The sequence below is a fragment of the Streptomyces sp. NPDC002868 genome, from assembly GCF_055563295.1.
In genome coordinates this window covers 1-54,052 of record NZ_JBVHDR010000021.1, presented here as the reverse complement: position 1 = coordinate 54,052, position 54,052 = coordinate 1, and the positions used below count along the sequence as shown (strand labels likewise).

The 54,052-nt window shown below is 69.0% G+C and carries 62 protein-coding genes, 2 pseudogenes and 2 CRISPR repeat arrays (1 of these 66 cut by a window edge); of the genes and pseudogenes, 31 read left to right on the top strand and 33 right to left on the bottom strand.

Annotation, left to right across the window (positions count from 1 at the left end):
• On the bottom strand, window positions 1–1,932 hold the 5' portion of the coding sequence (locus ACZ3H8_RS36165) for a DNA polymerase III subunit alpha (protein WP_467409028.1). 1,524 nt of this gene lie to the left of the window's left edge; the window shows 1,932 of its 3,456 coding nt (coding positions 1–1,932); its start codon is at window positions 1,930–1,932; its stop codon lies off the left edge, out of view.
• 179 nt (window positions 1,933–2,111) lie between these two features.
• Window positions 2,112–3,140, bottom strand: coding sequence for an ATP-dependent DNA ligase (locus ACZ3H8_RS36160; protein WP_467409027.1), 1,029 nt, complete (start codon window positions 3,138–3,140; stop codon window positions 2,112–2,114).
• Between the two features lie 67 nt (window positions 3,141–3,207).
• Here ACZ3H8_RS36160 and ACZ3H8_RS36155 point away from each other — a divergent pair, with 67 nt between their 5' ends.
• The 4 genes from ACZ3H8_RS36155 to ACZ3H8_RS36140 all read left to right on the top strand — a co-directional run bounded on the left by ACZ3H8_RS36155 (window position 3,208) and on the right by ACZ3H8_RS36140 (window position 5,505).
• The gene (locus ACZ3H8_RS36155) at window positions 3,208–4,128 is read left to right on the top strand and encodes a hypothetical protein (RefSeq protein WP_467409026.1); all 921 of its coding nucleotides are present in this window, start codon (window positions 3,208–3,210) and stop codon (window positions 4,126–4,128) included.
• A 72-nt stretch (window positions 4,129–4,200) separates the two neighbouring features.
• Entirely contained in the window at window positions 4,201–4,425 is a 225-nt protein-coding gene (locus tag ACZ3H8_RS36150; protein ID WP_175304021.1) for a hypothetical protein, read from the top strand.
• Entirely contained in the window at window positions 4,422–4,805 is a 384-nt protein-coding gene (locus tag ACZ3H8_RS36145) for a hypothetical protein (RefSeq protein ID WP_467409024.1), read from the top strand. Before ACZ3H8_RS36150 ends, ACZ3H8_RS36145 begins: the two co-directional genes overlap by 4 nt.
• Window positions 4,806–5,154: 349 nt before the next feature.
• Window positions 5,155–5,505, top strand: coding sequence for a hypothetical protein (locus ACZ3H8_RS36140; protein ID WP_467409021.1), 351 nt, complete (start codon window positions 5,155–5,157; stop codon window positions 5,503–5,505).
• Window positions 5,506–5,539: 34 nt separating this feature from the next.
• Here ACZ3H8_RS36140 and ACZ3H8_RS36135 read toward each other — a convergent pair whose 3' ends face one another.
• On the bottom strand, window positions 5,540–5,968 hold the full coding sequence (locus ACZ3H8_RS36135) for a VOC family protein (RefSeq protein ID WP_099505056.1): 429 nt from the start codon (window positions 5,966–5,968) through the stop codon (window positions 5,540–5,542).
• A 202-nt stretch (window positions 5,969–6,170) separates the two neighbouring features.
• On the opposite strand from ACZ3H8_RS36135, the gene ACZ3H8_RS36130 reads away from it, so the two are divergent.
• Together ACZ3H8_RS36130 and ACZ3H8_RS36125 are read left to right on the top strand one after the other, a co-directional pair.
• Window positions 6,171–6,896, top strand: a complete 726-nt coding sequence (locus ACZ3H8_RS36130; protein ID WP_467409019.1) for a hypothetical protein — start codon at window positions 6,171–6,173, stop codon at window positions 6,894–6,896.
• A gap of 896 nt (window positions 6,897–7,792) precedes the next feature.
• A complete protein-coding gene (locus tag ACZ3H8_RS36125) occupies window positions 7,793–9,649 on the top strand; it encodes a zeta toxin family protein (protein ID WP_467409018.1) in 1,857 nt (618 codons plus the stop codon).
• On the opposite strand, the pseudogene ACZ3H8_RS36120 reads toward ACZ3H8_RS36125, so the two are convergent.
• Window positions 9,579–9,798, bottom strand: a pseudogene (locus ACZ3H8_RS36120) (IS200/IS605 family transposase); the annotation flags it as partial. The gene ACZ3H8_RS36125 and the pseudogene ACZ3H8_RS36120 overlap by 71 nt on opposite strands.
• A gap of 11 nt (window positions 9,799–9,809) precedes the next feature.
• On the opposite strand from ACZ3H8_RS36120, the gene ACZ3H8_RS36115 reads away from it, so the two are divergent.
• Entirely contained in the window at window positions 9,810–11,057 is a 1,248-nt protein-coding gene (locus ACZ3H8_RS36115; RefSeq protein ID WP_467409015.1) for an RNA-guided endonuclease InsQ/TnpB family protein, read from the top strand.
• Here the strand turns inward: ACZ3H8_RS36115 and ACZ3H8_RS36110 are convergent.
• Window positions 11,044–11,319, bottom strand: a complete 276-nt coding sequence (locus tag ACZ3H8_RS36110; protein ID WP_467409014.1) for a hypothetical protein — start codon at window positions 11,317–11,319, stop codon at window positions 11,044–11,046. The two genes, ACZ3H8_RS36115 and ACZ3H8_RS36110, sit on opposite strands and share 14 nt — an antisense overlap.
• 206 nt (window positions 11,320–11,525) lie before the next feature.
• Here ACZ3H8_RS36110 and ACZ3H8_RS36105 point away from each other — a divergent pair, with 206 nt between their 5' ends.
• Window positions 11,526–11,708 carry a hypothetical protein gene (locus ACZ3H8_RS36105; protein WP_467409012.1) on the top strand — a complete coding sequence of 61 codons (183 nt, stop codon included), beginning with the start codon at window positions 11,526–11,528 and terminating at the stop codon, window positions 11,706–11,708.
• A gap of 2 nt (window positions 11,709–11,710) precedes the next feature.
• Window positions 11,711–14,209, top strand: coding sequence for an NACHT domain-containing protein (locus tag ACZ3H8_RS36100; RefSeq protein WP_467409010.1), 2,499 nt, complete (start codon window positions 11,711–11,713; stop codon window positions 14,207–14,209).
• A 72-nt stretch (window positions 14,210–14,281) separates the two neighbouring features.
• Here the strand turns inward: ACZ3H8_RS36100 and ACZ3H8_RS36095 are convergent, their stop codons facing one another.
• The 3 genes from ACZ3H8_RS36095 to ACZ3H8_RS36085 all read right to left on the bottom strand — a co-directional run bounded on the left by ACZ3H8_RS36095 (window position 14,282) and on the right by ACZ3H8_RS36085 (window position 15,464).
• Window positions 14,282–14,656 (bottom strand): PIN domain-containing protein, encoded by a 375-nt coding sequence (locus tag ACZ3H8_RS36095; protein WP_467409009.1) that lies wholly within the window; start codon window positions 14,654–14,656, stop codon window positions 14,282–14,284.
• Window positions 14,653–14,907 (bottom strand): hypothetical protein, encoded by a 255-nt coding sequence (locus tag ACZ3H8_RS36090; protein WP_410364147.1) that lies wholly within the window; start codon window positions 14,905–14,907, stop codon window positions 14,653–14,655. Before ACZ3H8_RS36090 ends, ACZ3H8_RS36095 begins: the two co-directional genes overlap by 4 nt.
• A gap of 446 nt (window positions 14,908–15,353) precedes the next feature.
• A complete protein-coding gene (locus tag ACZ3H8_RS36085; protein ID WP_467409006.1) occupies window positions 15,354–15,464 on the bottom strand; it encodes a DUF6233 domain-containing protein in 111 nt (36 codons plus the stop codon).
• Between the two features lie 53 nt (window positions 15,465–15,517).
• Between ACZ3H8_RS36085 and ACZ3H8_RS36080 the strand changes: the two genes are divergently transcribed.
• Window positions 15,518–15,814, top strand: coding sequence for a hypothetical protein (locus ACZ3H8_RS36080; protein ID WP_467409003.1), 297 nt, complete (start codon window positions 15,518–15,520; stop codon window positions 15,812–15,814).
• Window positions 15,815–15,980: 166 nt separating this feature from the next.
• Here ACZ3H8_RS36080 and ACZ3H8_RS36075 read toward each other — a convergent pair whose 3' ends face one another.
• A complete protein-coding gene (locus ACZ3H8_RS36075) occupies window positions 15,981–16,439 on the bottom strand; it encodes a hypothetical protein (protein WP_467409002.1) in 459 nt (152 codons plus the stop codon).
• Window positions 16,440–16,603: 164 nt separating this feature from the next.
• Between ACZ3H8_RS36075 and ACZ3H8_RS36070 the strand changes: the two genes are divergently transcribed.
• Together ACZ3H8_RS36070 and ACZ3H8_RS36065 are read left to right on the top strand one after the other, a co-directional pair.
• On the top strand, window positions 16,604–17,125 hold the full coding sequence (locus ACZ3H8_RS36070) for a hypothetical protein (RefSeq protein WP_467409000.1): 522 nt from the start codon (window positions 16,604–16,606) through the stop codon (window positions 17,123–17,125).
• Window positions 17,126–17,437: 312 nt separating this feature from the next.
• Window positions 17,438–17,611, top strand: coding sequence for a hypothetical protein (locus tag ACZ3H8_RS36065; protein ID WP_467408999.1), 174 nt, complete (start codon window positions 17,438–17,440; stop codon window positions 17,609–17,611).
• Between the two features lie 108 nt (window positions 17,612–17,719).
• Here the strand turns inward: ACZ3H8_RS36065 and ACZ3H8_RS36060 are convergent, their stop codons facing one another.
• The gene (locus ACZ3H8_RS36060; RefSeq protein ID WP_467408997.1) at window positions 17,720–18,817 is read right to left on the bottom strand and encodes a hypothetical protein; all 1,098 of its coding nucleotides are present in this window, start codon (window positions 18,815–18,817) and stop codon (window positions 17,720–17,722) included.
• A gap of 201 nt (window positions 18,818–19,018) precedes the next feature.
• Between ACZ3H8_RS36060 and ACZ3H8_RS36055 the strand changes: the two genes are divergently transcribed.
• Complete coding sequence (locus tag ACZ3H8_RS36055; RefSeq protein WP_467408995.1) at window positions 19,019–19,249, top strand: hypothetical protein; 231 nt, start codon at window positions 19,019–19,021, stop codon at window positions 19,247–19,249.
• Window positions 19,250–19,492: 243 nt separating this feature from the next.
• Here ACZ3H8_RS36055 and ACZ3H8_RS36050 read toward each other — a convergent pair whose 3' ends face one another.
• Window positions 19,493–19,780: a hypothetical protein gene (locus ACZ3H8_RS36050; RefSeq protein WP_467408993.1), complete on the bottom strand. Its 288-nt coding sequence runs from the start codon at window positions 19,778–19,780 to the stop codon at window positions 19,493–19,495.
• Window positions 19,781–19,788: 8 nt separating this feature from the next.
• Between ACZ3H8_RS36050 and ACZ3H8_RS36045 the strand changes: the two genes are divergently transcribed.
• Entirely contained in the window at window positions 19,789–21,402 is a 1,614-nt protein-coding gene (locus ACZ3H8_RS36045) for a transposase (RefSeq protein ID WP_467408992.1), read from the top strand.
• Window positions 21,403–21,432: 30 nt separating this feature from the next.
• Window positions 21,433–22,275, top strand: a complete 843-nt coding sequence (locus tag ACZ3H8_RS36040; RefSeq protein ID WP_467408990.1) for an SDR family oxidoreductase — start codon at window positions 21,433–21,435, stop codon at window positions 22,273–22,275.
• 104 nt (window positions 22,276–22,379) lie between these two features.
• Here ACZ3H8_RS36040 and ACZ3H8_RS36035 read toward each other — a convergent pair whose 3' ends face one another.
• The gene (locus ACZ3H8_RS36035; protein ID WP_467408988.1) at window positions 22,380–23,357 is read right to left on the bottom strand and encodes a LysR family transcriptional regulator; all 978 of its coding nucleotides are present in this window, start codon (window positions 23,355–23,357) and stop codon (window positions 22,380–22,382) included.
• Window positions 23,358–23,472: 115 nt separating this feature from the next.
• Between ACZ3H8_RS36035 and ACZ3H8_RS36030 the strand changes: the two genes are divergently transcribed.
• A complete protein-coding gene (locus ACZ3H8_RS36030) occupies window positions 23,473–24,285 on the top strand; it encodes an inositol monophosphatase family protein (RefSeq protein ID WP_467408987.1) in 813 nt (270 codons plus the stop codon).
• Between the two features lie 50 nt (window positions 24,286–24,335).
• Window positions 24,336–24,968 carry an NADPH-dependent F420 reductase gene (locus tag ACZ3H8_RS36025; RefSeq protein WP_467408985.1) on the top strand — a complete coding sequence of 211 codons (633 nt, stop codon included), beginning with the start codon at window positions 24,336–24,338 and terminating at the stop codon, window positions 24,966–24,968.
• Between the two features lie 244 nt (window positions 24,969–25,212).
• Here the strand turns inward: ACZ3H8_RS36025 and ACZ3H8_RS36020 are convergent, their stop codons facing one another.
• From ACZ3H8_RS36020 to ACZ3H8_RS35950, 15 genes are all read right to left on the bottom strand, one after another.
• Window positions 25,213–25,449 carry a hypothetical protein gene (locus ACZ3H8_RS36020; RefSeq protein ID WP_467409036.1) on the bottom strand — a complete coding sequence of 79 codons (237 nt, stop codon included), beginning with the start codon at window positions 25,447–25,449 and terminating at the stop codon, window positions 25,213–25,215.
• Between the two features lie 40 nt (window positions 25,450–25,489).
• Window positions 25,490–25,588, bottom strand: coding sequence for a hypothetical protein (locus ACZ3H8_RS36015; protein ID WP_467408983.1), 99 nt, complete (start codon window positions 25,586–25,588; stop codon window positions 25,490–25,492).
• A gap of 128 nt (window positions 25,589–25,716) precedes the next feature.
• Window positions 25,717–26,013 (bottom strand): hypothetical protein, encoded by a 297-nt coding sequence (locus ACZ3H8_RS36010; protein WP_467408981.1) that lies wholly within the window; start codon window positions 26,011–26,013, stop codon window positions 25,717–25,719.
• 4 nt (window positions 26,014–26,017) lie between these two features.
• Window positions 26,018–26,563 carry an Lsr2 family DNA-binding protein gene (locus tag ACZ3H8_RS36005; RefSeq protein ID WP_467408979.1) on the bottom strand — a complete coding sequence of 182 codons (546 nt, stop codon included), beginning with the start codon at window positions 26,561–26,563 and terminating at the stop codon, window positions 26,018–26,020.
• A complete protein-coding gene (locus ACZ3H8_RS36000) occupies window positions 26,560–26,841 on the bottom strand; it encodes a WhiB family transcriptional regulator (RefSeq protein WP_467408978.1) in 282 nt (93 codons plus the stop codon). Before ACZ3H8_RS36000 ends, ACZ3H8_RS36005 begins: the two co-directional genes overlap by 4 nt.
• Window positions 26,838–27,047 (bottom strand): hypothetical protein, encoded by a 210-nt coding sequence (locus ACZ3H8_RS35995; protein ID WP_467408975.1) that lies wholly within the window; start codon window positions 27,045–27,047, stop codon window positions 26,838–26,840. The genes ACZ3H8_RS36000 and ACZ3H8_RS35995 overlap by 4 nt, the downstream gene beginning before the upstream one ends.
• Window positions 27,044–27,523: a hypothetical protein gene (locus ACZ3H8_RS35990; RefSeq protein WP_467408974.1), complete on the bottom strand. Its 480-nt coding sequence runs from the start codon at window positions 27,521–27,523 to the stop codon at window positions 27,044–27,046. The genes ACZ3H8_RS35995 and ACZ3H8_RS35990 overlap by 4 nt, the downstream gene beginning before the upstream one ends.
• On the bottom strand, window positions 27,520–27,804 hold the full coding sequence (locus tag ACZ3H8_RS35985) for a hypothetical protein (RefSeq protein ID WP_467408972.1): 285 nt from the start codon (window positions 27,802–27,804) through the stop codon (window positions 27,520–27,522). The genes ACZ3H8_RS35990 and ACZ3H8_RS35985 overlap by 4 nt, the downstream gene beginning before the upstream one ends.
• 91 nt (window positions 27,805–27,895) lie before the next feature.
• Window positions 27,896–28,168 (bottom strand): hypothetical protein, encoded by a 273-nt coding sequence (locus ACZ3H8_RS35980; RefSeq protein WP_467408970.1) that lies wholly within the window; start codon window positions 28,166–28,168, stop codon window positions 27,896–27,898.
• The gene (locus tag ACZ3H8_RS35975) at window positions 28,168–28,884 is read right to left on the bottom strand and encodes a hypothetical protein (protein WP_467408968.1); all 717 of its coding nucleotides are present in this window, start codon (window positions 28,882–28,884) and stop codon (window positions 28,168–28,170) included. Before ACZ3H8_RS35975 ends, ACZ3H8_RS35980 begins: the two co-directional genes overlap by 1 nt.
• A gap of 123 nt (window positions 28,885–29,007) precedes the next feature.
• Window positions 29,008–29,547, bottom strand: coding sequence for a hypothetical protein (locus ACZ3H8_RS35970; protein WP_467408965.1), 540 nt, complete (start codon window positions 29,545–29,547; stop codon window positions 29,008–29,010).
• A gap of 37 nt (window positions 29,548–29,584) precedes the next feature.
• Window positions 29,585–29,878: a DUF6197 family protein gene (locus tag ACZ3H8_RS35965; RefSeq protein WP_467409035.1), complete on the bottom strand. Its 294-nt coding sequence runs from the start codon at window positions 29,876–29,878 to the stop codon at window positions 29,585–29,587.
• A 187-nt stretch (window positions 29,879–30,065) separates the two neighbouring features.
• On the bottom strand, window positions 30,066–30,233 hold the full coding sequence (locus ACZ3H8_RS35960; protein ID WP_467408962.1) for a hypothetical protein: 168 nt from the start codon (window positions 30,231–30,233) through the stop codon (window positions 30,066–30,068).
• Between the two features lie 99 nt (window positions 30,234–30,332).
• Window positions 30,333–30,551, bottom strand: a complete 219-nt coding sequence (locus ACZ3H8_RS35955; protein WP_307665647.1) for a hypothetical protein — start codon at window positions 30,549–30,551, stop codon at window positions 30,333–30,335.
• A gap of 121 nt (window positions 30,552–30,672) precedes the next feature.
• Window positions 30,673–31,269 (bottom strand): hypothetical protein, encoded by a 597-nt coding sequence (locus ACZ3H8_RS35950; protein WP_467408960.1) that lies wholly within the window; start codon window positions 31,267–31,269, stop codon window positions 30,673–30,675.
• A 1,347-nt stretch (window positions 31,270–32,616) separates the two neighbouring features.
• On the opposite strand from ACZ3H8_RS35950, the gene ACZ3H8_RS35945 reads away from it, so the two are divergent.
• The gene (locus tag ACZ3H8_RS35945; protein ID WP_467408959.1) at window positions 32,617–32,883 is read left to right on the top strand and encodes a hypothetical protein; all 267 of its coding nucleotides are present in this window, start codon (window positions 32,617–32,619) and stop codon (window positions 32,881–32,883) included.
• Window positions 32,884–33,342: 459 nt separating this feature from the next.
• Here the strand turns inward: ACZ3H8_RS35945 and ribD are convergent, their stop codons facing one another.
• The gene (ribD, locus tag ACZ3H8_RS35940) at window positions 33,343–34,059 is read right to left on the bottom strand and encodes a bifunctional diaminohydroxyphosphoribosylaminopyrimidine deaminase/5-amino-6-(5-phosphoribosylamino)uracil reductase RibD (protein ID WP_467408957.1); all 717 of its coding nucleotides are present in this window, start codon (window positions 34,057–34,059) and stop codon (window positions 33,343–33,345) included.
• A gap of 40 nt (window positions 34,060–34,099) precedes the next feature.
• Window positions 34,100–35,305, bottom strand: a complete 1,206-nt coding sequence (locus tag ACZ3H8_RS35935; RefSeq protein WP_467408955.1) for a helix-turn-helix domain-containing protein — start codon at window positions 35,303–35,305, stop codon at window positions 34,100–34,102.
• A gap of 220 nt (window positions 35,306–35,525) precedes the next feature.
• On the opposite strand from ACZ3H8_RS35935, the gene ACZ3H8_RS35930 reads away from it, so the two are divergent.
• The 11 genes and pseudogenes from ACZ3H8_RS35930 to ACZ3H8_RS35880 all read left to right on the top strand — a co-directional run bounded on the left by ACZ3H8_RS35930 (window position 35,526) and on the right by ACZ3H8_RS35880 (window position 48,238).
• A complete protein-coding gene (locus ACZ3H8_RS35930) occupies window positions 35,526–35,771 on the top strand; it encodes a hypothetical protein (RefSeq protein WP_467408954.1) in 246 nt (81 codons plus the stop codon).
• A 434-nt stretch (window positions 35,772–36,205) separates the two neighbouring features.
• Window positions 36,206–36,550 carry a DUF397 domain-containing protein gene (locus ACZ3H8_RS35925; protein ID WP_467408952.1) on the top strand — a complete coding sequence of 115 codons (345 nt, stop codon included), beginning with the start codon at window positions 36,206–36,208 and terminating at the stop codon, window positions 36,548–36,550.
• A 282-nt stretch (window positions 36,551–36,832) separates the two neighbouring features.
• Window positions 36,833–37,033 carry a hypothetical protein gene (locus ACZ3H8_RS35920; protein WP_467408951.1) on the top strand — a complete coding sequence of 67 codons (201 nt, stop codon included), beginning with the start codon at window positions 36,833–36,835 and terminating at the stop codon, window positions 37,031–37,033.
• A 218-nt stretch (window positions 37,034–37,251) separates the two neighbouring features.
• Window positions 37,252–37,478, top strand: a pseudogene (locus ACZ3H8_RS35915) (HAD-IB family hydrolase); the annotation flags it as partial.
• 60 nt (window positions 37,479–37,538) lie between these two features.
• Window positions 37,539–38,055: a CRISPR direct-repeat array (repeat unit 29 nt).
• 88 nt (window positions 38,056–38,143) lie between these two features.
• Window positions 38,144–39,698: direct repeats of the CRISPR family, unit length 29 nt; unit sequence CGGCTCACCTCCGCTCGCGCGGAGAGCAC.
• A gap of 167 nt (window positions 39,699–39,865) precedes the next feature.
• Entirely contained in the window at window positions 39,866–42,745 is a 2,880-nt protein-coding gene (locus ACZ3H8_RS35910; RefSeq protein ID WP_467408948.1) for a CRISPR-associated endonuclease Cas3'', read from the top strand.
• 207 nt (window positions 42,746–42,952) lie between these two features.
• Window positions 42,953–44,563: a type I-E CRISPR-associated protein Cse1/CasA gene (gene casA, locus ACZ3H8_RS35905; protein WP_467408947.1), complete on the top strand. Its 1,611-nt coding sequence runs from the start codon at window positions 42,953–42,955 to the stop codon at window positions 44,561–44,563.
• A complete protein-coding gene (gene casB / locus ACZ3H8_RS35900) occupies window positions 44,560–45,345 on the top strand; it encodes a type I-E CRISPR-associated protein Cse2/CasB (protein ID WP_467408945.1) in 786 nt (261 codons plus the stop codon). Before casA ends, casB begins: the two co-directional genes overlap by 4 nt.
• A gap of 67 nt (window positions 45,346–45,412) precedes the next feature.
• Window positions 45,413–46,588, top strand: coding sequence for a type I-E CRISPR-associated protein Cas7/Cse4/CasC (cas7e, locus tag ACZ3H8_RS35895; protein WP_467408944.1), 1,176 nt, complete (start codon window positions 45,413–45,415; stop codon window positions 46,586–46,588).
• Between the two features lie 8 nt (window positions 46,589–46,596).
• Window positions 46,597–47,445: a type I-E CRISPR-associated protein Cas5/CasD gene (gene cas5e, locus ACZ3H8_RS35890; RefSeq protein WP_467409032.1), complete on the top strand. Its 849-nt coding sequence runs from the start codon at window positions 46,597–46,599 to the stop codon at window positions 47,443–47,445.
• Window positions 47,442–48,110, top strand: a complete 669-nt coding sequence (gene cas6e / locus ACZ3H8_RS35885) for a type I-E CRISPR-associated protein Cas6/Cse3/CasE (protein ID WP_467408942.1) — start codon at window positions 47,442–47,444, stop codon at window positions 48,108–48,110. Before cas5e ends, cas6e begins: the two co-directional genes overlap by 4 nt.
• Entirely contained in the window at window positions 48,107–48,238 is a 132-nt protein-coding gene (locus ACZ3H8_RS35880; RefSeq protein WP_467408940.1) for a hypothetical protein, read from the top strand. The genes cas6e and ACZ3H8_RS35880 overlap by 4 nt, the downstream gene beginning before the upstream one ends.
• Before the next feature lie 526 nt (window positions 48,239–48,764).
• Here the strand turns inward: ACZ3H8_RS35880 and ACZ3H8_RS35875 are convergent.
• Window positions 48,765–49,031: a hypothetical protein gene (locus ACZ3H8_RS35875; RefSeq protein ID WP_467408939.1), complete on the bottom strand. Its 267-nt coding sequence runs from the start codon at window positions 49,029–49,031 to the stop codon at window positions 48,765–48,767.
• A 387-nt stretch (window positions 49,032–49,418) separates the two neighbouring features.
• Between ACZ3H8_RS35875 and ACZ3H8_RS35870 the strand changes: the two genes are divergently transcribed.
• Window positions 49,419–50,018, top strand: coding sequence for a hypothetical protein (locus ACZ3H8_RS35870; protein WP_467408936.1), 600 nt, complete (start codon window positions 49,419–49,421; stop codon window positions 50,016–50,018).
• A gap of 71 nt (window positions 50,019–50,089) precedes the next feature.
• On the opposite strand, the gene ACZ3H8_RS35865 is transcribed toward ACZ3H8_RS35870, so the two are convergent.
• A complete protein-coding gene (locus ACZ3H8_RS35865; protein ID WP_467408935.1) occupies window positions 50,090–50,725 on the bottom strand; it encodes a hypothetical protein in 636 nt (211 codons plus the stop codon).
• A 227-nt stretch (window positions 50,726–50,952) separates the two neighbouring features.
• A complete protein-coding gene (locus ACZ3H8_RS35860) occupies window positions 50,953–51,477 on the bottom strand; it encodes a hypothetical protein (RefSeq protein WP_467408934.1) in 525 nt (174 codons plus the stop codon).
• Between the two features lie 860 nt (window positions 51,478–52,337).
• On the opposite strand from ACZ3H8_RS35860, the gene ACZ3H8_RS35855 reads away from it, so the two are divergent.
• A complete protein-coding gene (locus tag ACZ3H8_RS35855; RefSeq protein WP_467408932.1) occupies window positions 52,338–52,919 on the top strand; it encodes a thioredoxin domain-containing protein in 582 nt (193 codons plus the stop codon).
• 94 nt (window positions 52,920–53,013) lie between these two features.
• Here ACZ3H8_RS35855 and ACZ3H8_RS35850 read toward each other — a convergent pair.
• On the bottom strand, window positions 53,014–54,052 hold a 1,039-nt coding region (locus tag ACZ3H8_RS35850), incomplete at its 5' end, for a DivIVA domain-containing protein (RefSeq protein WP_467408931.1).

The window sequence follows — 54,052 nt, the reverse complement described above, 5'->3', positions numbered from 1 at the left end:
CAACCTGCTGAGCAGGTCCATCTGGCCGGGTGATTCGAGCTGGAACAGGCCCAGGGTGTCGGATGCCTGGATGAGCTTGAACGCGAAGAAATCATCCAGCGGCACCTGCTGCGGGTCATCCAGATCAATCGCCTCGCCCGTGGTGCGCTGGATCTCGGCGGTGGCATGGGCCATCGCGGACTGCATCCGCACGCCAAGCACGTCCAGTTTGATCAGGCCGAGGTCTTCGACGTCTTCCTTGTCGGCCTGGACCATCGGATAGCCGCCGGGGGTGGGCTGCACGGGCAGCCGGTCCAGCAGCGTCGCGTCGGTGAGGATGACGCCGCAGGGGTGCATGGCGATCCCGCGGGGCAGGGCGTCGAGGCCTTCGGCGAGCTCGAACAGCAGCCGGTACGGGCCGGCCTGGGCGGCCAGTTCTTTCAGCTCGGGCAGTTCGGCGAGGGCGGCGGTGATGTCGCAGGCTCGGATGTGCGGGAACGATTTGGCGATCCGGTCCAGGTCCGCGGGCGGGATGCCGAGGGCGAGGCCGGTGTCGCGCAGGGCGTGGCGGGCACGGTAGGTCTCGGGCATGCCGGTGACGGCGACCCGTTCCAGCCCGAACCGGTCGATGATTTTGTCGTAGACCTCGAGCCGGCGGGCGGACTCGACGTCGATGTCGATGTCCGGCAGGGATGCGCGGCGCACGGACAGGAACCGTTCGAAGAGCAGCCGGTGATCCAAAGGGTTGGCGGTGGCGATCATCAGCGCGTGATTGACCATGCTGCCCGCGCCGGAGCCGCGTGCCGCGACCCGGATGCCCATCTCCCGTACGTCGGCGACGACTTGGGCGACGGTCAGGAAATAGGTGTCATAGCGGAGCTCGGCGATGACGGCGAGCTCCTCCTCCAGCCGCTGGAGGGCCGCTGTGTCGCGGTCGAGGCCGCGGCGGACCATGCCCGCCTCGCACCGCTCGCGCAACAGCCGGGACGCCTCCCCCGCTCCCCCGCCGACGCCGACCACCTCCGGTTCGGGGAAATGCGGCGCACCTAGGCCCATGTCCTCGATCGGGTCGAGCACGCACTGGGCGGCCGCCGCCTCTGTGTCGGCGAGCAGTCGCAGAGCTCGCCTGGCTCCCGTGCCGGCGGCTTCGGCAATCCGGGAGGCGGCATCCGCCATGGCGGCCGGGTCCTTGAGCCACCGTTCCCCCGAATCGAGCTGGCGCCGGTCGATGGGGCGCAGCAGCCTCGCCGCGTCCAGCACGTCGGCGAGCCGGTGCTGACCCGGATCGGCGTATCGGGTGGCATTGGTCAGCACAGCGGGGACGTGGACGTGGTCGGCAAACGTGAGGGTGCGGGCGGCCAGGCGCAGCGAGCCGGGACCGGTGCCGGATTGGCCGTGCCACACGGCCTCCAGCCGCAGCCCGGTCCCGAACAGCTCGCGCCAGGGGGTGAGCAGCTGCTCGGCGATGTCCGGACGGCCCGCGGACAGAGCGCGGCCCGGTTCGGAGACCGGTCCGAGCAGGGCGATCAGTCCGTCGCCCGCGTGCTCGCGCAGCGCCTCCCAGGACACCACCGGCCTTTCGCCATGGGGCTGCTGGTGGGCGGCGGAGGTCAGGCGGCACAGCCGGGCCCAGCCGGCCTTGCTTTCGGCGAGCAGGACTATGCGCAGCGGGGGCTCCACCACGTGGGCTCCGCCGCGCACCGGGGTGCGGGGGCGCTGGGCACGGACCGCAGCAAGGGGGGCGATGGCCAGGTCGATGCCGAAGACCGGCCGGATGCCGTGCTTCATCGCCGCCTTCGCGAACCGCACCGCGCCGGTGACGGTGTCCCGGTCGGTCAGCGCCAGCGCGCTCATGCCTCGCTCGGCCGCCCGCTCCACCAGGTCCTCAGGGTGGGAGGCCCCGTACCGGGCGGAGTAGCCGGACGCGGTGTGCACGTGGGTAAAACCCGCCATGCCTCGCCTCCGAACACCACTGACCCCACCTGTCTATTTTCGTGCGAATTACACCGAAAAGCGCTTTCGAACCTCTGTTCGAGAAGGGTAACGCGTGATGCCCTCTGCGGCGACCGTGGCGCACGTGAGACCCCACGGACGGGCGAAGCCCGGGCGAGCGGTGTTGACGCAGCCGGGCGTCATTCCGCTGCTGGCTGGTCCGGGTCGACGGAGGGCTGTTCCGCGCCATACAGCGGGACGTCGTCGGGGGTGAGGTCGATACGGAGCCGGTGGAGATTGACGGGGTGGCGCCAGCGGCCGCGATCGACAGCGGTGTCACCGTGAAATTCGGCGACGAGCTGGGGCGCGACGGGGGTGAAGGCGAGGGGTTCGCGGCTGCCCCAGTGCGAAGTGAAGTGCACGTCGTGCCAGGGGTGGTCGGCGCCTGCGGGGGTGAGCAGGCCGCCGCCGAGCTCCGCACGAAGCCGAGGCGCCAGGGGTGTGCTGCGGGCGACCAGCAGGAAGCGTCCGTCGGTGGTGTAGCGGCCGAGCAGGACGGTCTCCGGTCGGATGAGGCTGCCTGTGACCGCGCCGATGACCGCCTCGGCGGTGTTGCGGGTGCGGTACTTCAGCCAGCCTCGCCGGCCGGGCTGATAAGTCTGGTCGAGGCCCTTGATGACCAGGCCCTCCACGCCGACCGCTGTCCACTCGGTCAGCCACTCCTCGGCCAGGGCGCGATCGGTCGTCGACGGTGTGAGCGCCCACGGAGCCTGAAGGCCGTGGCCCTGGAACAACGACTCCAGTGCGGCGCGGCGCTCGGCGTAGGACCAGGTCAGCATCTCGGTACCGGCGTGCTGTAGCAGGTCGAAGGCGACCAGGTGCGCCGGCTGCTCACGCGCCAGCAGAGCGACCGTTCGTGGCCGACGGTTCATCCGGTGCTGCAGCGCCGAAAAGTCGAGCCTGCCGCCCGTGTAGATAACGGCTTCGCCGTCGATGACGACGTCCTCGCCCAGCGCCGCGGCGGCGTCAGCGATCTCCGGGAACGCTCCGGTGAGGTCCCGTCCGTTGCGGGACTGCAGGAACACCGTGCCATCGGCGCCGGCGAACACCAGCAGCCGGAAGCCGTCGTACTTCGGCTCGAACACGGTGCCGCCCGGCAGGGCTGCCGGGCCGGGCAGCCGCGGTACCGCGCGGGCCAGCATCGGCTCCACCGGAGGAGCAAGACTCATGTAAGGGAATTACCCGGGCAAAGAGTGCAAACTCGTTCCTGTCGGAGTGAAGGGTGCTGGGTGAGCTGTGGATCTGGAGAGCATCACCGAGGAGCTGTACGAGCTGGCGCCCGAAGACTTCATCGACGCCCGCAGCCAGCACGCGGCCGCTGCCCGCAAAGCGGGCGACCGGGAACTGGCCGGCAAGATCGGCGCGCTGCGGCGGCCGACGCTGTCCGCATGGGCCAGCAATCTCCTCGTACGCGCCCAGCCCGACGCCGTCGCCGGTCTGCTCCGCCTCGGCGAGGGCCTGCGAGAAGCACACCGCGAACTCGACCGTGAGCAGCTGCGCGAACTGTCCAGCCAGCAACACCGCCTGGTCGGCGCGCTGGCACGCCAAGCCCGCCAGCTGGCCGCAGAAGCCGGCCATCCGGTCAGTGAAGCCGTACAGCACGAGATCGAAGCAACCCTGCACGCGGTCCTCGCCGATCCCCAGGCAGCACAGGAATGGGCCTCCGGCCAACTCGTCAAGCCTCTCAATCCCCCAGTGGGCTTCACCGCGGCCGCAGTCAGCGCCACCGCGCGGACGGCCGCTCCCCCACCCCCAACACGATCCAGCCGCCCGTCCAGTCAGGACCAACAGGACGGTGCCGACAGCTCGGTCCGGAGCGCCAAGGAGCAGCACCGCGAGGCAGAGCAGCAACGGAAGGTCGCCCAGGCCCGCCACGACGCGGAAATTGCCGAGCAGCAGGCACGCGAGCGGGAGGAAGAACGCCAGCGAGCCGAATCAGCGCAGGAGCAGGCCGAGAAACAGCTCCAGGCGGCAGAGGCACGGTCCGCCGCCCTCGCCGAGGAGGTGAAATCCGCCCAGGAGCAAGCACGCCAGGCACGAAGCGCACTGGACCAAGCCCGGCGCGGCCTGTCGGATGCCGTCCGCAAGGCCCGCGAAGCACGAAGCGGCGCCGAGACCGCGCGCGCCCGCGCCAAACGCATCGAGGACGCGAAGTGACCGGCGTGGTCCTGGGGCCCAGGGGCATGCGAACCCCTCCCCCAATGCGCTAGCAATTGCTAGGATGCGAGTATGGAGACCGAGAAGAAACAGTTGAACGTCCGGGTCGGGGCCCGCACGCACGAGCTCCTCACCGCGCGGGCCAAGCGCCGCGGCGTCACCATCCAGGCGTACGTCTCCGGCATCGTCGAGAGCGAGGTCGACCCGCAGCGCGACGCCTTCGTGTCCGGCCTGGTCGATGACATGACAGACCTGCTGGGCGAGTTCGAGGAGACCTTCGAGGCGGGCAAGCGTTGATTCTCCAAGTGGATGCCCGCTGGATCGAGGAATCCCTCCAGCAGTTCGAGGAGAACACCGGGCGCGAAGTCGGCATCGACGACTGGGGCGCTCTCGCCGCCGCCGTGTACCGGCACGCGTACGAGCTGCACGCCGGCGAACCCTTCTACCTCGAAACCCCCGTCCGCGCCGCGGTCCTGCTCCAGATGTTCGTCGCCACCGCGCCGCTCACCGACTACAACGGCCTCGTCGGCAGCGCTCTCGCCATCCGCTACCTGCGCGAGTCCGGCGAGCCCGTCAAACCGCCCGCCGGGGGCATGACCCAACTGGTTACAGGCCTTCGAAACGGCACCCTCGCCCTGCGCGAGGTCGCCGCCCAGTTGCGCGCCTGGGCTCGCTGACCGGCTCTGCGACGCGCTGGAGCCGCAGCCGCCCGGGCTGCGGCCAGACCCAGGCGAGCGTGTCCGTCTCAGATGATCTGGTCCCTGGTGATGCCTGTTACCTGCAGCGACCAGAAGAAACGAGAGCCGTGACGCTGGAAATCTCAGTGGATCTGGTCCCGGACGCACGGTTGCCCGGTGCCGTCTCAGTTGATCTGGGAGGACACGTTCGCGGCTCTTTACAGACCCGTGGAGGCGCTGCCCGCTCCTGCGCTGGTCTCGTGCCGTCTATTCGGCTGCGGGCTACTCAGGACGACCTAGGTACTCGCGCCCAAGCGGAGCGCGGTACCTGCTGCCTAGCATCCCGAGCATGAGTTCCGTTGAGCAGATGGCCGGATCGAGTGAACAGGTGGCGGCGCGGCAGCAGTCGCGGGGTACGACGTCGCTTGTACTGGGTGCTGTCGCCGTCGCGATGATGGTCTGCCCCTTGCTGCCCGCCCCGGTCCCGATGTGGGTCCGCCTTCTTCCCGTGTACTTCTTCGTGCCCGTGGGGATCTCTGCGGTCGTCTCAGGCACCGTCGCTCTGCGCAGGATGCGGGGCCGGGAGGGAACCGATCCCTTCCGGGCGCGGGCGGGTGTCGCGCTCGGCACCGCGGCCGTCGTGATTCCGCTGGCCGTGATCGTCTGGGCGATCTGGGCGCTGAGCCAGGCCTACAAGTAGACGGCGATCAGCTTTGAGGTTCAGAGATGGGTTCTCAGTCGATACAGAACTCGTTGCCCTCGATGTCCTGCATCGGGATGCACGAATCATTGCCGTCATACAGCGTTCGCACGTGTACCGCGCCGAGCGGGACCAGTCGTGCGCATTCGGCCTCAAGTGCGGCGAGGCGCTCTTTACCCACGAGTCCGGTGCCGACCCGCACATCAAGATGCAGCCGGTTCTTGGCGGCCTTCCCTTCGGGGACGCGCTGGAAGTACAGTCGCGGGCCCACACCTGAGGGATCACTGCAGGCGAACCATGAATCCCGCTGCTCAGGTGGCTGCGAGCGCTTGAAATCGTCCCAAGTGGCAAACCCCTCCGGTGGCGGCGGTACGACGTACCCCAACACCTCGCACCAGAAACGAGCGAGGCGCTCAGGTTCTGCGCAGTCGAAGGTGACTTGGAACTGCTTGATCGATGCCATCGGTCCACCCTATTGGCGCGTGCTGCTCACCGAGATCCCGGGGTTTCATCGCCGTGCGGGTCGAGGTCTCGCGTGACATGAGTAGCGCGAACGGACCAGATCGCCTGATACAGGGGCCAATTCGCATGAGACGGGACAGAGCGAGTCACCCCGGCCGGGAGTGCAGCCTCGCTGTCCCTTCTCATCGTTGGAAGGGGGAACCGTGGAGCAGCGTCAACTCATGATGCGAGCGGGCGTAGTTGTCTTACTGCTGGCCGCAGTTGCTGTAGCTGTCGCCGTACCGGGGGTTGGCACATGGGTCGTGGCGGCGGTCCTCGCAGGGCTCGCCTCAACTCTCGGCGGGTTCGTGACCCGCAGTGCAGATGGGGCCATCATGCGTGGCCGTGATGCCCTGCTGGACCACGCCCCATCAGCTCCCATCATCGTGGCGGCTTCCCAGGTGAGTGGCGTGAGTGGACACATTGGCCCTGTTCCTGAGGATCCGACAGAGCGGCATAACTCGCCCGGTTGGGTAGGCCTGACGGACACGACCGTGCATCTGACCGTCGAGGCTGTCGTCGAGCGTGCCGTAATCCTCAACAAGCTGGAAGTGCGCGTGGAATCACGATGCCCCCCTCCCCGCATCGACTACATCGGGCCGTTACTGATGCCCGCCCCCATGGAGCGGGAGGAGTTACGCCGTTTCGATTCCGACCTCGACGACCCAACGCCCGTACCGAGGCCAGCCTCCGGCGTGCCGGACTTCCCGTACACGGTCTCGCACCTTGACCCGGAACGTTTCATCCTCAATGTGACTGCCGGTACACCAGGAGATATCACGTGGCGTATCGAAGTGCACTGGCTGTGCAATGGGGAGTCAGGGGTCGTGATCGTTGACCAGGCAGGACAGCCGTTTCGGCTCGTACGCCGTGGGCGCTCGCCACGTTGAGCACCGCGCGAATCGACGAAGACGGATCGCGGCCCCATGCGAAACGGATTGTGCGCCAGCCGCCAGACACACCCTCCGCTCTCCACTGCGACTGGATTGGATGAGACAACGGCTGAGTGCGCTGAGAACGGACAGCAGAACCTCCACCCCGCCGTGATGCGCTGAGAATCCGACACATCGCTTGAGACTTCGTGAGAATCCGCCAGCTTCAATGCGACAGGACACCGTCTCTTCGGCCCTGTTCTCGTATAGCTGCCGCCATCCGACAAGTAGCTCTCTGTAGCGGATCAGAGGTGTGGTTTTGTTCACGGGTCGATGAAGTGAACGAAGCCAGAAGACGAAGCAAGGAGCCGCGAGGGCGGCTTGCAGCATGTGCGCGACTTCACCCAAGGCGCTGCCGGTGAGCCCGTGAGCGAACGAGACCGGCGACACGTACAGCGGCTGGACCTCCTTGACCGGCCTGAAGACACGCGCGGCCATATAGATGTTGCCCTGAGCGAGAGCGCTGACGGCGGTGTGGTCGAGGACGTACCCAGTGCTCACGCGGCACACTGCCCCTGCTCCACGCCGATAAAGCAGTTCCATGCGTCCGCAGCCCGTACGGCTTCCAGCGCCTGCTGCCACTCGCCGCGTTTTCGGTTGGCCGGCGTCCTTGCCACCCGCTTCGGCGGATTGGGCGCCGGCCTTTTGCGTGCTCGCGAACCACCAGGCCGTCCCCGTCACGCATCAGCCAGGCCCAGCACAACAGACACCTTCTGGCATGCCAAATTCCGCTCGTGATGTGTATATGGTATAGTTGTTTCATCGTCTGGCGGCTGGCCAGCACACGAAGACATTTACGAAGAGCACGACTTGCGGATCAGCAAGGAGACGCTCGTGGCTGCCCAGGAGAACCGGTGAGAGATGGGGACGTCGTATCGGTCATGCTGTCCGACGACGAAAGCCGCGACGTTCTGACCCGGGTGATCCTTCCTGCGTGGACGAAAGGCGCTGCTCGCCAGGACCGGCCGGTCGTCGTGATCGTCGGCGGCCAGCCGGGCGCGGGGAAGACCCAAGTCGCTGACCTCGTACAGGCGGTGCTGGACCGTCGCGGCGGCGCGGTGCGGATCGGCAGTGACCTTTACAAGGCCGCACACCAGCACTACACCGCACTCCTGGCCGTCGATGTCCGCACGGCCGGAGTCAAGGTCCGACCGGACACGCGCCGCTGGCAGGCTGCCGTCGAGGAGTACGTCCGCATGCACGGATTCGACGCAGTGGTGGAGTCGGCCCTGGCTGATCCCGCCGAGTTCCGTGCGTTCGCTGCCGCGTACCGGCAAGCCGGCTCCCGGGTCGAGGTGGTCGCGCTCGCGACCCCGCAGGCGCTGAGCCAGCTCGGGATCGTGGACCGCTTCCTGACCGAGGCGATCAGTGGAGCGGGCGGGCGGTACGTGTCGTGGGAGAACCATGACTTGTGCGCGAAGGAGATGTTGACGACGCTGGCGGTCATCGAGGCCGAGCAGTTGGCCGACCGCATCACCGTCGTACGGCGAGACGGCACCGTCCTGTACGACAACGAGCTCATCGACGGGACATGGCGGCGTCGGCCCGCAGCCGAGAAAGCGGTGACATACGAGTGGAGGCGGCCGTGGAGCGCCCGGGAGACGGAGGTCTTCCGTCGTTACCTAGCCCGTACCGACCAGCGCCTGCACCGCGATCTGGCCGATGAGGACGGGCGCCTTGCAGTCCAGCGGGACGCCGAGCGCGCCGCCGCGCTCGCCGAGCCGGTCCGGCGGATCGCTCAGCCGCGCCGGACGGCGCCGGGCGTGGACTACCACCGGCTGTCCGCCGAGGAACACCGCTGGGTCTTCGACGAGCTGATCGCCCCGTCCTACCTGAACACCATCGTCGACCGCGATGACCCGCGGGCCGTGTACGTACTGGGCCAGCCGGGAGCGGGGAAGCTGCTGGCGGCCAGAATGGTCAGGCGGGCCATGCGGCCGGGGACGACTCACTTGGTCGGCGACGACTTCAAGGCGTCACACCCGGACTACCTGCGACTCCTGACCGAGGATCCCCGCAACGCCGGCGCCGCGATCCGGGCCGACTACCGCGCCTGGTTCGCCGAGGCCGAAGAGTACGTACGTCTGCGACGCGGTGATGCGCTCATCGAGGGCGCACCGGGCAGCACGGACGAGTTCCTGGCCAGCGCGCTGCCGTTCGCGACCGACGACTACCCAGTCGAGCTGGTCGTCCTAGCCGTCCGGGAGGCGGACAGCCTGCTGGCGACAGCGCTGCGCTACGCCCGCTCCCTCCAGATCGGCGGCTACGCCCGCTTCACCTCACGCGCCGGGCACGACCAGTGCTTCCGCGCACTGGCCGACATCGTCGAACTCGCCGAGCGGCATCCAGCGATCACGGCCGTGACAGTGATCCGGCGGGACGGGCAGGCGCTGCTGCGCCACGAGGCCGGCGGCGCGGGCCGGGCATCGTGGGCGCTGGCCGCAGAACGACTCCGGCCGTACACCGAGCAGGAGGCCGCGGCGTTCCTCCGGCTCCACCAGGCGCTGCGCAGGGCGCTGCCGCAGCACCGGCGGGAGCTGGACGACATCGCCGCGCTCGCCCGCCCACTGATGCCCGTGCGGGTGCAGCCGACCCGGATCGACTGGCCGCATCCGCACGTCGGGCCCCTGCCCGTGCTACTCAAAGCGCCAGCGGCGCTTCGCCGCACAATGCGGCGAAGTACGAGGGCGACCACAGGTGCCCGTACATGATGGCCCGGTTGATCCGGCCGGTACGTGATCCTTCTCGCCGTTGAACTCCTTCAGCTCCGCCTCGAAGTCTGCGCAGACCTTCGCATGATCTCTTCGATACGGCTCAGCATCTCGTCGTTGAACACTCCGCGCCGGTACCTCGTCACATATGTTCAGGGCTATGCAGCTCCGCTACAACTACCGGGCCTACCCGGACGCCGCCCAGCGCCGTGCGCTGGCCCAGGCGTTCGGGTGCGCCCGCGTGGTGTGGAACGACTGCTTGCGCACTCGCAAGGAGGCGTACGCGGCCGGGCTGCCGTACGTGAAGCCGGCGGAGCTGTCCAAGACACACATCACCGAGGCCAAGAACACCCCCGAGCGGGCATGGCTGGCGGAGGTGTCGGCGGTCGTCCTTCAGCAGTCCCTCCGGGACCTGGACACCGCCTTCAAGAACTTCTTCGACGGCCTCAAGAGGAAGCGTCCCGCGATGGGGCCGCCTCGGTACAAGTCCAAGAAGGACACCCGGCAGTCGATCCGCCTCAACACCAACGCCTTCTCCCTCCAGGCGGGCGGCACGGTGTACGTGGCCAAGGTCGGCAACCTCAAGGTGAAGTGGTCCAGGCCCCTCCCGGCCGCACCCACCAGCCTGACCGTCACCAAGGACAGCGCGGGCCGGTACTTCCTCAGCTTCGTCGTGGACACGGACCCCGAGACGCTGCCCGAGCTGGAGACGGAAGCCGGTATCGACCTCGGCCTGTCCGCGTTCGCCGTCCTCTCCGACGGCCGAAAGATCGCCGCTCCGCGCTTCCTGCGCAGGGCTGAGAAGAAGCTCAAGCGCCTACAGCGGGAACTGTCCCGCAAGGCGAAGGGTTCGAACAACCGGGCCAAGGCCCGCATCAAAGTCGCACGCCATCACGCCCGCGTGGCGGACCGGCGCCGAGACTGGCACCACAGGGAATCCACGAAGATCATTCGCGACAACCAAGCGGTGTACGTGGAAGACCTCGCAGTGTCCGGCCTCGGCCGTACCCGGCTCGCCAAGTCCGTGCACGACGCCGGATGGTCCGCGTTCGTCTCCATGCTCGAATACAAGGCCGCCAAGCACGGCCGGTACTTCGGCAAGGTTGGACGCTTCGAGCCGACCTCTCAGGTCTGCTCGGCCTGCGGCGTCAAGGACGGCCCCAAGCCCCTCCACGTCCGTGAGTGGACGTGCGGAGAATGCGGGACCGTCCACGACCGCGACATCAATGCAGCTCACAACATCCTGGCGGCGGGACGCGCCGACAGGCAAAACGCCTCGCTGAGCGCCGGTAAGACCATGGCGAAAGTCCCGGCACAGCGCGTTGAAGCAGGAAGCCCCCGGAAGGGTCAGACGACCCAGGCCGGAATCCCCGCCCTCTCGGGCGGGGAGCACGTCAAGACTCGTTGAGCTCCTTCAGTCGGGCGGCGTAGACGGCGGCGATCCGGGCCGCCTCCTCTGGGTCGGCGGTCGCCAGCTGCGCTTGGTCGGCTAGCGCGGCCTGCCGGGCCTGCTTGAGCTCCTCGATCCGGTCCTCGTCGGGCATTGGGGCCCTGCGCTCGGCGGCGATCCGGGTGTTGTACCAGAGCACCACGTCCCGGACGATGCCCGCGGCCTGCTGCTCGTCACCGCCTTCCAGGCCGGAAAAGTCGGGGATATCGGGGTCGGACACGGCGACCACCCTCCTTGTTTGATCTTGAAAGGGAACTCGTCATTGTCCTACCGGCGTCTCCCCCCAGGACAGCGTGGCCGCCGCGGTGGCCACGCGAAGGGCGGGAAGCCGCGCTGCGACGCGCCGTCCAGTCAGGGGATGCTGTCCCCGAAGGACCCGCCGCAGGACGTAGGTTGGGGCCGGTTGATCATCTAGCGGGGGTTGGCGTGGCGGGACGAGATCTGCGAGCGCTGTTCAGCAGCAACGACCGGGGCATGGCCACGGCGGAGGCGTTCACCAACCGCCAGCTGCAGTGGGAATTGATCGCGGCCGCGCTCGCCGAGCACCTTCGGCAGACCGCCGACCGGGGCTTCGACGTCGAGGACCTCGAAGCCCCGCGCAACACCTGATCGTGTTCCACGGGGTCGGCGGCATCGGCAAGACCACGCTCTCCCGCAAACTCGAGAACGCGCTCGCCGGCGCCGAGCACCGGCCCGCCCAGTGGGGCGAGCCCACCTGGAGCGGCGAGCGGATCCTGCCCGTACGCATCGACCTGGCCCGCTCCGCAAACACGGATTTCGAGCAGCTCGTGTTGACGATCCGGGCCGCGCTCTCTGAACTCGGCCGACCGTTGCCCGCTTTCGACCTGGCGCTACGGCGCTACTGGGAGCAGCAGCACCCTGGGGAGTCGCTGGAGGAGTACCTTCGCCGCGGCGGCCTGGTCGGCCGGTTCGGTAAGGCGATGCCGCAGCAGATGCAGGCCGCTCTCGCGGACGTCGCCCAGGCACTGCTGCTACCGGGCAGCGTTGGCACGGCGGTTGGTGCGGTGGCCGGCTCCCTGACGAGGGCGCTGCGGGAGCGGCGGCAGACTGTCCGCGCGCTCTCCGGGTGTGCGAGGCTCGCCGATCTGCTGGAGGCCGAGCCCGATCTGGAGGCGCTGTCCTTCTATCCGCACCTGCTGGGGTGGGAGCTTGCCCAGCTCCCTGCGGACAAGCGCGTGACGCCGGTGATCCTGCTGGACACCTTCGAGGACGTCGGCGACCGGACCCACCGTGACCTGGAGCGCCTCATCCAGCGGGTGGTGTGGCTGATGCCCAACGCGTTCTTCATCGTCACCGGCCGCTCCCGGCTGCAGTGGGCCGAGCCTGCGTTGCAGGGCCAGCTCGACTACACCGGACCGGCGGCCTGGCCTGGTTTGGCCGCCTCCGCCGTCGTGCCGACCGCCCGTACTGCGGTGACCGGGGCCGCGCGGAGCGGCGGGCGGCAGGTGCTGGTTGGGGACTTCTCCCCCGAGGACTGCGACGACTACCTCGCCCGCCGGCTCGCCCGCGACGGCCAGCCTCTCATCAACGCTGAGATCCGCCAGGTCATCACCGACCGTTCCCACGGTCTGCCGCTCTACCTCGACCTGTCGGTGATGCGTTTTCTCGAGATCCGCCGGACCGGCCGCGAGCCGGTCCCGGCCGACTTCGACCATGACTTCGGCGCTCTGATCGCCCGGACCCTGTCCGATCTCACTCCTGAGGAGCGGCACGTCCTGCGATCGGTCGCGCTGCTGGACGCCTTCGACCTCGCGCTGGCGACCCGGGCTGCGGGCATGCTGCACGAGGCACCGGCGATGCGGCTGATCGAGCGGCCCTTCGTCCGCGAAAACGCCGTCGGGCTGTGGCCCTACCATTTGCACGGCCTGCTCCGCTCCACCGTGCGCAACGCCGACGACCAGGCTGACGACCGCTGGTCCCCGCGCGACTGGCACCAGGCCGCCGAACGTGCCCTCGCCGCACTCGGCGAGCAGTGGACCACGGGTACCGGGCGGGACCGGATGCTGCTCGTCAGCTGTCTACGCCAAGGCATGCTGCTCGCCCGCGACTTCCGGCTCGGCCTGGGGTGGCTGGCGGAGGCGGCGTGGAGCTACGTGGGCGACTCCGTGTGGGAGCCGCTCGCCCCACCCACCCGGCCGGAGTCGGCCAGCGCGCTGGAGACAGCCGCTGACGCCCTGGTCGAGCTGCTCAGCGCGCTCGCCCGGCGGCAGCACGAGCACCGGGAACACAGCGCCGACCGGCTCGCCGCGGTCACCGGCACCGGGCTGCTGCCCGCCGATCTGCACGAGATGGCCGTCTACTACTTGGCCAAGGTTCAGCGCGACCTCGGCCGCTCCGGAGCCTCGCGCCGGGACATGCAGCTCGTCGCCGACGGCGGCGGCCGCCTCGCCCCTGCGGCCCGTCGCGGCCTGGCCCACCTCGCCCGCCTCGCCGGCGACTTCCCCACCGCGTACGACACCGCCCGCACGCTCGGATGGGAAGGCCGTCACCACCGTGTCGAGGGCGACATCTGGTGGCCCCACGGCGACATGAACCGCGCCGCCACCGCGTACGAAGCAGCCCGCTTGGAAGCCGAACAGCACGGCGTCGTCGGCGAACGCGCCACCTCCCAAGCACAGCGCGCCTTCGTCCTCGCGTTCACCAATCCAGAGCGTGCCGACGACGAGATCGAACTGGCCCGCCACCTCATCACCGGGCTCAACCTGCGCCAGACCGGCCACACCATCGAGATAGCCACCCTCGTACGCGACGCCGGAACACAGACGGACCTCGAGGACCGCGCCCGAATCCTCCGCGAAGAGATCCACACCTCCGGCATCACCCATGCCGCAGCCGCCCTCGAACTCGCCATGTGCTTCCACCACGCCGTGCTCGACAACGACCACGCGTTCACCACGGCCATCGCTCGCCTGAGCGACCTCCCCCAAGGCGGCGACCACGCGTACTACGTCGACATCGCCCACTACATGGCCGGTCTCTCCCCCAACGGCGCCTCCTCCGCGCGGTGGCTGGACGGCGAGCAGCCCACCCGCAGCCGCTGGCGCACGCTGGTCACCGCACGGCGCGAGTACCTGCGCAACGCGCGCTGAGAATGCACTCGGCGGCCATTTCCAGTGGAAACAGCCGCCGTTACTGCGAGGTGCGCCGACGTCTGGACGCGATCAGGTGGGATTGAGCGGGGTGATGCCCGTTCCCGCGTACAGCTCGGGCTCAAGTGACAAAACCGTGAGCGGCTCACCCGCCTTGACCGCCTGCCAGGCGATCGCCGCCGCGTGAGCCACCGGCCAGTCCACGTTTCTCCAGTCCATCGCATCCACGGCGTGCGCCGTGCTGAAGGGGACGCTCTCCGCGAAGCGCAGCGACGCGGCGTGCTTGCCCGCTCCTGCAACCTGACGCTCGGCAGCAAGGACGGACAGCGACGGGACCAGGACGCGACCGGTGCCGCGGGAGGCCTCGATATACAGGCCGGTGAAGAACGGGTCCGCCTGATAGAGGGCGGTCAAAGCGGTGTGGTCCAGGACGGCCGTCAGATTCATGCGGCGGCGCTGCCCTGATGAGCGCGGATCTTCGCCCAGGCGTCTTGGCCAGCCTGCTCGACCTGCTCGGTGTACTCCACGCCAAGCTCGGAAGCGGCCTCGAGGGCGCGCTGCTCCCGCTCGGCAGCCGTGAGCTCGCGAGTAGCGAGCTCCTCCAGCAGCTCCGTGATGGTGGTGCCGCGCTCGTCCGCGAGGATGCGCAGCCTGTCGCGCACTTCTTCGCTGGTCTTGATGCTCGTCGGCTTGCTCATGTGGATGATTCTACCGCCGGTAGAACACATCGGTCTGCCCCTCGCGCTCCTTGGTCGCGCGGGTAGCGATCCGACGGGCCTGTCGAGACATTGGCCGAGGAAGGATCGCCTTCGGGTTGCCCAGCGGTGAGGGGCGCACGCCGATGCCCGGCCTCCGATTAGGAGGCCGGGCACGTGGGAGTGACGCACTGCGGTCAGCTCTCCTCGAACCGGGCGGTGGCGCAGGGCGGGCACAGGTGGACGGTCTCGTGGTCGGTGGCCTCCGGGTGTCCGGCTTCTGCTCGCCGCAGCCGCCGCAGTGCGGGAGCCGCGGCGGTTGCCGGCCATGCGAGGTGTGCGCGGCTGGGGTAGCGCGGTTCACGGCGTCCCAGACGGCGGGGGCCTCGAGCTCCTGGGCGGGGTCGTCGATGTCGTGCCGGGTGAGGTAGACGGGCATTGCGCTCGGGCTACTCAAGTAAGCCCAGCGCCGTATCGGGATGGCAGTGCGTGCAAGCCGGAACGCCGTCCACGAGAGCCCGGCGGGCTTCGTCGCGGCTGAGCGGGCAACCCGCGATCAAGGTCCGGCGTCCTCCAGGGCGCCGGACCTTGATCGTGGATACAGGGGGACACCGTGGAATCTCCAGCAGCTCAGACAGAACGGCGCCGGACTCCGGGCAGCGCCGACACCTGGCCGGCGGTGCTCCTGCTGCCGGCCGTCCTGTTACTGAGGTACCTCGGCGAGCACGCCTGGGCCTACTGGACCGCAGCGGTCATCGGCGTCCTGGGGCTGATCGGCGCCGCCGTCGAGATCACCGGGGCCGTCGGGCACCTGGTGAACGGACGTCGGCCGTGGGTCGCGGCCTGGGTCCTGTTCGTGCTGGCGTCAGCGGTGCTGGTCCTGGTGCTCAGGCTGGCCGAGCAGTGGTGACGCTCCGGGCCGCATAGGCCCGTACGTCGGCGTCCGCGTCGCTCGCGGAATCTTCCACGTGAAGGTCATGCCGCTCATCTTTCCCAAGCAGCAGGGAAGTTGATGCCCCCATGACCGGCGGCCGGCCGCCGTGCTTGCCCTTGCGGGCCGCGGCATCACGCCACCCCTACATCTGCCGCTCAGCGTGCAGGTCGGCCAGCTGTTTGAGGTTGATGCGGAGCTGGGCCACGGTCCGGCGGTAGGCGATCACGGTGTCCATGGTCAGCTCGTAAGCAGGCGGATACGCGAAGTATGTGTGGGCGTCGGCTAGCCCATACGGTGCGTATTCATTCTCGTAGTCCTGCAGTACCTCGATGGATTCGCCGATGAGCAGCCATCGTGAGTCGCCGGTGGAGCGGTGCAGCCAGTCCACGGTGCGATGGGCGGCCCGCACGTGGAACGGCACCCGCAGGCGGCGCCGGATTGTCTTGAGGTCCTTCTTGAATTCTCTCCAGGCGGTACGCAGCAAAGCGAGGCGGTCCCGCTGTGGGGCGAGGAGCGGGTCGTTGTGATTCCAGGGCCCCAGGTAGGGGAGTTCAGTCTCGGGCCGCCATCGTCTGACGGGGGCAGGCTGCCAGTCCGGCATGGGAACGCTGGCCGGGACGGCAGAGGGCGCACCAGCTTGGGCATCCGTTGCCGCCCCCTGCCTGGGGGCGGCAACGGAGAGTGGTCGGCCTCGGACGGGTTTCCCGCTCCGGGAACGGCTTCGGGTGGCTCGTCTAGCAGGCGTTGCACCTGGCGCTGCAGGACTTGGAGCTCACTCTGCAGGGCCTTAACGCGTTCCTGCTCGCCGGCCAGGTCGCGCTCCAGGTTCCGGCTGTAGGCGGCGGCATGCTCCAGCTGATCCTGCTGACCAGCGGCCTGGTCCGCCAGCCGATCCCGGTCCGCTCTGGCAGCCTCCGCCCGCGTCCGAGCCTCCGAGAGCTCGGCCTCCACAGTGGTCAGCCGCGCGGCGAGACCGGCAGCCTCCTCCCAGGCCGCCGTCAAGGACTGTGCCACCGGCTCACGAGCGGCCAGCTCGTCGCGTGCCTGGCCCAGCTCACTCAGCCTGTCCACCTCGGCTCTGAGCTGGTCGGTCAGCTCCTGCCAGTACAGCACCTGGGTGGCAGCCCCGTTGCTGGCCCGCTGGGCCTGCTTCCGCAGCTCCGTGAGGTGTGCGAACTGCTCCTTCGACAGCGTCACTCCACAGTCGCGCACGAATGCGGCGAACGCGTCGAGGAACTTCTGCGGGCAACCCGCTGGCCCGCAAGGTACCGGGAGACAGCGGCCTGACTGCTGTACACGGCCTTGACGAGGCTTGCCTGCGTCTGGCCGGTTTCGGCTAAGAAACGTGTCAGCTCGGCGCCGTAGCGCCTGGCGTGCGCACTAACTTCATCGGGCATCGGCGCCTCCCCCCACGAGGCCACACTCCCCACGGGTCGGGGAAAGCGACCAGGGAAATTGTTGCCTACTGTCGCCTGTCGGCGGGGCAGGTCTGGGTCAGCCGCTTACCAATTGCCCGGGATCGTCCATCCCTCTCCCGAATGGTTCCTTGCTCACCCAAGCTGGCGGTCATCCGGAGTTCCCATCCGATCGGAGGACGTCATGACCAACCAGCGCCGTGAAACGGATACCACTGCCCGCCCGGAGCCTTCAGCCTTCTTCGAACTGCACATGGGCAGCGTGCACCTGACCATCCATCGAGCCCCCTACCGGCTGCTCGCACTCACCACCGCAGTGCTCGGCTTCCTCGGCGGCACCACCTGGTTCACCCATTGAGCACGCAGGACATCTCCCCACCGCCCGCAGATCCCCGGGCCGAGATCAATGCCGCACGCCAGCACACCAGCTGGCGTGCGGCGACTCCCGCAAGATCGGCCAGGAAACTCACGAGGCTGATGGAGTAGGCGACGCGTTCGGCTCGCGGACGGACTGGTAAGGCCGCATGCACCAGCCGGAGTCGTGGGCTCCGGAGGCAGTGGGCGTCGGCGAGGCGCTAGGCGTTGGGGAACTACTGGCAGTTGGGGAGGGATCCTCGGAGGGCGTGGCCGAGGTCGACGAGGTCCCGTAGGGATCCCCCAAGGGTGTCGACGAGGTCTGCGAGGGCAAGACGAAGTTGGAGGGGAAGATCACCTGCGGTTCGTGGGCGACTGCCGCGTGTTCCGTGGTCTCGTCGGCCGGGAGACCGGTCCCAGGGATGACCGGCACGGCGGTGTGGGCGCGGGTGGCCTGGCAGGAGCTGGAAAGCTCCCCGGTGAGGGAAAACGCAGCCAGCGTGAGGGCCAGCCCCACCCCCGCCACCGCCACCACAGCGACCACCTGGCGGGCAGAAGACAGACCGGCCCCCCACCGCGACGACGCCCTGCCAGTGACAACGCGCGCGGGGGCGCGTAGCTCCTCGGCGTCCCGCAGTGCCTGCAAGTGCAGCTGCTCGGCCTTGGCCTGCGCCCGCTGCAGCAGCAGCAGCTCATCGGCATCGTGCTCGGCCTTGGTGCGCAAGCCCTTGGCCTCTGCTTCCGCGCCGGCGCGTATGCGGGCGGCTTCCTCGTGGGCGGTTGCGCGGACGTCCACGGCTTCCCGCAGTGCCTGATCCAGCGTGTCCTGCACAGTGGCGCACAAGCGCTTCCACGGGGCGTGGGCCTGCCGCTGCAGGAACTTCACGTGCTGCCACCGGCTGCGCCATTGGTCCGCGAGCTCCTGGCGGGCCCGGGAGGCGGCCGGGGTCTCCGGCAGAGGAGGCTGCGGGGTGCTGACCACCCGGACGAACTCCAGCAGCGTCTCCAGGGAGAGAAGTCGCCTGCCGGAGAGCACCTCGTTGATGCCGGCCTTGGTCAGCTTCGATGCCCTGGCCATCGTTGCGTAGGACGGCGCGCCATACGCGATGTGGAGTCGGTTCAGCTCAATGGTGAACTCGCGCAGCGCTTCCTCGTACGCGGCAATGGCGGCAGCGTCGTCCGGCTCCACCTGAGGATTGCTGTATGTCACCGGATCACACTCCCTGTTGCGAAATGCCACGCTAGAGGGTCCGGTGTCTGAACGTCCGCGGATTGGGTCGAACGTTCCTGAACGCTCTGGGCCGTTCAGCGTTGGCCGCTTCGTATAGGCCGGTGACCTGCGGCGTCCGGGTCCATGCGGAGCCGTACGGATCACTAGGTGCCCAGAGGTGTTCGGCGCTCTGCTGGAGGCATGGCTGACATCGACACAACTTCCCAGACACCCGATCCCGAACTGCCCGCCGCGCCCCCGGATCCAGTACTGCCGCCCGAGCTGACGCGGCACCAAGTACTGGACGTGTTGGTCCTGGTCGCCCTGCTGGCGGTGTGCGCCGGGGTGTACCGCGCCGTCGGAAACGCGGGCTTCTCCGTGATCACCGCAGCCGTCGCCGGGCTGTACGGCACCTGGCGCATGCGGCGCTGACTGCCCCAGGTCCTGAACGGCCTCGCTGACGTCAGGTCGAGTTCACTGCTGGACAGGGTGAGCTCGTAGTCGTCTTCGTCTTCGTCTTCGTCTTCGGGGCCGGCGGCGTAGTAGATGACGCCGCAGCCGTCGCAGCTGACCACGTACACGGTGCGGGGCAGAAGGGCCATTGCTCTATCCGGGTCGGGGGCCGGGCCGGCGCGATGGCCGGCCCGGCAGCGGTGCCTCGGTGCGAGCGGTCGCCTAGAAAGGCGGTTCGTCGTCGTACCCGCCCTGCGGGCGGCTGCTCCAGGGGTCGTCGGAGGCGGCCAGCCGGGGAGCGGGCTCGTACGCGGGGTCGGGGGTGTAGTAGCCGCACACCTGGTATTCGCGGTGCTCGGCGTCGTACTTCCTGCCGGTGCCGTGGCAGCCGGTGCAGTCGGGGCCTTCGCGGGCACCAGTGCCTGACTGGCTGTGTACGCGACTTATGGGATCAGGCACAAATTCCGTGAGGACGATCACCGGGCTTTCCGCGCGGTGACGTAGCGTCATCTGGGACCGTGGTGCGGTGTGATGAACTCGTAGGCGTCCTGTTCCCGTACCTCAACTCCGTGCTGGTGAAGCGGGTGTTCCTTGCGGACGGGGCGGTTCGCGTTGAGGCCAGAACCCGGGACCGCAGCGTGACGTGTCCAGACTGCGCGGCGTCGTCGGTGAGGGTGCACAGCACCTACGAGAGGCACCTCGCGGACAGCCCGGTGGGCGATCAGGCGGTGCTGATCGAGCTGACCGTACGCCGGCTGTACTGCGAGAACGCTGCTTGTCCACGCCGTACGTTCGTCGAGCAGGTCGACGGGTTGACGGTGCGATACGGCAGACGAACACCTCTCTTCCGTCGGGTACTTGAGGCCGTGGCTGTCGCTCTCGACGTTCGTTCCGGGGCCCGCTTCGTGGTGGTCCTGCACGGTCTCGTCAGCCGCACGACGCTGCTGCGGCTGGTGGTGGACCTGCCCGATCCCGACTGGACGGTGCCCAAAGTCCTGGGAGTGGACGACTTCGCCACCCGCCGCGGCCAGCCCTACGGCACCGTGCTCATCCTGCGAGACTGGTCAGCCTCTCGACCTGCTGCCCGGCCGGGATGCCGAGACTCTGGCCTCCTGGCTGCGGACCCATCCCGGAGCCGAGGTCATCTGCCGGGACCGGGCTGGCTCCTACGCCGACGGTGCTCGCACCGGGGCACCCCACCGGTCCAGGTCGCCGACCCCTTCCACCTCTTGCAGAACCTCGGCACCGCAGTGGAACGCTGCGTCCGCCGTCACAATGCCTGCCTCCAACCCGCGGATACCGATACGGACGGCGTCGTTAACAGGCCCTTCGCCGACATGACGAGCCCGCCGAAGGAGATTTCACCGATCGAAGCCCGCTTTCGTGAACGGCATGCAGCCGTCCACACGCTGCTTGACCAGGGCCATGGCATCCGGGAAATCGCCCGCGAACTCCACATGGGCGGCAACACCGTCCGCCGGGCCGCCCGCGCAGAAACGCCCGAACAGATGCTCAACGGGCGACACCAGCGCCGACCTAGCCAGCTCGATCCCTTCAAGCCCCACCTGGACAAACGCTGGGCCCAGGGCTGCACGAACGCCATCCCCCTGCACGCCGAACTCAAGGCACTTGGCTATCAGGGCAGTTACCAGACCATCAGCGATTACCTCCGGCCCCGGCGACGACGACGCATACGCGTCGTCGGGCCGGCGCCGCCAGGCGTCCGTCAGGTCACCGGCTGGCTCATGCGTCATCCCGACCGCTTCCGGGACGACGAACGAGCACAGCTCACCAGCATCCTCGCCCGCTGCCCGGAACTCACCGCCGCCTACCAGCTCATCCGGTCCTTCGCCGAGATCCTCACCACCCGCTCCGGGCAGCACCTCAAAGACTGGATCATCACCGCCCACGCCGCAGACCTCCCGGAACTGCACACCTTCGCTAACGGTCTGGAGAAAGACTGGGACGCCGTCGTCCAGGGCCTGACCACCCGCTGGAACTCCGGGCCCGTCGAAGGCCGCGTCAACCACATCAAAATGATCAAGCGTCAGATGTTCGGGCGCGCGAAGCTCCCACTGCTTCGCAAGCGAGTCCTCCTCACCGCCCTCCACCGGCCGCCGTCCCCCTGCTAGACGGTCCTTCTCGGCATAGTGTGTCGGGCCATGACCTTGCTCATCATTGGGGCCAGCGGTTTCCTCGGCGGGGAACTGGTACGACAGGCGACAGCTTCCGGGCACGCCGTTGCCGGGACCTTCGTGAGGAACCCCGGTCGCTTCTCCGGGGTCAAGTGGCTGCCTCTTGACCTCCGCAATCGCGAGGAGATCGTCTCGGTGCTCCACGAAGTGCATCCACATGTTGTGATCAACGCGGCTTCCCGGAAGGCCGATTGGGCGACAACAGCGGAGGGCGCCATCCGGGTAGCGATGGCCGCAGCCGACCGGGGAGCACGGCTGGTGCACGTGTCCAGCGACGCGGTCTTCTCCGGCGCCCAGGTCCACTACGACGAAGCCGCTACGCCGGATCCGATCACTCCTTATGGCGCCGCAAAAGCCGCTGCCGAGACCGCGATCCGCCTGCTGGCCCCCGCAGCCGTCATCGCCCGAACATCGCTGATCATCGGCGATGGCGATTCCAAGCACGAGAAGTTTGTTCATGAGCTGTCCGATGGGCGCCGTTACGGAGCCCTGTTCACCGACGATGTCCGTTGCCCTGTGCATGTGTCGGACCTCGCCGCAGCGATTCTGGAACTCGCATCCTCCGATCACGCCGGAATCCGTCACGTCGCAGGGCGGGACGCGGTCAGCCGTCACGAGCTCGGCCTCCTGATCGCTCGCCGCGATGGCCTCGCCCCGTCCACTCTGCCTGCCGGGCGACGGGCAGACACAGGCGTCCCTGGGCCGCTGGACGTGCGTCTGGACAGCAGCGGAACCCAGCACAGGCTCCGCACCAGGGTGCGCGGGGCTCACGAATTCTTGTCAGGCGAGGGCGCAGATACGACCCGGTGATCGTCCTCACGGAATCTGTGCCTGATCCGACTTATGACGTCGTTTCGACGTGAGATTGGGAGTCGCACAGTCGCACGAATAGGTGATGTTCGCGAGAACGGGAGTCAGCTGCCGCAGGCCTTTCCTCGGGCGTATCCGTCACTTCCGGTCCGGTTGGTGAGGGGCTGTTGAGAGGCGGTCGGTGGTGTGAATAGTGTCTGGACGGTTTTGGTGGCCAGGTCTCGCAGCCAGGTGTGGGCGCGGTCGTTGTCGTAGCGCTGGTGCCACAGCAGGTACAGGGGGACGTCGGGCAGCGGGACTGGCGGCGGCATTGTGGCCAGGCCGAGTTGTTCCCGGGCCGTGCGGGTGACCGCGTCGGGGAGGGTGACGACCAGGTCGGTGTCGAGGGCGAGTTGCAGTGCGAAGGCGGCGGTGGGCCCGGCGGCGACGACGCGTCGTTCGAGGCCGCGTTTGGTCAGGGCGTCATCGATCGGATCGCGCAGGCGTCCGCGCCGCGAAACGGTGAGGTGTTCGGCGGCTGCGTAACGCTCAAGGCTCAGCGGGCCTGCGGTGAGCGGGTGGCCTGGGCGGGCGGCGACGACCAGCCGGTCCTTGCCGACGAGGCGGTGGCGGATGTCGGGGAGCGTCGGAGCGCTGGAGCTTGATTCGAGGTCGACCTCACCCCGGCGCAGCTCGGCGTCGTCCGTCCCGGGTTCGGCGGACAGGCGCAGCCGGACGCCGGGGGCCTGATGGTGGACGGCCGTGGTCAAGGCGGTGCCGCAGGCGGCGGTCAGGGTGTCGTGCCAGCGCACGGTGAACACCCGGTCCAGAGCTGCCAGGTCGAGTTCCTGCTGCGCGGACAGTAGTTGGTGGGCCTGCTGCACGAGGGCGTGGACCTCGGCGCGCATGGCCAGCGCGCGGGTGGTGGGGACCATGCTGCGGCCGGTGCGGACCAGGATCTGGTCACCGGTGGCCTTGCGGATGCGGCCCAGGGAGCGGCTCATCGCCGGTGCGGTGACGTGGAGGCGTGCTGCCGCGCCGGCGACGCTGCCCTCTTCCAGCAGGGCATCCAGGGCTGTGAGCAGGTTCAGATCCAGTTGCATGACAGTAACTCTACAAGTGACAAGCATGCACTTGTTGTTAATGACCAAGCGGCCTACCTTCGAAGTGCGGGGGCGAGACAACCGCCCCGCTTCGACCGATCCCAGGGAGCCCACCATGAGCACAGCCATGCCTTTCGCCGCCGGTACGACGCTCCTGTCCGACGTGACAGGTGCGGTGAAGACCGCCGGCGTCACGCTGCGCGACCGCCACACCTCGCACGCCCGGGGCGTGAGTCTGGACGAGGTCGTGGGCGAGATCCACGCCAACGACGACGCGGTGCTGGACGTGCTGCGGGAACCGCTGCTGCGGGCCCGGCGAGGGTCGCAGTGGGCCGAGGACGAGCTGGCCGGCGGCGCGCTCCCGCCCGGGGAGTGGTGGGTCGTCGACCCCGCCGAGGGCAACATCAACCACGTCCACGGCATGGAGGACTGGGCCGTCACCGCCACCCTGGTCCGCGACAACCAGCCGGTACTCACCGTCGTCCACCTGCCGCTGACCGGCGACACCTACACCGCAGTCGCCGGCGGCGGTGCCCGCCTCAACGACCGGCCCCTGAAGGTGTCCGCCAAGACCGACCTGGGCGCCGCGCTCATCGGCACCGGCCAGGCCAAGCCCGGCGAGGAGGAGCGCACCTTCCGGCGGATCGGTGACTCCGTCACAGCCATGCTCATCAACGGCCTGGTCGTGCGTGTGTCCGTTCCCGCCACGATGCAGCTCATCCACGTCGCCGCCGGACGCATGGACGCGTTCTGGCAGTTCTCCGACGTCCGCTCCGGCCTGGTCGCCGGCGCCCTGCTGGTCTCCGAGGCCGGAGGCACCGTCACCGACCTGACGGGCGAACCCTGGAACACCGGCAGCCGCGACTTCCTGGCCGCCGCCCCCGGCATCCACACGGCTGCCCTCAAAGTCCTCTCGCCGACCGCCTGACCGGAAGTCTCCGCTCTTCCCCACCCCGATACCGCAAGGAGCATCACCTCATGACCAGCATCGGCATCCTGGGCACCGGCCGAGTCGGCACCAACCTCGCCGACAAGCTCTCCGCAGCCGGACACCATGTCACCCTCGGTGGCCGGAGCCCCGAAGACACCGCCGGGCTCGCCCCGCGGATCGCCTTCGCCGACCAGCGCACCACTGCCCGCACCGCGGACATCGTGATCAACGCGACGCCCGGCGACAGCTCCCTCGACCGCCTCACCGACCTGCGCACCGAACTCGCCGGCAAGATCCTCATCGACGTCTCCAACGCCACCCGCGACGACGGTGACGGCCTGCCCGGCGACCTGTGCTATCCCGGCAGCAGCCTCGCCGAGAAGCTCCAGGCCGCGCTCCCCGACAGCCATGTGGTCAAGACCCTCAACACCATGCTTTTCATGGTCATGACCGCTCCCGAAACCCTGGCCACCCCACCGACCGCCTATCTCTCGGGCGACGACGAACACGCGAAGAGGACCGTCACCGGCCTGCTCGGCGACCTGGGCTGGCAGCCCGAACGGATCGAGGACCTCGGCGACATCACCACGGCCCGCGCCACCGAGGCCATGATCCTGGTCGTGCCCCACATCCTGCGCCGACACGGCTTCAAGCCCTTCGCCGTCTCCCTCGCCCGCTGACCCACCAAGACCGGCTTCAGACCAAAACCAGGTAGCGGCTCGTGCGAGGCGGCTGGGTGCTGGCAGGGACAACGCCCGCTGGGCTGCAAGTGACGCCTGAACTCATCGACATTGATCATGCCTACAACACGCGAGGCGACTCCCGAAGTCGTCGACAGTCGATGCGGCGTACTGCGAAGCGGTAGCGGTCAGTGGCTGCGAGGGAGAGCTGGCCGGCCGTCGGCGATCTCGATCTGGATGCCGGTCAGGACCGGCAGGGTGTCATCCCGGCCGGCGGCAACGGGACCTGGGCGACGGCGGCGAGTTCGCTGCCGGCGACCGTACCGGAGGCGTCTGCGGTCTTGGGCAGACTCGGGTACTCCTCCAGCGGCAGGGTACGCAGCGTGTACCGGATGGCGCCGCAGGTGAGGACCAGCCGGGTGCCGTCCAGCTCGAGGTCGATGGTGTTCTTGCCCTTGAGGGTGCGGGTGATGTCGGACAGCAGGCGTCCCGAGACGAGCAGGCTGCCGGCGTCGGCGACGTCAGCGGCGAGGGTGTCCTGAGCGAGCGGACACCTCGTAGTTGAACGCGGCGACGGTCAGCTTCCTGTTGGCGGCCTCCAGCTTGAGGCCGGCCAGCACGGGAACGGGCGGCCGTCCCGGCAGGGCGCGGGCCGCGTCCGCGACGGCGGCAGGCGAAGGGGGCGAGTTCGAGGCTGAGCTTCATGAGTGTGAGGTCCTTTCTCAGAGGCTGGCGGTGGCGGGCTGCCTCAGGTGGCTGCGCAGGTGCTGGTCGCGGGTATAGGCGCGGCCCACCGCATCAGCGGCCGCTTCTCGCTGGCCTGCGGCCCGTACGGCCGGGGTTGTTGGAGTCCCCAGGCCGGGTCGGTGTCCTCGGGGCGGGCGGCGGCGATGATCGCCTCCACTCCCCCGCCGGGCACCGGTCGGGTGGTGTAGAGCAGCGCGCACGCGCCGAAGCCGGCGCCGCCGCCGGTGCGGGACAGGGTGACCCGTCCCGTACCGGCGAGCGGCTGGCCGCCTTTCGCACCAGCAGGTAAGGCGGCCATCGGACTACCCGGCCTGCCGCTGGGCGGGAACGGTGGCCGTGGTGTTCCGCCGCTTCCACGCGTCGATGACGTTCTTCGGCAGGACCCCGCCATCGCCGACCTTCATGCCCTGGCCCTTGGCCCAGGCTCGAATCTCGGCCATCGGCATCTGAGGCTTGCCGTTCTTGGCCCGGTGCAGCTTCGTCCGGGCTGTGGCCAACTTCTTCTGCAGGGCAGCGACCTCGGCCTCGGCGGCGGCGATCCGTCCGGCGTTGGCCTGCAGTTCAATGAGTTCGGTCAGTCCGTCGCGGGTGCGCTTGGCCAGTGTCCTGACTCGCGCGGTGTGGCTGTTCTCGCCCCAGGCCAGGGCGGCCAGGGCGCGCGCCAGCTGCGGGTCGATGTCCGGGATCGGGGAGGCTTCGGCCTTGGTGTGGGCCCGGGTCAGTCCCTCGGTCTCGGCGATGGCGGCGATCTCGCCTACGGACACGTCGGGCAGTTCGGCGTGGATGCTGGCGGCGCTGCAGCCGCGCTTGAGGCGGTCAACGATGGTGGCGCGGTCGGCGTCGTTCACTTCCACTCCTTCGGGGCGGTGGTGGTGAATTCGCGGCGCAGTGTGGAGCGCCGGGTGCGGGTGGTGGCGGCCCAGATGGCGTCGCCGGCGTCGGTCGGGTGGTCGATGGCCCAGGCCAGGCAAGCCTCGAAAGTGGCGATGGGGCAGCGACGGCAGGCCAGTTGGGCGGCGGCCCGGTCGTTGGAGTCGCTGCTGGTCCACCACTCCGGGTCGGTGTCCGGGGCCTGGCAGGGCTCGGCGCCGGTGAACCGTGGGAACGCGGCGAGGCGGGCGCTCATGACGTCGCTCCGCTCGGGAGGACTACGTGCATGTCGCCGTTGCGGGCGGCGTGGGTGTGGGCGTCGCCGCCGAGCTCGTCGGCGCGCTGGTCGGCGATGAGGGTGTTGTCGTGCCTGCTGGCGGAGACGGTCTCCAGCACAGTGGCCGGGCGGCCGGCGCACTGGCGGCAGGCGGTGACGGCCGGGCGGGGCGGGGCGGTGGTCATGGCTTCCGCTCCCCGTGCGGCCGGACGTTGCGGAGGGCGCCGACGGTGGGCAGCAGGAACTCGAACGGCTCCCACGCCTCGAGCTCGTACAGGTCCAGGAGGTCGGTGCCGAACTCGGCCTCGGCGCCGGTGAAGTGGTAGTCGAGCCTCTGGTGCTCGAGCTTGAGGCGGTTTTCCTGGGGAGTGTGGGGGTCCGGGTTGAGGTAGGCGACGACGATGCCGCTTTCGGTGCGCTCCAGGACGTAAAGGCGCCGGACGGGGGCCTCGTCGGGGTCGACGTCGTCGCGGCGGACCCAGGTCTGGCGGGTGGCGGCGATGACGGCAGGGTCGCCGGCGTCGGCCGCGTCAGTGATCCGCCGGTAGGCCTCGGCGCGGTCGAGCTGTTCGCGGGCGACGAGGTCCTGGACGGCGGCGGTGAGGTGGTCGCCGAGCGCCTGGGCGCCGATGAGGTGGTTGAGGAACTTCAGGGTGCTCATGCCAGGGCCGCCTTGCGGTGGTTGCGGGAGCGGACGGCGCCGGAGTCGACAGCGGCCAGGAGCCGCTGGAGAGCGGAGCCGCGCCGGTTGCTGCGGAGGGTGGCGGGCATGCCGCAGTTCCAGCAGTCGGCCTCTTCGCCGACCCACGCGACGAAGCACTCCTCGCGCTCGCAGACGGACTCAGAGGTGGTGTGCAGGCGGGGGCTGCGGCGGTCGATGGCGCGCATGATGGCGGCGGCGGTGCGCTGCTGGCGCTTCGGCCGGACGGTCAGGGCGTGCATGATGGGGTTTCTCCTTCTCCGCTGCTGCGGGGTGAGGGGCCCGGGACGGCCGGCGGTTTCTCAGGCCTTGTGCGGCCGCCCCGGGGTGTAGTCAAAGGACGATCTGCTTCTTCTCGGCGCGGTCCCACTGGAGCTCCCAGTCGGGCCGCAGCCCGCGGGCGGACCAGTCGACGCGGCTGGTGCCGGCAGGGATCGGCTGGCCGGAGATGGCGTGCAGCTGCGCGATCTCGCAGGCGCGCACGGCGGCGGCGATGGCGTCGCTGCCGTTCTCGGCGAGGCCGGTGAAAACGTGCACGCCCTGGCGAGCGGCGTCTTCGCGGTGCTTCATGGGAACGTCGATCTCCCACACGGTGAGGTACCGCATCACTCTTCGGCCTCCGGCTCGTACGCGGAGGTGACGGTGACGGGTACGACGACGTAGCCGGTGGCGTCCTCGTCGTCCTCACCGGGCCCGAACACCGACAGCTCCTCAACCGCGAAGGGGTCGCCGTCGTCGGGGATCCAGCAGAGAGTGAGGCCGGGCTGCTTGTTGTCGTGCGCGGCCATGGCCTCGCCGTGGGCGCGGGCGGCGCCGCGGTTGGTGTAGAGGCCGAGGGGCTCCATGTCCTCGCTGTGCTCGGCGCGGTAGACGGTGACCTTCACCGGCTCACCGGGGACCAGGTGCGTGATGCCGGGCAGCGCCGCCTCGGCGCGCTCCAGGCGCTGCTGGAGCTGGTCGATGTGGGCGAGCAGGCGCGGCACGTCCCGGTCGCGGGCGGTCACCAGGCCGCGAATGTCGGAGCGGCGCTGGTCCTCCAGCGGGTCCTCGCCCGGGTCCCAGGTGTCCAGGCCGATCTCGATCACGTGGTCGGTGACCTTGTAGCTGGGCGGGGTGGACCAGCCGGTGATCTCGCCGTTGTCGTTGCGGACGACGTGGGTGAGGGCGGACTGGCGCCAGACGGACAGGTCGCCCTCGCAGTCGGTGACGTGGAACGGGTCGCCGGTGGCGCTCTGGGCGCGGTCGCGGATGTCGGCGAGCCAGTCGGGCTCCGCCGGCGCGGCAGCCGCGTTGGTCGTCGTGGTGGTGGTGGAAGAGGTCACGGAAGACTCCGTCTCTCGTCGGGGTGGGTGCCGGGCTGTCCGGTCCCCCGCGTCGTCCGGGCCGGTGGCAGCGGACCGGACGTCACGGCCGGGTGGGCAGATCAGCAGTGGCCCTTCCGGTGGTCAGGCGGGGAGGCGGGAGGCCAGGGATTCGGCCTGGCGCGCTTGGTCCTCGCGGCGCTCGATGAGGGCTTCGATCTCCCTGACCTCGCGGCGGCGCAGCTTGGCGACGCCGAACTCGTGCCGCATGTATGCGAGCTGCTGTTCACGGGAGGCCCGGTCGCCGAGCTGGTGGCCGTGCGTGAGCTCGTGGACGAGGACCTCGTTGACGTCCTTCTTGGTGGCCGCCTTGGCGAGGTTGACGACGACCAGGACGCCGGGCTCGCTCAGCACGGTCACGCCGTACACGTCGCGGGCGTTGCGGCGGGCCTTGCGCATGCCGAGCACCTTGGTGAGGGCCGGCACTCCGGGGACCAGGTCGAGCTCGGCCTGCGAGGCGACCTTCGCCAGGTGGTTGGAGTCGCCGGTCAGCACGACCTTGACCGGGGGCAGGTGGCCGAAGCGGGAGCGGACCAGCCGCTCGGCGTCGGCCGCGACGGTGCGGGCGTGCTTGGCCAGGGCGCGCTGGCGGTATGCGACGCGCTCTTCGGTGATGGTGACCATGGCAGGCGTCCTTTCTGGACGGTGTCGGCGGTGAGGGTCAGCGGGCGGTGCGGGCGCGGGCGGCGGCGGTCAGGAGCGCGTCATGGACCTGGGCTTCGGTGCGGGTGAGCCGGTCGTTCCAGCGGGGCACCGAGCGAGCGCCAATGACGGCGAGCAGGTGGCTGTTGGCCGCGGTGGCGGTGGTGCGGGTGCCGGTGCCGCAGCGGATGAGGGAGAGCTGGGCGCCGCGGATGCACACGCCGCGCTGGGACTCCATGACGTGCTGCGTCCAGCCGCGGGTCTTGATGTGGTCGGACGTGGCCTCAAGGAAGTCAGCGGGGGTGACGGCCAGGCCGGTGCGGGGCGCCGGCTGAGGGGCGGGCTCGGGACTGGTGGGTGTGCTGGGGGTGGCGGCGAAGTGCCAGAGGCGGATGAGCCCAGGCGGCCGGGAGGGTGAAGGCCGAGGCCTTCGTGAGGAGTTGGTCGCCGCCCGAGGGCTCTCGGGGGTCGGGCGGGCAGGGACCGGTGGCGATGGCGGCCTAGCGGATGAGGGTCTCGGTGTCCGGCAGGACGATCGACGGCCGGTCAGGGGCCGGATCGGCGAGGGCGGCGGCCAGTTCTTCGGCGAAGGCTGCGTCGACCGCGGCGGCGAGGGCCGCTTCGGACCGGAAGGTCCGCGGGGCGGTCATGGTCGCGGATGCGGGCATGGCAGGGCCTACCTGTCTGCGATGTGGGCGAGTTGGAAGCCCCGGGGCGACCGGCTGAGTGGTTGGCGACCTGGCGGCCGGCCCGGGGGTGGTGGAGGTCTAGCTGTGCTTCTTGACCTGCTTCAAGACGGCGTCGCGGGTGAGGCCGAGTGCCTCGGCGATGTCGGTCTTGGCGCCGTGGTAGGCGTTGCCGAGCTTGCCGATGGTCTGCCAGAGCTTCTTCTCGGCCGCGGCTACGGTCTCGTCGCGCTCCTTCTTCGCGGCGAGTACGGCGGCCTTGAGCTTGTCGACGGTCTCGGCGTCGGGTCGGGGGGTCATGTCGGGCTCCTCGCGGGGATGAGGGACGATGGTTCCGGGCCCCCTGCTCCGGTTGGAGCGGGTTGGGAGGCCCGGGGGCGGTGGCTGAGTTTGGCGACCTGGCGCCGCCCCCGGGGCGTAGCTACTGCGGGTGGGGACGGCAGGTGCCGCCGGCCTCCAGTGCGTTCAGCGCATTGTGGTAGCCGATGGTCTGGTCGGCGGTGCGGAGGTATTGCTCGGCCGTGCGCAGCTTCCAGCTCTCTTCCTGGTCGCCGCGTGCGGCGTTTCGGTCGGTGAGGGCGCTGGTGGTGGCGGCGAGTTCGGGGATCAGACCGCTGGATCGGAGACTGTCCAGGACGTCGTCGATGTCGGCGCCTAGGTCGATGTCGGCGCGCAGTTGGGCGAGGTCCTTGGCCATCTCGTATGCCACGTCGCCGTCCCAGCGGTCCGGGTCAATCAGGTCGTTGGATGTCTCGGTGATGTTGTAGACGATGTGGTTGGCGCCGTACAGGAGGACTCCGTACGCCAGGAGGGTCCACTCGTTGGCGCTGGTGAGCCATCCGGGGCCTGTGTGGAAGGCCCACAGGATGGGCATGGCCAGGGCCGGCCGCGCTGAAGGGGTAGTCGCTGAACTGCACGAGGCGGTCAGGACGCGGACGGTGGTGCGCCGGAGCGCGGCCGAGCGCCTGGTGCCGATGCCGGGAAGGTGCTGCTCGGCCGGGGCGAGGATCTGGGCCACGTGGTGCTCCTCAACGTGTGGTGGGCGGTGCAGGGTTGGAAGGCCCGGGGCGGCCGGCTGAGTTGGCGACCTGGCGGCCACCCCGGGGCGGCTCAGGCCGGGCGGGGAAGGGCGCGGCAGCCTTCGGCGTGTCCCTGGGCCCACGTCTGCGCGGAGGTGAGGGCGCGGTGCGGCTCGTAGCCGGTGTCCTCGCCGGGGATCTGGAGGCGGTACGTCTGTTCCGCGGCGGGGCATCCGTTGCACGCGGGTCCCGTCGCGGTGAATGTTGATGGTGGCGCCAGCGAGGTTGGTGTATTGGGCGGTGACGCCTTCGGGCCAGGTGGTCGTGGTGTCGTTCTGCTGGTTTGTCATGACCTGTGTCACTGCTGCTCCTCTAGTGTCTCAATGGGTGCAGGTGGGGCGTGCTCCTGCAACATTCCATAATGCGGAATTGAATTATGCATTTTAAGAGTATACATAAATGGAGTGCGGATTCTTTGTGTTGCAGGTGAGGGTCAGTCACCTACCGTCCTGGGTTGGCACTGGCCCCGCGGCCCGGGTCTGGTGCGGCGCGCAGGCCGTGCCGCTGCGGGCACGTTCGGCCTCCGTTCGGCTGCGGCCGACGCGGCCGCGGCGGGTCCAGCGCATTCGGTCCAGCGGATGCTGACGCCCGGTGCGGTAATGCGGCCCGAGTCCTCGCACACCAGGCAGCGCGGGCCGCGCTTCGGCGCCGGGATCCCGTGTACACCTGGCGGTACTTGGCGTACGAGGGGATCCCCGGCCCGGCCTTCGCGCGCCGCCCCATGCCTTTCGCAGCCGCCTCGGGCACGCCGCCGGACTGAAGAACCCACGCCACCCGGATCACGGCCGCGACCGGCGTAAAGGGCAATGCTCAGTGCCTTCCTCTTCGCCTTGCGGACCGGTGAGCGCACCGCCCGCTTGATCCGGGCCTTGGCCCTGCGTTTGGCGTACGTGGCGGTGTACTTGGCAGAGGGCCTGGACGGTGTCGTCGGCGGCCGGGTCACAGGCGAGGGTCAAGCCGGTGTCGGTGGCGCACAGTGGGCAGGCGACGGGGAGTTTCTGCCAAACGATTCGAAGGGTGTGCGCGGGATCCTGCGCGAGCTAGATGAAGGGGCAGTTCGCCCGAGCGTCGGGCCGCCGCGCTCAAGGCGGCGATCAAGGCCGTGCTCGCCCCCGCCGACAATTCTTGGACGACCGACAACTACCTGCCGCGTCTACGACGAAGTGGGCCTGCCCGTCGGCCCGATGTGAGCTCTTCCGTGGAGACGGCGCCTGCACTACTGCGGGCTGAGGGTCCATCGCCCACATCGACGAAGCCCGCCGTGACGTGCGCCGTTTCGGCCTCAAATGGCGGGTGACGGACGTCCCGAGGGGCACTGCCCGCGCCGGACAGGACCGCGTCGGCGGCTGGAACAGGAGGGATGGAAGCTCACCAGCGAGAACATCGCCGATATGGGTTTCCGGTTCGAGCACCCGGACTCCGGCCACATGCTGGACATGGACTGGTACGAGCCCACCGGCACCCTCGCCGTCAGCATCTACGCCCCGTGCGGGAAGCTGCCGGACACTTTCGACCCGTACGAGTGGTCGGCCTCCGCCTGGAGGCCGAAATGACCGCCCTAAAGCCGAAGCGGCACCTGCTCGCTGCTCCTGGGCGTGCCCGCCGTGGCCAGTGGCCAACAGGAGCGGTTCAGGTATGGGCTAGAGCCGGGTGATGGAAGCAGCGGGGTCCTTCGGTTCGCGCTTCACGCTCTTGTACGGGCCGTGCTTGTTGACCGTGATGCCCTGATCCGCAGCCGCCGGGCCGTGCCAATGCGGGCTCACCTCCGCTCGCGCGGAGAGGACGCTTGAGGATGTAGTCGCGCGTCACGCCGAGGACGGTTCACCTCCGCTTGCGCGGAGAAGACAGCGTCGCGGTCCAGATCGGGGCGTACGCGTCCGGCTCACCTCCGCTCGCGGAGGAGATTGGCCGACGCGGGCGCTGGGCTACTCGCTCTCTTCGCTGACGGACACAAGGCCCCCTCTCGCGCTGCGTGCGCGGGAGGGGGCTCCGTGGTATGTCCAGGTCGGGTCTCAATTTCGCGGGCGGGTAATCAGCCGCACATCCGGGCCGGACCGGGCCACGTCCAGCAGTTCGTACCGGAGGATGTCATCCATCGTCTCGATCGTGCCGCCCTGGAGAGCGCTCTTGCCGCGGCCGAGGAGCGCAGGCGCGATGTAAGCGATGATGCGGTCTACCAGCCCCGCCGACACAAAGGACGCGGCTAGCGTGGGTCCGCCCTCCAGGAACATGCCGCGCACACCGCGATGGTGTAGCTCGCGCAGCAACGCGCCAATGTCCAGACCCTGTTTTGCTCGCGGCAGCCGGACAACAGTGGCGGCACCTTCCAGGTGCGAGGCGTCGGCGTCTTCGGCAACGGCGATCATCGTGGGAGCGGCGGCATCGAGGACGCGGGCGCCGGACGGTGTGCCGGCGTTGGTATCGATGATGACGCGCCATGGCTGCTGGTCGACGGGTACGGCCACCTGAAGGTTTGGGTCGTCCTTCCTCGAACGCACGGCGAGATGCGGGTTATCAGCCCGCTGTGTTCCAGAGCCGACGACGGTCGCCTGACAGGCCGCCCGCAGAGCATGCACCTCGGCACGGGACTCCGCACTGGTGATCCACTGGCTTGTGCTGTCCATCGCTGCGATGCGTCCGTCCAACGTGGCCGCGTACTTGTACACGACGTACGGCCGCCCCTCGACGTTGTGCCACTCGTCAGTGCCGACCAGCTCGCTGATGTGCATCGCTCTCCTCCAGGCAGATGGTGGGTACCGGCGAGCCTAGTCACACCTCGGCGACCGCCTCGGCTAAGTCCTGCACCATCGCCGTCCGCCGCCAAGGGGCAAGACCGGTTACAACCCGGCGGAGTTCTGCCTTGGTGCGGCGCGACTCTGTCTCACGGGTGATCTCCAGCGCTTCCATTGCGGTCAGGCAGGCAGCATCCGGAGTCCGGTCGGCGGCGTGAGCATTCGCCAACCTGGCGAGGTGCAGCCCGCGCTCACGCTGATAGGCAGGGGGCCAGTCGCCCAGGGCCTGCCGGTAGGTGGCCACGGCGTCGGCCGGTCTACCCAGACGCAAGTGACAAGCGGCGCGTTGGGCATCGACGTAGGAGGGGACGCAGTATCCGCCCAGTTGATCGCTCGGAGTGTGATCTCCGTCGACGAGTTCGCGGGCGGTGTCCAGCGCGCGGACCGCTGCCGCGCCCTCGCCGATGAGCGCGTGGCCGTGCGCCGCTTGGAGGTGGGCCGACGCGCGGATGCGTACGGGCACATCGCCGCGGACGCGCAGCGCGGCCTCCGCCAGGCCGACGGCTCGCTGCTGCTGCATCAGACCAACGGACTGCTGAGCCTTGCGCATCAGGATGAACGCCTGACGCACGGGATCATCCGCCTCCTGCGCCCATTCCATGGCCCGATCGGACCACCACAACCCGAGATCTCCCTGGCCCAGGTCCTCATAGAGCCAGCCCGCGAACTCCGCCCACTCCGAGGCCACTTCGAGGACATCGAAACGCAGCCTTCCCGTGGCAGCAGGGAGAAGCTGCTGCTCGATGACGGCTAAGTGGTCTTGAACTGCTCCTATGACGCAGTGCGGACCGTAAAGGCTGTCGGACTGGACCAGGGTTCCGCGCAGACGGCGCAGGTGTCCGACAACGGCGGGGTTGACAGGGCGGCGGGACGCAACGGCTGAGCTTGGGGTTGCGTGCAGGCCGAGGACTGCCGCAGTGCCCAGGAAGTGACGACGATTCACGGCCGTATTGTCCGTGGCGTCGCCCGCCAGGCCGACATCGGTGGGCGAGATCCCCAGCCGGTCAGCCACCAGCGCGAGCACATCCACATCGCCCGCCGACTGGCGGCCGCGCTCCAGCCGACTGATGGTGCTCTGGCTATACCCGCACATGTCAGCGAGCTGCTGCTGGGTCCAACCGCGTTCGCGGCGAGCGGCTGCAATGGCGATGCCGGTGCCGCGATGGTGTGCTGACTGCGCCATGTCCGGTCCTGGTGTGCGGTGGCGAAGGGGCGTCAAGAACGTACCCACGGTAGCGGTCCGGACGCATGCGTATGCAGGGTCTGCATACGCACAGCGTCTGTTGCATCCGCCGGGGACAGTGGCACGCGGCACGCGTTTGGCTGGGGTGGAAGCCGAGGCGCCTGACCCCCGCGACCGCTCGCGACGGTCCGGGGGCGTGGCCGACTGCGAAGGAGTCGACATGCGACAAGGTACCGCCCGAACGGACGGGTACGAGCCCGCCATTGATGATCTGGTCTGGGACACGATCACCCGGCGGGTGGGTCAGGTTATGGACCACGTCGGCGTGCACTGGCAGCTCCGCTCAGCGGAGGGCGGACGCGAGTGGGAGGCCGACGCGGAAGCCCTTCGCCCGGCCACGCCCAGCGAGCGGCTGACGTTCGGCGTGACGCAGGCGAACGCTCGATCAACCGGAGGACTGCTGTGACAGCAGCCCTCTGGAAGAGCCATCCCGGTGGCGTGTCGAGCCCCGTCAGGCGCGCCATCAACACGGTCGATACCGCCGTGCAGCGCACTTATCGCGGATGGATCGAGCACGCCTCGATGTGCGACGAGTGCCGTGCCACAGGGAACCAGTGCAGCACAGCCGAAAGGGTCTGGCAGGCCTACCAGGCCGCACAGAGCGAGGTGCGGTCGTTATGAGGCAGTGGCTTGCCGTGCTGATGTACATCACGGCCTGCGCGTTCTCTGTTCATGCTCTCATCTGGCCGTGAGCGGTCACGCAACTCCCCACCCCAGGCAGCCGCAGGGTCAGGGCTGCAGCCCCACTGATCCCCGCCCCGGCCGATGACTCCCAGCCAGGAAAACCTGGCCGGGGCGGGTTGCAAGGACCGAGCACATCCACGAGAGAGGACACCACTCATGGGCACACTCAGCAATGGTCGCGGGACAGTCGCGTTCGAGAACTCGCACGCCCCCAGGCTGGACTGGCACAAGGCAGGGCGGACCGACCTCGACCCGATCGTGAAGGACTGCGTGATCCTGGCCGACGCCGGAACGGCCAAGGACCACCCGCACGACCGCCTCCCGGACGGCACCCGCATGGTGGCGATCTCCGACGACAAGGACACGGACAGCCCGGTGCTGTACATGAGCCGCGTGGAGATCAGCAAGTTCATCGCCGGCGTGATCGCGGGCGAGTTCGACCATCTCCGGGCGAGCGAGGAAGAGCTGAAAGCCGCTCAGGAGCTCGCCGCGGCTATCTGACCATGGACGCAACCCAGGTTGCCGCAGCATTCAGGGCCATCCAGCAGTTCCGCGGCACGCCCTGCCGGGAGTGCCTCAGTCGGCAGACGGTCCCGATGGTCTATGAGGGCGTGGTCATCTGCTCGTGCGAGTCCTGCGGAGGGGCAACCCCGAAGGGTCGTCTCGTACGTAGCGCGCCGACCTAACCCCTGCCGCCCCGGTCTGCCACCCGTCCCCCTGGGGCAGGCCGGGGCTCTACTCCCGTACGAGGTCGGCGAGCGGGCAGCCGAGGCCAACATCTGCGTGGACAGCTGCCTCACCTTGAAGTACGCCTACGGGCAGTTCGGGATCCGCTCTGAACTCGCGCTGGCCAACCTGGCCGTCCGCGAGGCCAACGGCAACAGCGTGCTGCACGGCACCCCCGGGTGCCCTGCCTGGCTGTCATCGTCCGCCGAACCACACGACTCCGCCAAGTGCGCTGGCTGCGCCGCTGATCATGGCTAGTAGCTGGTACGGCACTCGCTCAACAACCACGTGCAGCACACCCCAGTGCAGTTCCAGGAAGGGGCGGGGGGTTCGGTGCTCTGCGCGTCGCGACGCCATGCTGACCTCCGGCTAGTCGGGGTTAGCACCGTCGCGAACGATCCGTGACTTCCATGGTGTACCCGAGAGTCCTCTCAGACAGACCCACGCGCCCCCCTTACGCCGAATGGTGGGCCCCTATGACCGGGTCGGGGAAGGCCGCTCCTTTGCCCCGCACAGCAGTCTTCTTTGACCTGGACAAGACGGTCATTGCGAAGTCGAGCACGCTCGCGTTCAGCAAGTCCTTCTACCAAGGCGGACTGATCAACCGCAGGGCCGCCCTGCGTACCGCATATGCCCAGTTCGTCTTCTCGTAGGCGGAATGGACCACGACCAGATGGAGCGCACGCGCGGGACCCTGTTCGCACCGCTACACCACAACGTGGAACGCCATCCCCAGGCATGGTGCCTGGGGATGGCGCCCGGACGGTTCACCTCCGCTCGCGCGGAGAGGACTGCTGGTCAAGGCCCGCTGCCTTGCCGAACTCCGGCTCACCTCCGCTCGTGCGGAGAGGACTACAAGAAGATCTCCGGCTTCTACCGGGAATTCGGTTCACCTCGGCTCGCGCGGAGAGGACCGATATGAGCCGGAGGGGCATACGTGCACAGACGGTTCACCTCCGCTCGCGCGGAGAGGACGCCCCCAGGAGGACGGGTGACACCTCGTGGACCGGTTCACCTCCGCTCGCGCGGAGAGGACCTGGGGCCAAGCTGCTCCGTGAGGCCTTCGGACGGCTCACCTCCGCTCTCGCGGAGAGGACGCTGGGTAAGGGCTGCCCAAGTTTGGCAAGATCGGCTCACCTCCGCTCGCGCGGAGAGGACACGTTCCACATGGCCCGGTGTGCGGCGAAGAGCGGGTCACCTCCGCTCGCGCGGAGAGGACTACTCCCTCAACCCGGCCGGGTACACGATCGTCGGTTCACCTCCGCTCGCGCGGAGAGGACGCGTGGTGGGGGCGTTGGCCACACCAGTCTCCCGGCTCACGCTCGCGCGGAGAGGACGACAGATACTTGTACCGGTCCTCGGATCCGGCCGGCTCACCTCCGCTCGCGGGGAGAGGACTACTCTGCCGCCTCTGTGTCGACTAGGCGCGGCGGTTCACCTCCGCTCGTGCGGAGAGGACAGACCGTGCGGGCAGTAGACCCCCCAATCCGGCGGTTCACCTCCGCTCGCGCGGAGAGGGCATCTTCGTCAGGTCGTTGAGGATCGGCTCCTTCGGTTCACCTCCGCTGCCGCGGAGAGGACGCCCACGCGGGTTCCGTGTGCTTGGCAGGCGTCGGCTCACCTCCGCTCGCGCGGAGAGCACGCGATTGGCTCCGCGCGCAGTCGCTTGCCCTGCGGCTCACCTCCGCTCGCGCGGAGAGCACGTCCCCCCCGTCCGGTACGGGAGCCCCTTGTACGGCTCACCTCCGCTCGCGCGGAGAGCACTGGCGTTCACCGTCGCATCCCCTGCATATGAGCGGCTCACCTCCGCTCGCGCGGAGAGCACTTCAACGGCTTGTCCTCGCCGCGCTCGGCCGCCGGCTCACCTCCGCTCGCGCGGAGAGCACGCGCGCCGGCCGATACGCAGGGGCCGGATCCGCGGCTCACCTCCGCTCGCGCGGAGAGCACCTTGTAGTCGCGGACCTGGCCGGTGGGGACGGCGGCTCACCTCCGCTCGCGCGGAGAGCACTCCACCGATCCGTCCCGCCGAATCAGCTCCGCCGGCTCACCTCCGCTCGCGCGGAGAGCACAGCACGCCCACGATCCGCGCGCACACCGCCACCGGCTCACCTCCGCTCGCGCGGAGAGCACTGCGGAGAGCTGCACCCCGACGCGCCGAAATGCGGCTCACCTCCGCTCGCGCGGAGAGCACCTGGTGGCGATCCTCGCCGAGATGCGTGCTGCCGGCTCACCTCCGCTCGCGCGGAGAGCACGGCCGGGGGGCGGTGGTCACGGGGATCGGTTCCGGCTCACCTCCGCTCGCGCGGAGAGCACATCCCGCGCCTCACCGCCGAAGAGGACAAGGTCGGCTCACCTCCGCTCGCGCGGAGAGCACGAGGACGAAGCGAAAGAGCGCCGCTCCAACTACGGCTCACCTCCGCTCGCGCGGAGAGCACAAGGCCTCCCAGCGGGCGGCGGTGGCCTCAGCCGGCTCACCTCCGCTCGCGCGGAGAGCACGCCGCCCTCGACCTGTGGAACAAGCCGAACAACGGCTCACCTCCGCTCGCGCGGAGAGCACCAGGGGCACCCGCAGCGCAGCTGTTCCACTGGCGGCTCACCTCCGCTCGCGCGGAGAGCACGTGAGCGGCACGCCCTTCTGAATCGTGAGCGACGGCTCACCTCCGCTCGCGCGGAGAGCACCTGCCGTCGGCTCTGTTCATGACCGAGGGCATCGGCTCACCTCCGCTCGCGCGGAGAGCACGGCACGTGGCTCCTACTGCTCACCCCTGAGCGAGGCTCACCTCCGCTCGCGCGGAGAGCACGGCTACCGACGCTCGGGAGACTTGCCCCGCGACGGCTCACCTCCGCTCGCGCGGAGAGCACTTCTCGGCTCTTATCGTCCCGGTGCTGCTCGTCGGCTCACCTCCGCTCGCGCGGAGAGCACTCTTGCTGACCTGCGCCGTCAGAGGGGGTTTGCCGGTCCTTTACGTTCCGTCGCGAGCAAGATCGGCCCTCCTGGCTCTACTCCTCGTCCGCACGAACAGGATATGCCTTCCTCATTCTGTTCGGGCTTTAGACCGGGTTGTCAGTGGAGCCTGCTAAGCAGTGCCTATGACGGAACCGCAAACTGCGTTACCCCCGTACGTCTGCCCCGATCCTCGTCTGTGGGGCAAGGAGCAGGGGCTGAGCCGCCCGTATCCGGTGATGTGCCATCTGCTGGATGTCTCCGCTGTCTTCGGCGTGCTGTGGGATGTGCTCCTCGACAAGCAGACTCGTCAGCGTTGTGCGAGACAGCTGGGATTGAGCCTGGAGCAGGCTCGTTCGATTCTGTCGTTCTGGGCCGGGCTGCATGACCTGGGCAAGATCACCCCTGTGTTTCAGGCACAGGTTCCTGATTTGTTCAGGGCAGTGCGTGATGAGCCGGTCTATGCGTTCGCGCCGGGTTGTGAACGGGATCGTGGTTTCCGGCATGAGATGGCGACGCATTGGGCGTTGTCGTCGCTGCTGGCCCAGGCGGGCTATCCGGACAGGCGGGTGAAGGCAGTTACAGGCGGCTCGAGGGCGCCGGTGGCGCACTGGGTCGCTCAGCTCCTTGGGGGCCACCATGGGACGTTCGGGGCGTCGTTGCCGGCGCGTCAGGTTGAGCGGGCCAGTCAGTACCAAGCGGGCCTGGGCGAGGAGGGATGGGACGAGCAGCGGCGCATTCACCTGGGTGAGTTGCAGCGTGTGACGGCTGTGTCTGCTGTTCCGGTGGCTGGTCTGTCGGCTGAGCTGGCTGTTGTTCTGACCGGGCTGGTGATCACGGCTGACTGGCTGGCGAGCCAGACGCACGCGATCGAGGCGTTGCTGCCTGACGGCTCCTGGCAGGGGAGCACTGGCGATGTGGATGGGCATTGGCGGCGTGCGCGTGCTGCGGCTCCGGGTCTGGTGACCTCGGCGCGGTTAGGCCGGGCCGAGTTCGGCGTGGATCGTTTCGAGGAGATGTTTCCATTCCCGCCGAATCCGTTGCAGGCAGATCTTGCTACTCACTTGCCGGGCATGGTCGCTGCTCAGGGCCCTGGGCTGCTGCTGGTGACCGCGCCGACGGGGGACGGGAAGACGGAAGCGGCCTTGTATGCGGCTTCGGTGCTGGGCAAGGCCGCTGGTGCGCGTGGCATGTATTTCGCGTTGCCGACGATGGCGACCGCGGATGCGATGTTCGCGAGGGTGCGGTCGTACGCCGCGCGGGCGCTGACGGGAGAGCGTGCGCTGACCTTGCTGCATTCGATGGCCTGGCTCAATCCGCTGTACGTCGCGGAGGAGAACGATCTCCTGGATGCCTGTGGGCAGGTCGGTGAGTTCAGTGCGGACGGTGCGACATCCACGGAGGCGGGGGTGTGGCTGCGGGGGCCCAGGCGCGGGCTTCTCGCCCCGCTGTCGGTCGGCACGATCGACCAGGTGCTCAGTGGTGTGCTGCCGCTGCGCTACAACGTGCTGCGCCTATTCGGGCTGTCGGAGAAGGTGTTCGTCGTTGATGAAGCCCATGCGTACGGGCCGTGGATGCACCGGCTTCTGGTGACTTTGCTGGAGTGGCTGGGTGCGTTGCGTGCTCCGGTGGTGCTGCTGTCGGCGACGTTGACGGGCCGCGCGGCGGCGTCGCTGGTCAATGCGTATCGCCGCGGGGCGGGTTTTCTGGAGCCGGCTGTGATTGAGCCGTGCTATCCGGGGTGGCTTCATGTGAGCGCGGGGAGCGGTGAGGTGTCGCAGCCGCGGGCGACTGCCAGCGGGCGCGCGCGCACCCTGGAGGTGGTGGTGCGGCGCGTGGCCTGGGACGTGGGGAATCCGGTCGGTGCACCGGTCGGCGCGGGCGGCCGCAGGGAGGCGTTGCGGGAGGAGTTGCGGCCGGTCGTCGAGGAGGGCGGTACTGCTCTGGTGTGCTGCACGACGGTTGCTGAGGCGCAGCGCACGTATCGGGATCTGTGTGCGGCGTTTCCTGGTCTGGCCGGCCGGGAGGGGGGTGTGCGGCTCTTGCATTCTCGTTTCCCGGCGAATGATCGGCGCAGGATCACGGCTGGCTGTGAGGCGGCGTACGGCAAGCCTGGTGAGGGCAGCGGTGTGGCGGCGCGGTCGGCTTCGGTCCTGGTTGCCACTCAGGTGGTGGAGCAGTCGCTGGATCTGGATTTCGATCTGGTGGTGAGCGATCTCGCGCCGCTGGCACAGCTGTTGCAGCGTGCGGGGCGGGGGCGCCGTCACCGCAGGGGGCCTGGTGGTCGGCCGGCGTGGGCGCGGGATGAGGACCGTCCGAAGCTGGTTGTTCTTGATCCGTTCGTTGGCGGCAGGGCGGAGGAGAGGCCGCGTTCGTGGGGTTCGGTGTACGACGTGAGTCTGCTGATGCGGAGCTCTGTGCTGCTGGCTGATCGGACGGCCGGGGGGATCGCGGTGCCGGGCGGTGTTCAAGAGGTCGTCGATGCTGTTTATGCACCGGATTTCGTTGACGGGCTCGACGAGGCTGCGCGGCGGGAGCTGAAGTCGCTGGACAGCGAGCGGGTGGCGGGCGAGATGGCGGAGACGGATCTGGCCGAGATGGTCTGCATCCCGGGTCCGGGAGATGTCGGGGGGCGTCTGCATCTCATCAGCCGTCAGCTGGATGGGGTCACCGAGGAGTTGCTGACGACTCGGTTGGGGGCGGATACCGGCCGGGTGTTGTGCCTGTATGAGCAGCAGGATGGTCGGCTCACCCTGGATGTGCCGGGTTCGGTCGGGCTGCCTGGGGCCGGCCGGGGGACGCTGCGGCGTGAGGACGTCGCGTTGCTGGTCTCGCATGTGGCGCCGGTGCCGGGCACGTGGACGCGCGAGGGGGACGACTCTGTGCCGCTGCCTGTGTCCTGGGCTGAGCAGTCGGCGCTGCGTGATGTGGTGTTGCTGCGGATGACCTGGGACGGCGGCAGGTGGAGTTGCCGCCGCGGCGGGCGGACGATCTGCATTTCTGTGGTCGGTCTTGAGCAAATCTGACCGATTCACCTGAACTGCATCTTAAAACGGCAGCCTTGGCTAGGTTCCAAGTAGGCCCAGGAGGGGCCTTGTTGAGGGTCTACCGAGGGTATAGGCGCCTGCTTTCGCAGGCAGGGGGATGGGGCCGTGGTCCGTTCCAAAACGGCAGCGGGTGCACCCCCGCTCGCGCAGGGACCCCGCTTTCATTCTGCCTTCGTTGGGAGATCCATGACCGCATCGATGAACATCGCGGACGAGCCGCTGTTTCCCATGCGGTGGGCGCCGCACGCCGCCAGCGACGGCGTCGCTTCCGGCAAGGTCGGCCTGCGTGAGCTCTTGATCCGCAGCCACGAGATCGAGGGTCTGGCCGTCGCTGACGCGCCCATGCACTCGGCGCTGCTGCGTGTGCTGTATGCGCTCACCGCTCGGGTGTGCGGGCTGGACGAGGCGAAGGACGGCCCGGACGACTGGCTGGAGCGGCGGGACGACGTCCTTCAGGCGGGCAGGTTCGAGCGGGAGGCTGTCGATGAGTACGTCGGCCGCTACCACGACCGCTTCTTCCTGTTCGACGCGCGAGAGGGCGGCCGGCCCTGGATGCAGGACTCTCGGCTTGCCGGTCAGTGTGACCCCGGCAAGACCGCGGGGGCGAACAAGCTGATCATGACGCGTCCGTCGGGGAACAACCACTCCTGGTTCCAGCATCGCAGCGACGCGCAGCCCGACCCGCCCACCGCTTCCGAGGCGGTGCTCAGCCTTCTGGGCTGGCACTACTACGGGCCGTCCGGCCAGTGTTCGGCCCGTGAGGTGAACGGGGTCAAGAGTTCCAGTGCCGGAGCGGGCCCGCTGCGTACCGCGCTGTCGTACCACCCCGAGGGCGACACGCTGTTTGAGACGCTCCTTGCGGGTCTGGTTCCGCCGAAGCGGGAGGTCAACGCACAGGAGGACTTGTGCCCGTGGGAGTGGGAGGAGCTGCCCGATCCCGCCGGGCCGCCGCCTGCTGCGAGTGGCCCGTGCTCCCAGTTGACCGCCGGCTCCGTGCACGCGCTGCTGCTGATGGCCGATGAAGAGGCCCCTTCGCACGTCGGCGACGCCTATATCACCTGGGGATACCGGGAGCGGCGTGGTGGCCGGCCGGACGACGACTATGTGATCTGGCAGATCAGTCAGCAGGGCAATCTCTATCCGCGTCTGGCCAACTCGCAGCGTGCGCTGTGGCGGGACCTGGACGCGCTGTTGCTGATCGACCCGCCGGGTACGGCCCAGCCGACCAGGCCGGCCGTGTTCGAGTGGGCCGGCGAGGTGTCGGAGGAGCTGCGCGTACGCGCTCTGGGGTTCGAGCAGGACGGGCAGGCCAAGGACACCCAGTTCGTCGATGCCAGTACCCCGCCGGTGCTGGCGTTCGTGGAGCAGCGGTCCGCCCGCACCCATCCCGCGGTGGGGAGGCTGCGAGTGCTCGGTGAGCGGTTCGGCATCCGGCTGGACCGAGCCTTGCGCCGGGCGTGGCGGGCCTATGTGAACGACCAGAAGGACAGTGCCGAGGCATGGGCCGCGGAAGGGGCCGCCCGGTACTGGTCGGCGGCGGAGGCGGAGTTCTGGCGGCGGTTCGCTCTGCTGGACCGCACCGGGGCCGTGCTGGACGGCGGCCTGGATGCCGAGGGTGCCCGACGCGCCTTCCTGCGGCTGGCGGTGGGCGCGTACGACCGCGTGACCGCGTCGGCGGCCGGTACCCAGCGCGGCGCCAAGGCAGTGGAGGAAGCCCGCATCGAACTTTTCGGCGGCACACGCCGCAAGACCGCCCCGGCTGCGGCTCGGCCAGAAACTAAGGAGAACGACCGGTGACCACCTTTTCCGGCGCGCCCGCCGACACGGGCCGTCCCACCGACGTGCCTTCCGCCGCGCGCGTTCCCGGGCCCCGGCCGGCCGAGGGCCGCCTGGAGTCCTACCGCCAGTTCACTGCCGCCGTGCTGCGCAGGTGTGAGGCCGATCCAGGTGCCCGCAGCGCGTTGCGCTCCGGCGTCCGCAAGGACCTCAACCATGTGCCCCGCATGCACCGCGTCATCGCTCACCTGGTTGCTCCGCAGGCCAGTGAGGACAGTCAGCGTGCGTACTACGCCGTCGCTGCCATGATCGCCGAACAGGCCCGCCGGACGGAAACGGGCGCCGACCAGGCCGCACCGGTCGGCCATGACGATCCCGCCACTGACACCACGGCCGCCGCGGCGAAAGACGAATCCCGGAAGCAGACGTACGGCGTCAGCCTGGGGGCCGCGTTCGCGCTGGCTGTCACCCAAGGCCCGGGCCGCGACCGGCTGATGCGGCGCAGCACGGCGGAGAGCCGGCTGAACCTGCTGTGCAAGCAGAGCGTTACGGGCCTGCACCGTCATCTGCCCGCCTCCGTCCGCTACCTGCGCTCCCTGGACGTGCCGGTGGACTGGGCCCAGCTCCTGCAGGACCTCGTTGACTGGCGCCGGCACTCCGGGCGCATCACGCGCCGCTGGCTCCAGGACTTCTACCGGCGCTGCCAGGAAGAGGACCGGCGCAAGGCCGATCAGGCCGACCGGCAGGACCTGACCGGCGGCGTAGAGGGCTCTCCCGCGCCGGCCGCGTCGCCGGCCGGCTGACCCTGCTCCGCCCTTGCCACCGGCACGGCCACCTCATCGACATCCCGAACCGGAAAAGGAACCCGCAATGTCCGACCAGAGCGTCAACGCCCGCTTTATCGACGTCCACGTCCTGCAGACCGTGCCGTTCGCCAATCTCAACCGCGACGACACCAACTCCGTCAAGACCGTCCAGTACGGAAGCGTGATGCGCACCCGTGTCTCGAGCCAGTGCTGGAAGCGCGCGGTGCGCAGTGAGTTCGAGCAGCGGATCGGACAGGCCGCCCTGCGCACCCGTCGGCTCGGTGAGCGTGTGGCCCGGATGTTGGTCGACGAGCGCGGCTGGCCCGAGGACCTGGCGGCCCGCGCCGGCGCCCACGTCGCCGTCGCCAGCGGCATCAAGTTCGAGCTCGAGCAGCAGGACAAGCAGGTCCAGGTCAACAAGGTCATTGGCAACGCCATGGTCTACGTGCCGGACACCGCGGTCGCAGAACTCGCCGACCTGGCCGCCGAGCACCGCGAGGAGCTGGAAAAGGCCAAGGACATCAAGAAGTCCAGCGACAAGAGCTGCCTGCCCAAGGACCGGGTGGCGGCCGTATTGCGCTCCCGCAACGGCGTCATCAACCTCTTCGGCCGCATGCTCGCCGAGGTCGATAACGCCGGAGTCGACGGTGCCGTCCAGGTCGCCCACGCCATGACGACCCACCAGACCGACGTCGAGATCGACTACTTCTCCGCCGTCGACGATGTCACTCAGGCATGGAAGGACTCCACCGGCAGCGGGCACATGGGCCACGCCGAGTTCAGCGCCGGCACCTTCTACCGCTACGCCACCCTCGATGTGGCCGAACTCGCCGCCAACCTCGCCGACGACAGTGCTGCCGTACGTGAGCTGACCGAGGCGTTCCTGCACTCCTTCGTCGTGTCAGTGCCCCAGGCGAAGAAGAACTCCACCGCTCCCCACACCGCGCCGGACCTCATCCATCTCTCCGTCCGCGCCGACCGGCCCCTGTCCCTGGCCGCCGCGTTCGAAAGCCCCGTCCAGCCCGCCAGCGAAGGCGGCTACGCCGCCGTCTCCCGGCGTGTCCTTGCCGACTACGCCGAGGCCGTCAACACCTTCATGGGCACCGATGGCATCCTGTTCACCGGCTGGACCGGCCTCGACGCCAAGGACCACAGCGGGCTCGGCGACCGTCAGACGTCCCTGGCAGGCCTGGTCACCGCCGCTCTGGGAACCGCCTTCGGCGCCGGAGCTGCCGCGTGAGCGCTCCCATCATCGGGACGGCGCTGCCCGGGCTGCTCCTCCACCTGAGCGGCCCCCTGCAGTCCTGGGGCCACCACAGCCACTTCAATGAGCGAGACACCGCCCCGTTCCCCACCCGGTCCGGCATCATCGGCCTGCTCGCCGCCGCCCTCGGCCGGGCACGCGGCGACGCCATCGACGACCTGGCCGGCCTGGGCATCACCATCCGCGTCGACCGAGCCGGTGTGCTGCTGCGCGACCTGCACACCGTCGGCGGAGGACTCCCCCGCGCCCAGACCGTCACCACCGCCCAAGGCGGCAAACGCTCCGCCGACGCCACCACCTTGCTGTCCCACCGCTACTACCTCGCCGACGCCGCCTTCACCGTCGCCGTCACCGGCCGGCCGGACCACCCCACCCACCCGGCGCTGCTCGCCCGCTGCGCCGCCGCACTCCGCCGCCCCCACTGGCCGCTGTACTTGGGGCGCCGTGCCTGCCCCCCGGCCGGCCCGCTGTTCCTGGGCACCAGCAGCGACGTCCTGCCCCACCTGGTGAACCTGCCGATCGCCGCCCCGACCCCCCGCAACGGGAACGCCGACGCCGTCGAGTTCCTGTCCGACCAGCCACTCAACGACCTGCCCGTACCGGACAGCATCACCAGCTCCGACGCAGCCGACGCCGCACATCCGGCCGCCCGCATCAACGACCAGCCCGTCACCTTCCACCCCCGCATGCGCGCCTACCGTGCCCGGCCGCTGTACCGGCGCACCCTCAGCCCGCCCGCCGACCAGTGGCCCGGACTCGGAACCGCCTACCTCACAGCACTCCGCGCCTACACCAGCGCCCACCTCACCCCCCTTGAAGGGAGCCGTCGATGACCGTCTGGCTGACCCGCATCATCCCCAACACCGGCTCCCGCGAGGCCCGCCGCGACCTCGGCGACGCCGTAGCCCTCCACCGCAGGCTGATGTCCCTCTTCCCCGACGCAGTCGGCCCCGACCCGCGCGCCGCCCTCGGCGTCCTGCACCGCACCGAGGACTCCCCCACCGGCCCCCACCTCCTGCTCCAATCCCGCCACCAACCCGACACCAGCCGCCTGCCCGGCACCTACGGCAAAACCGTCACCCGCCCCGTCGACGCCCTGTTCGACGCTCTCCGTCCCGCTCTGAATATCCATTTCCGCTGCGTCGCCAGCCCCGTACGCAAACCCGGCGCCACCACCCGCAGCCTCTACAACCTGCCCGCAGTCATCCCCCTGACCGGCCCCCACGCCGACGAATGGTGGATCCGCCAGGCCGACACCGCCGGCCTGAAAGTCCTCACCCTCCACTCCCAGCCCCTGGACAGCGCCACCGGAATCCGCGGCCACCGCGGGGGCGACCAGACCCAGCGCATACGGCACGCCCGCACCCGCTTCGACGGCACAGCGGTCATCATCGACCCCGACCTGCTGCGCACCCAGCTCACCGAAGGCATAGGACGCGGCAAGGCCTACGGATGCGGCCTGCTCACCATCGCCCCCACCCACAGCGGGACAACATGACAGCCACCCCAGCCCGCGGGGACCGCACCCCCTCCGACGCCCGCCGCAGACTGGCCGCCCCCACGGTCGCCTTGCTGCCGCGCATCGCCGACTCTCTGCTCTCATCCCCTCCGCGCGAGCGGAGGTGACCCGAGCCGCAGCATCAGGAGCAGTGCGGCGATGACGTCCTCTCCGCGCGAGCGGAGGGGGCCGTTGTCCCACCAATTCGCTTGTGTGGCCGTGCCGTCCTCTCCGCGCGAGCGGAGGTTAGCCGTCGACGGGGTTGCGGCGGTGGGTGCCGGCGGTGTCCTCTCAGCGCAAGCGGAGGTGAGCCGTCCCGGGCGATCGGAGCGGTCTCCGGCATGATGTCCATCCTCTTCGCACGAGCGGAGGTTAGCCGTACCTGGCGATCGTGGTCGCGCACGCGTCGTAGTCCTCTCCGCGCGAGCAGAGGTGAGCCGCTACTTGACGCACACTCAATCGGACGAATCTTGTCCTCTCCGCGCGAGCGGAGGTGCGCCGTCGTCCCGCTTCTCTTGCCTCTTCGTGCGGCGGTCCTCTCCGCGCGAGCGGAGGTGAGCCACTTTCCCTCCCAGACGCTCGAGCTGGGGCCAACGGCGCGCGCTCGCGACGCCGTGCCACCGCTGAACCCGGGGTGCGAACCTGTCGTGGCGTTCAGCGGATGTCGCCGGACCAGTCCCAACGCCGTTCGTCACCGGCCCTTGGCCCGTAGGTCGCTCTGCCTCCAGGCCCGAAGGCGCCGATCTCAGTGCGCAGTGCCGCACCGGCGGCCAGTTGCGCCGCGCTCCATCCGGTGACGTCCAGCAGCAGCCCGTCCAACGGCCCTGCTACCAGCTCCCGATAGACATGCCCCGCCCGCGGACCGGGATCGGGATCTTCATGGTCCGCGCCGTACACCCGGCCGCGCTTCAACTCGTCCATGCAAACCAGCATCCCGACCACCACTGACAACCCATGGGCCGCCGTGGGAGGCTCCCCGCTTCACGGGAGGTGAGGTGCAGGGGCACAGCGGAATCTGGCACAGTGCCGGTGCCCGCGGTACAGCGCTCTGGCCGCGGGCAACCACATTCCTCTTCTCCCGCTGCCCGGTCGGCCAATGCGGACCGGTGTGCTGACCTGCTGCCTGCTCACCATGAGCCTCCCCGGAGCCGGTCGGCTGGCGCGGGCGGGGCCATACGACGGGACGGCCGCCCGGGTCGGCGCGCACCAGGCTGGACCCGGATCATCTGCCCCGGCCAGGTGCTGACGATCACCTGGCGGGGAAGTCATGATGTGTCGACCCTGACCTCCTTGAACGGACGGCTGCATGTGAGCACTACCCCAACCGAACTCCCAACCGGGCGTGCCCCAGGGCGTACCTGGACGGTGCGGCTGACCGGCCACGCCGACCGGACAGCCACCGTCTCCTGTTCCACGGGCGCCTGCACCATGCCACCGCGGTCGCGGGACGTGGCCGGACTACGCCGCTTCGCCGCCCTGCACGCCGCCTCCCACGCCAAAGCCGCCCGGGTGCGGGAGAGGGCCTCCTGCCAGTGCTGGACACAGAGTTGCGCCGCACACGAAGGCGTGCGCGTTCACTGCTCCGGCAGCACCGTACTGGTTCTGCGACACGACCCGGCCGTCGCACGCGTGTGGCACCTCGCCGAAGTGTGCGCCGCCTGCGCGAAAGTCATGACCCACACCCGCGTCGTCGGCCTGCCCGCACCCACCGCCCGGCCGGCCACAGCGGCACCGGAGCGCAGTGAGAGGGCCGGGCAGCGCGCTCCGGCACCCGCCGTACCTGCTGCGGTGGCGGTCGGATTCTCCTCCCCCACCCCCAATGGCGGAGACGAGGCTCCGCGCCGTGCTCCGGGGCAGGCCAGGCGCGGCCAGCGACGCGGCGCTCCGCGCGGCGGTCAACGCCGCTGACATCCCGAAGGGCCCAGCAGTGACGTCACTTCCGGGTCCTGTCGCTGGTGCGCGAGTTGAACGAGGCGCGGTCAGGAGGCTGCCGCGGTGGCCTTCTCGGCAGGCTCGGACGCGGCGGGTGCATCAGCCTTGGCCGTGTAGTAGACGGTCGATCCCTGCTTGACGCGGTCGGCGCGGCTGCGGGCCACCAGACGCTCGGTGGTGGTGCGCACGAGGTTGTCGTTGACGTTCCGGCCGGGGTTCGCGTCGGCGAGGGCCTTCGCGATCTCGCGTGCAGTGCGTGGCTCGCTCTGGCTGCTGAGGTGGGCGTGAATCAGTTCGGTCAGCGCCGGCCCCTTGTCCGCAGCGGTATTGGCCGCCTTCGCCCCGCCTGTGGTGGCCGCGGCCTTCTTCGCTGCTACCATTCTCGTCTTCTTGGCCGCCCCCTTCTTCGCGCCAGCCTTCTTCGGCGCTGCTGCGTCGGCGGTCTCCTTCTCGGCCGCCTTCTTCGCGGCGCGGCGGGGTGCGGGCACCGCGCCGGTGGTGTCGCCCAGGGCGGCGCTCACGCTCTCCAGCAGGGCGTGATCGGTCTCCAAGGTGGCGAGTTGGGCCTGCAGGGTTTCGATCTCCGCACGGATGCGATCCTGCTCGGCGGTGTTCTCGGCGAGATCGGCGGCAACCTTGCCGGCGTACGCGGCTTTGAGGGTGGTGTTCTCCTGCACGGTCATGTGATGGCTTCCTGGTGCGTGGGGGTGTGGGTGGGGACTTTAGATCACCTGTCTGTGGGGTGTGAGGGTTCGGACAACCCATCACCCCTGCAGACCCTGTGCAGGTCACTCGTATCCGCCGTCGGACCCGTGCCAGGGACTGCTCCAGGCCCCGCCGCCTCGTGGGCAAGCCAGACGTCTGCTTCAGCTCTCGGCCAGTTGGCGTGGCAAGGGCCGTCGTCGCATCGTCACTCTGTGGGTGACACTCCGAGGTCGCGACGCATCGCGGTCCTCACAGCGCGGAGCATGTCCCAGATCTCTGCTTGGGCCTGGGTCGCGGTGGCCATCGTCTCCCCTGGCTGGGGCTCTCCTCGCTCAAGGCGTCTGACCTGGCCGTAGACCTTGTTCAGGGCTTGATTGACCACGCTGGCACGTGCGAGCACATCGTCAGGGGCGATCATTTGTGCTGCGGAGTAACGATCGCGATGGGCTCTCTTCGCTTCATCGAGTACATCCCTGTCGGCTTCCTCGAGGCTCCCTTCTCGTATGACATGCAGATGGTGGTTGAGTGCTGTGGTGAACTGACGTGCATCCCGATTGAGCTCCACGTAGCAGGTACGTCGGAGGAGTAGGTTCAGGCGGATCTCTTCTTGGTCGCGGACCAGCTCCATCTCCCGACGTTTTGCCCGTTCGGCGGCGCGTTGGGTAAGGAGCGATCCCCCCAGCGTTCCGGCTACACCTGCCACAGCAATGATCACTGAGCCGACATCCACAGCTCCCCCTTGAAGCCGCTTGCCATCCCATCACGGCTTCTCGTCGCCGCGCTGTCAAGCGCAGATCGTTGCTGCGTCGGGGCTCGCGCGAGCTCGCGGCCGCGCTGCACGCCGCCCCGTACGGAGACCTGGAACCGCTGGCCCGCGCAAGCCAGCAGCGGACCGGCAGCTCTCGGCGCGGTCCGGGTCGTTTGGCGAGATCGTCCCGGCTGTGGTGGAGGGCGGCTATATCCTCGTGGTTTCGGGTTCGGTCCGAGCGCAGCGGGGGAATTGTGACCAGGTTTGTGGATTTCGAATTCGCTGACGGGACCTCCGTGTTGGTCGAAGTCTCTTCGGTGGACGGGCTTGGCACTGGCGGCCGCGGCGAAGGGGAGTGGTTCTCTCCGCGCGAGCGGAGGTGAGTCGCCTCGACAGAGCACCGGCTCTCCACAAAAAAAGTTCTCTCCGCGCGAGCGGAGGTGAGACTGAGGAGGTGTGGTGCGGTTTTCGCGGCGGCTGGAGAGGTGCTCGGCCGTCATCAGGCGGCTGAAGGTATCGGCGCTGATGTGAAGCGCGGTGGCGATGTCCGCTGACTTGATCTTCCGGTCGCGGGCCCGCTCCACGACGATGGCGCTCAGGTCCTTCCGGTCCTGTTCGCAGATGACGAGCAGCCGGGGGCAGCCACGGGCTGGCCGTCGCGAATCATCTGAAGCAACTACTCCGCGTGGTGCGGTGTCGGACGCATGCTCTAGTGTCCTCCTGACCTGGGGAGGGATGCTGGTGAAACAGCGGTCGCCTGGACGTCGGCGGGGTGCGGCGCACGAAGCGCACCGACACTGGCGGCCTATGCAGGTCTGGAGGAGCTGCCCGAGAAGCTCGGCGTGGATGGCACCACCATTACGGTGGGAGATCCTGACGCGCCGATGACGTTGCGGCTTTACGAGGATCCGCGATGCCCGGTATGCGAGGAGTTTGAGCTGACCGGTGCCGGTCCGGAAGTGGGCTCCATGACGGTGCGCCGCGAGGCGAAGACCGAGTACGTCTTGGCCTCCTTCCTCGACGATCGGCTGGGCGGCAGCGGCTCGAAGAAGGCCGTCAACGCTCTGCGGGCCGCGCTGGATGCGGGCATGTTCGCCGAGTTTCACGCGGTGCTGTACAAGAACCAGCCGGAAGAGGCGGTCGATGGCTACACGGATGCCTTCCTGCTGGAGCTGGCCGGCAAGGTGAAAGGTCTTCGGAGCGCTTCATTCGACTCCGCCGTGAAGACCATGAAGTACCGCAGCTTTGTGGCGGCGTCCGAGGAGGCCTACGAGGGGGCCCGCGTGCCTGGCACACCCGCCGCGGTGATCAATGGAACGCAGGTGTCCGAGGAGTTTTACGGAGTCCTGTTCGACAGGTCGCTGTTCCGTACGCTGATCAAGGAGATCCGCCGCGATCCATTGCGTTGGTCGCGAGCTTTCTGATTCTGCCTCCGGCCTTCACCGCAACCGGGCCGCCTCTTGCGATACAGCTGGGAGACCGCTCGTTCGCCAACCACTTCATCGCTCTTCGTCAGGCTCACGAGGCGGATGAGCTAGGCGATCGCGTCGGGCTCGCGGACGGGCCGGTACGGGCGCATACGTCAGCCGGGGCGTGGGTTTCGGAGTCAGTGGGCGTCGGCGAGGCGCTGGGTGTTGGAGAACTACTGCCAGTGGGGGCAGGGTCTTCGGAGGGTGTGGCCGAGGTCGGTGTGGACCAGGTCGTCGTGGACCAGTCGGGGGAGCCCGACCAAGACGGGCCGGGGAAGATCATCTGCGGTTCGTGGGCTACTGCCACCTGTTGCCTGCTCCCGCCGGGCTGGAGGGAGGCCTCAGGGATGACCGGCGCGGCAGTGTGAGCGCGGGTGGGCCGGCAGGAGCTGGAAAGCTGCCCGGTGATGGAATCCGCAGCCAGCGTGAGGGCCAGCCCCACCCCGGTGACCGCTACCACCGCGATCAGCGGGCGCCACGCTCGGCGAGGAGATATAGGGCCGACGCCCCACCGCGACGACGTCCTGTCAGTGTCTGTGCGCGCGGAGGCGCGCAGCTCCTCGGCGTCCTGCAGTGCCTGTAACTGCAGCTGCTCAGCCTCCGCCTGCGCACGCTGCAGCAGCTGATCGGCATCGTGCTGGGCCGTGGTGCGCAGGTGCTCGGCCTCTGCTTCCGCGCTGGCGCGCAGGCGGGCGGCTTGCTCGTGGGCCGTTGCGCGGACGTCCTCGGCTTCCCGCAGGGCCTGGTCGAGTGTGTCCTGCACGGTGGCGCGCAGGCGCTTCCATGGGGCGTGGGCTTGCCGCTGCAGGAACTTGACGTGCTGCCACCGGCTGCGCCATTGGTTGGCGAGCTCCGGGCGGGCCCGGGAGGCGGCCGTGGTATCCGGCAGGGGAGGCTGCGGGTTGCTGACCACCCGGACGAATTCCAGCAGCGCGTCCAGGGAGGGGAATCGCTTGCCGGACAGGACCTCGTTGAGGCCAGCCTTGGTCAGCCTCGGCCGCACGGATGCCTTGGCGAGGGTGGCGAAGGACGGCGCGCCGTACGTGATGTGGAGCCGGTTCAGCTCCATGGTGAACTCGCGCAGCGCT

Bases quoted from the DNA above. Each gene is read 5' to 3' on its own strand.
- ACZ3H8_RS36075 (WP_467409002.1), bottom strand. From the start codon at position 16,439: ATGCCGGACTGGCAGCCTGCCCCCGTCAGACGATGGCGGCCCGAGACT.
- ACZ3H8_RS36135 (WP_099505056.1), bottom strand. From the start codon at position 5,968: ATGGCATCGATCAAGCAGTTCCAAGTCACCTTCGACTGCGCAGAACCT.
- ACZ3H8_RS36095 (WP_467409009.1), bottom strand. From the start codon at position 14,656: ATGAATCTGACGGCCGTCCTGGACCACACCGCTTTGACCGCCCTCTAT.
- ACZ3H8_RS35985 (WP_467408972.1), bottom strand. From the start codon at position 27,804: ATGCACGCCCTGACCGTCCGGCCGAAGCGCCAGCAGCGCACCGCCGCC.
- ACZ3H8_RS36025 (WP_467408985.1), top strand. From the start codon at position 24,336: ATGACCAGCATCGGCATCCTGGGCACCGGCCGAGTCGGCACCAACCTC.
- ACZ3H8_RS36030 (WP_467408987.1), top strand. From the start codon at position 23,473: ATGAGCACAGCCATGCCTTTCGCCGCCGGTACGACGCTCCTGTCCGAC.
- ACZ3H8_RS35980 (WP_467408970.1), bottom strand. From the start codon at position 28,168: ATGCGGTACCTCACCGTGTGGGAGATCGACGTTCCCATGAAGCACCGC.
- ACZ3H8_RS36065 (WP_467408999.1), top strand. From the start codon at position 17,438: ATGACCAACCAGCGCCGTGAAACGGATACCACTGCCCGCCCGGAGCCT.
- ACZ3H8_RS35955 (WP_307665647.1), bottom strand. From the start codon at position 30,551: ATGACCCCCCGACCCGACGCCGAGACCGTCGACAAGCTCAAGGCCGCC.
- ACZ3H8_RS35945 (WP_467408959.1), top strand. From the start codon at position 32,617: ATGGCGGGTGACGGACGTCCCGAGGGGCACTGCCCGCGCCGGACAGGA.
- ACZ3H8_RS36040 (WP_467408990.1), top strand. From the start codon at position 21,433: ATGACCTTGCTCATCATTGGGGCCAGCGGTTTCCTCGGCGGGGAACTG.
- ACZ3H8_RS35910 (WP_467408948.1), top strand. From the start codon at position 39,866: ATGACGGAACCGCAAACTGCGTTACCCCCGTACGTCTGCCCCGATCCT.
- ACZ3H8_RS36140 (WP_467409021.1), top strand. From the start codon at position 5,155: ATGAGTTCCGTTGAGCAGATGGCCGGATCGAGTGAACAGGTGGCGGCG.
- ACZ3H8_RS35935 (WP_467408955.1), bottom strand. From the start codon at position 35,305: ATGGCGCAGTCAGCACACCATCGCGGCACCGGCATCGCCATTGCAGCC.
- ACZ3H8_RS35990 (WP_467408974.1), bottom strand. From the start codon at position 27,523: ATGAGCACCCTGAAGTTCCTCAACCACCTCATCGGCGCCCAGGCGCTC.
- ACZ3H8_RS36115 (WP_467409015.1), top strand. From the start codon at position 9,810: ATGCAGCTCCGCTACAACTACCGGGCCTACCCGGACGCCGCCCAGCGC.
- ACZ3H8_RS35925 (WP_467408952.1), top strand. From the start codon at position 36,206: ATGGGCACACTCAGCAATGGTCGCGGGACAGTCGCGTTCGAGAACTCG.
- ACZ3H8_RS35880 (WP_467408940.1), top strand. From the start codon at position 48,107: ATGACAGCCACCCCAGCCCGCGGGGACCGCACCCCCTCCGACGCCCGC.
- ACZ3H8_RS36000 (WP_467408978.1), bottom strand. From the start codon at position 26,841: ATGAGCGCCCGCCTCGCCGCGTTCCCACGGTTCACCGGCGCCGAGCCC.
- cas7e (WP_467408944.1), top strand. From the start codon at position 45,413: ATGTCCGACCAGAGCGTCAACGCCCGCTTTATCGACGTCCACGTCCTG.
- ACZ3H8_RS36090 (WP_410364147.1), bottom strand. From the start codon at position 14,907: ATGAGCAAGCCGACGAGCATCAAGACCAGCGAAGAAGTGCGCGACAGG.
- ribD (WP_467408957.1), bottom strand. From the start codon at position 34,059: ATGCACATCAGCGAGCTGGTCGGCACTGACGAGTGGCACAACGTCGAG.
- ACZ3H8_RS35865 (WP_467408935.1), bottom strand. From the start codon at position 50,725: ATGACCGTGCAGGAGAACACCACCCTCAAAGCCGCGTACGCCGGCAAG.
- ACZ3H8_RS36150 (WP_175304021.1), top strand. From the start codon at position 4,201: ATGGAGACCGAGAAGAAACAGTTGAACGTCCGGGTCGGGGCCCGCACG.
- casA (WP_467408947.1), top strand. From the start codon at position 42,953: ATGACCGCATCGATGAACATCGCGGACGAGCCGCTGTTTCCCATGCGG.
- ACZ3H8_RS36035 (WP_467408988.1), bottom strand. From the start codon at position 23,357: ATGCAACTGGATCTGAACCTGCTCACAGCCCTGGATGCCCTGCTGGAA.
- ACZ3H8_RS36010 (WP_467408981.1), bottom strand. From the start codon at position 26,013: ATGGCCGCCTTACCTGCTGGTGCGAAAGGCGGCCAGCCGCTCGCCGGT.
- ACZ3H8_RS35930 (WP_467408954.1), top strand. From the start codon at position 35,526: ATGCGACAAGGTACCGCCCGAACGGACGGGTACGAGCCCGCCATTGAT.
- ACZ3H8_RS35875 (WP_467408939.1), bottom strand. From the start codon at position 49,031: ATGGACGAGTTGAAGCGCGGCCGGGTGTACGGCGCGGACCATGAAGAT.
- ACZ3H8_RS36160 (WP_467409027.1), bottom strand. From the start codon at position 3,140: ATGAGTCTTGCTCCTCCGGTGGAGCCGATGCTGGCCCGCGCGGTACCG.
- cas6e (WP_467408942.1), top strand. From the start codon at position 47,442: ATGACCGTCTGGCTGACCCGCATCATCCCCAACACCGGCTCCCGCGAG.
- ACZ3H8_RS35995 (WP_467408975.1), bottom strand. From the start codon at position 27,047: ATGACCACCGCCCCGCCCCGCCCGGCCGTCACCGCCTGCCGCCAGTGC.
- ACZ3H8_RS35960 (WP_467408962.1), bottom strand. From the start codon at position 30,233: ATGCCCGCATCCGCGACCATGACCGCCCCGCGGACCTTCCGGTCCGAA.
- ACZ3H8_RS35970 (WP_467408965.1), bottom strand. From the start codon at position 29,547: ATGGTCACCATCACCGAAGAGCGCGTCGCATACCGCCAGCGCGCCCTG.
- ACZ3H8_RS36055 (WP_467408995.1), top strand. From the start codon at position 19,019: ATGGCTGACATCGACACAACTTCCCAGACACCCGATCCCGAACTGCCC.
- ACZ3H8_RS36050 (WP_467408993.1), bottom strand. From the start codon at position 19,780: ATGACGCTACGTCACCGCGCGGAAAGCCCGGTGATCGTCCTCACGGAA.